The 56440-nt window shown below is 59.5% G+C and carries 54 protein-coding genes (1 of these 54 running past the window's edge); 32 read left to right on the forward strand and 22 right to left on the reverse strand.

The window, feature by feature from the left end:
* Nucleotides 1-838: 838 nt before the first annotated feature.
* The 5 genes from QZ383_RS03605 to QZ383_RS03625 form a co-directional block, all read right to left on the reverse strand.
* Entirely contained in the window at nucleotides 839-1609 is a 771-nt protein-coding gene (locus QZ383_RS03605) for a 4Fe-4S binding protein (RefSeq protein WP_291443114.1), read from the reverse strand.
* Nucleotides 1599-2453: a substrate-binding domain-containing protein gene (locus tag QZ383_RS03610; RefSeq protein WP_291443116.1), complete on the reverse strand. Its 855-nt coding sequence runs from the start codon at nucleotides 2451-2453 to the stop codon at nucleotides 1599-1601. The genes QZ383_RS03605 and QZ383_RS03610 overlap by 11 nt, the downstream gene beginning before the upstream one ends.
* Before the next feature lie 206 nt (nucleotides 2454-2659).
* Complete coding sequence (locus tag QZ383_RS03615; RefSeq protein ID WP_291443118.1) at nucleotides 2660-2836, reverse strand: hypothetical protein; 177 nt, start codon at nucleotides 2834-2836, stop codon at nucleotides 2660-2662.
* Between the two features lie 103 nt (nucleotides 2837-2939).
* The gene (locus QZ383_RS03620; protein ID WP_291443120.1) at nucleotides 2940-3839 is read right to left on the reverse strand and encodes a M23 family metallopeptidase; all 900 of its coding nucleotides are present in this window, start codon (nucleotides 3837-3839) and stop codon (nucleotides 2940-2942) included.
* A 35-nt stretch (nucleotides 3840-3874) separates the two neighbouring features.
* Nucleotides 3875-4678 carry a tRNA 2-thiocytidine biosynthesis TtcA family protein gene (locus tag QZ383_RS03625; protein ID WP_291443122.1) on the reverse strand — a complete coding sequence of 268 codons (804 nt, stop codon included), beginning with the start codon at nucleotides 4676-4678 and terminating at the stop codon, nucleotides 3875-3877.
* A gap of 259 nt (nucleotides 4679-4937) precedes the next feature.
* On the opposite strand from QZ383_RS03625, the gene rpoZ reads away from it, so the two are divergent.
* The gene (gene rpoZ, locus QZ383_RS03630; RefSeq protein ID WP_022657721.1) at nucleotides 4938-5174 is read left to right on the forward strand and encodes a DNA-directed RNA polymerase subunit omega; all 237 of its coding nucleotides are present in this window, start codon (nucleotides 4938-4940) and stop codon (nucleotides 5172-5174) included.
* Between the two features lie 106 nt (nucleotides 5175-5280).
* Nucleotides 5281-6387 carry a molecular chaperone DnaJ gene (dnaJ, locus tag QZ383_RS03635; RefSeq protein ID WP_291443125.1) on the forward strand — a complete coding sequence of 369 codons (1107 nt, stop codon included), beginning with the start codon at nucleotides 5281-5283 and terminating at the stop codon, nucleotides 6385-6387.
* 80 nt (nucleotides 6388-6467) lie between these two features.
* Here the strand turns inward: dnaJ and QZ383_RS03640 are convergent, their stop codons facing one another.
* The 12 genes from QZ383_RS03640 to QZ383_RS03695 form a co-directional block, all read right to left on the reverse strand.
* Nucleotides 6468-6797, reverse strand: coding sequence for a YnfA family protein (locus QZ383_RS03640; RefSeq protein WP_291443127.1), 330 nt, complete (start codon nucleotides 6795-6797; stop codon nucleotides 6468-6470).
* Nucleotides 6798-7527: 730 nt separating this feature from the next.
* The gene (gene fliW / locus QZ383_RS03645) at nucleotides 7528-8064 is read right to left on the reverse strand and encodes a flagellar assembly protein FliW (RefSeq protein ID WP_291443129.1); all 537 of its coding nucleotides are present in this window, start codon (nucleotides 8062-8064) and stop codon (nucleotides 7528-7530) included.
* A complete protein-coding gene (gene csrA, locus QZ383_RS03650; RefSeq protein ID WP_022657715.1) occupies nucleotides 8043-8279 on the reverse strand; it encodes a carbon storage regulator CsrA in 237 nt (78 codons plus the stop codon). The genes fliW and csrA overlap by 22 nt, the downstream gene beginning before the upstream one ends.
* Before the next feature lie 95 nt (nucleotides 8280-8374).
* Nucleotides 8375-9904, reverse strand: coding sequence for a flagellar hook-associated protein FlgL (gene flgL / locus QZ383_RS03655; protein ID WP_291443131.1), 1530 nt, complete (start codon nucleotides 9902-9904; stop codon nucleotides 8375-8377).
* Between the two features lie 9 nt (nucleotides 9905-9913).
* Nucleotides 9914-12028 (reverse strand): flagellar hook-associated protein FlgK, encoded by a 2115-nt coding sequence (gene flgK, locus QZ383_RS03660; RefSeq protein WP_291443134.1) that lies wholly within the window; start codon nucleotides 12026-12028, stop codon nucleotides 9914-9916.
* Nucleotides 12029-12030: 2 nt separating this feature from the next.
* On the reverse strand, nucleotides 12031-12498 hold the full coding sequence (locus tag QZ383_RS03665; RefSeq protein WP_291443136.1) for a flagellar protein FlgN: 468 nt from the start codon (nucleotides 12496-12498) through the stop codon (nucleotides 12031-12033).
* A gap of 238 nt (nucleotides 12499-12736) precedes the next feature.
* Nucleotides 12737-14266, reverse strand: a complete 1530-nt coding sequence (locus tag QZ383_RS03670) for a rod-binding protein (protein ID WP_291443138.1) — start codon at nucleotides 14264-14266, stop codon at nucleotides 12737-12739.
* Nucleotides 14267-15379 (reverse strand): flagellar basal body P-ring protein FlgI, encoded by a 1113-nt coding sequence (locus QZ383_RS03675; protein WP_291443140.1) that lies wholly within the window; start codon nucleotides 15377-15379, stop codon nucleotides 14267-14269.
* 318 nt (nucleotides 15380-15697) lie between these two features.
* The gene (gene flgM / locus QZ383_RS03680) at nucleotides 15698-16012 is read right to left on the reverse strand and encodes a flagellar biosynthesis anti-sigma factor FlgM (protein ID WP_291443142.1); all 315 of its coding nucleotides are present in this window, start codon (nucleotides 16010-16012) and stop codon (nucleotides 15698-15700) included.
* A 32-nt stretch (nucleotides 16013-16044) separates the two neighbouring features.
* Nucleotides 16045-16479, reverse strand: a complete 435-nt coding sequence (locus QZ383_RS03685; RefSeq protein ID WP_291443145.1) for a DVU0524 family FlgM-associated protein — start codon at nucleotides 16477-16479, stop codon at nucleotides 16045-16047.
* A gap of 167 nt (nucleotides 16480-16646) precedes the next feature.
* A complete protein-coding gene (locus QZ383_RS03690; protein ID WP_291443146.1) occupies nucleotides 16647-18026 on the reverse strand; it encodes an MFS transporter in 1380 nt (459 codons plus the stop codon).
* 127 nt (nucleotides 18027-18153) lie between these two features.
* Nucleotides 18154-19026, reverse strand: a complete 873-nt coding sequence (locus QZ383_RS03695; RefSeq protein WP_291443147.1) for a methylenetetrahydrofolate reductase — start codon at nucleotides 19024-19026, stop codon at nucleotides 18154-18156.
* Nucleotides 19027-19198: 172 nt separating this feature from the next.
* Here QZ383_RS03695 and QZ383_RS03700 point away from each other — a divergent pair, with 172 nt between their 5' ends.
* From QZ383_RS03700 to QZ383_RS03715, 4 genes are all read left to right on the forward strand, one after another.
* Nucleotides 19199-20659: a phosphodiester glycosidase family protein gene (locus QZ383_RS03700; RefSeq protein WP_291443148.1), complete on the forward strand. Its 1461-nt coding sequence runs from the start codon at nucleotides 19199-19201 to the stop codon at nucleotides 20657-20659.
* A gap of 223 nt (nucleotides 20660-20882) precedes the next feature.
* Entirely contained in the window at nucleotides 20883-21263 is a 381-nt protein-coding gene (locus tag QZ383_RS03705; protein ID WP_022657704.1) for a desulfoferrodoxin, read from the forward strand.
* A gap of 80 nt (nucleotides 21264-21343) precedes the next feature.
* Nucleotides 21344-21481: a rubredoxin gene (locus QZ383_RS03710; RefSeq protein WP_022657703.1), complete on the forward strand. Its 138-nt coding sequence runs from the start codon at nucleotides 21344-21346 to the stop codon at nucleotides 21479-21481.
* Nucleotides 21482-21579: 98 nt separating this feature from the next.
* Nucleotides 21580-22785 carry an FprA family A-type flavoprotein gene (locus tag QZ383_RS03715; RefSeq protein WP_291443151.1) on the forward strand — a complete coding sequence of 402 codons (1206 nt, stop codon included), beginning with the start codon at nucleotides 21580-21582 and terminating at the stop codon, nucleotides 22783-22785.
* 204 nt (nucleotides 22786-22989) lie between these two features.
* Here the strand turns inward: QZ383_RS03715 and QZ383_RS03720 are convergent, their stop codons facing one another.
* From QZ383_RS03720 to QZ383_RS03730, 3 genes are all read right to left on the reverse strand, one after another.
* Nucleotides 22990-23799 carry a DJ-1/PfpI family protein gene (locus QZ383_RS03720; RefSeq protein ID WP_291443153.1) on the reverse strand — a complete coding sequence of 270 codons (810 nt, stop codon included), beginning with the start codon at nucleotides 23797-23799 and terminating at the stop codon, nucleotides 22990-22992.
* A gap of 273 nt (nucleotides 23800-24072) precedes the next feature.
* The gene (locus tag QZ383_RS03725) at nucleotides 24073-24528 is read right to left on the reverse strand and encodes a hypothetical protein (RefSeq protein ID WP_291443155.1); all 456 of its coding nucleotides are present in this window, start codon (nucleotides 24526-24528) and stop codon (nucleotides 24073-24075) included.
* A 157-nt stretch (nucleotides 24529-24685) separates the two neighbouring features.
* On the reverse strand, nucleotides 24686-25846 hold the full coding sequence (locus tag QZ383_RS03730) for a LarC family nickel insertion protein (RefSeq protein ID WP_291443157.1): 1161 nt from the start codon (nucleotides 25844-25846) through the stop codon (nucleotides 24686-24688).
* Nucleotides 25847-25988: 142 nt separating this feature from the next.
* On the opposite strand from QZ383_RS03730, the gene QZ383_RS03735 reads away from it, so the two are divergent.
* From QZ383_RS03735 to QZ383_RS03760, 6 genes are all read left to right on the forward strand, one after another.
* Complete coding sequence (locus tag QZ383_RS03735) at nucleotides 25989-26639, forward strand: CBS and ACT domain-containing protein (RefSeq protein ID WP_291443159.1); 651 nt, start codon at nucleotides 25989-25991, stop codon at nucleotides 26637-26639.
* A gap of 257 nt (nucleotides 26640-26896) precedes the next feature.
* Nucleotides 26897-27214, forward strand: a complete 318-nt coding sequence (locus tag QZ383_RS03740; RefSeq protein WP_022657697.1) for a TusE/DsrC/DsvC family sulfur relay protein — start codon at nucleotides 26897-26899, stop codon at nucleotides 27212-27214.
* 204 nt (nucleotides 27215-27418) lie between these two features.
* Nucleotides 27419-29857 carry a PBP1A family penicillin-binding protein gene (locus QZ383_RS03745; RefSeq protein ID WP_291443160.1) on the forward strand — a complete coding sequence of 813 codons (2439 nt, stop codon included), beginning with the start codon at nucleotides 27419-27421 and terminating at the stop codon, nucleotides 29855-29857.
* A gap of 182 nt (nucleotides 29858-30039) precedes the next feature.
* Nucleotides 30040-31761 carry an adenine deaminase gene (ade, locus tag QZ383_RS03750; RefSeq protein ID WP_291443162.1) on the forward strand — a complete coding sequence of 574 codons (1722 nt, stop codon included), beginning with the start codon at nucleotides 30040-30042 and terminating at the stop codon, nucleotides 31759-31761.
* Nucleotides 31762-31829: 68 nt separating this feature from the next.
* Nucleotides 31830-32714, forward strand: coding sequence for a tRNA (adenine-N1)-methyltransferase (locus QZ383_RS03755; RefSeq protein WP_291443163.1), 885 nt, complete (start codon nucleotides 31830-31832; stop codon nucleotides 32712-32714).
* A complete protein-coding gene (locus QZ383_RS03760; protein ID WP_291443165.1) occupies nucleotides 32711-33037 on the forward strand; it encodes a multidrug efflux SMR transporter in 327 nt (108 codons plus the stop codon). Before QZ383_RS03755 ends, QZ383_RS03760 begins: the two co-directional genes overlap by 4 nt.
* A 51-nt stretch (nucleotides 33038-33088) precedes the next feature.
* On the opposite strand, the gene QZ383_RS03765 is transcribed toward QZ383_RS03760, so the two are convergent.
* Both QZ383_RS03765 and QZ383_RS03770 read right to left on the reverse strand, forming a co-directional pair.
* Nucleotides 33089-34285, reverse strand: a complete 1197-nt coding sequence (locus tag QZ383_RS03765; RefSeq protein ID WP_291443168.1) for an MFS transporter — start codon at nucleotides 34283-34285, stop codon at nucleotides 33089-33091.
* Nucleotides 34286-34450: 165 nt separating this feature from the next.
* Entirely contained in the window at nucleotides 34451-36784 is a 2334-nt protein-coding gene (locus tag QZ383_RS03770; protein WP_291443170.1) for a heavy metal translocating P-type ATPase, read from the reverse strand.
* An 80-nt stretch (nucleotides 36785-36864) separates the two neighbouring features.
* On the opposite strand from QZ383_RS03770, the gene QZ383_RS03775 reads away from it, so the two are divergent.
* From QZ383_RS03775 to pyrH, 20 genes are all read left to right on the forward strand, one after another.
* Nucleotides 36865-37062, forward strand: a complete 198-nt coding sequence (locus QZ383_RS03775; RefSeq protein WP_291443172.1) for a heavy-metal-associated domain-containing protein — start codon at nucleotides 36865-36867, stop codon at nucleotides 37060-37062.
* Nucleotides 37063-37360: 298 nt separating this feature from the next.
* Complete coding sequence (locus QZ383_RS03780; RefSeq protein ID WP_291443174.1) at nucleotides 37361-38926, forward strand: M99 family carboxypeptidase catalytic domain-containing protein; 1566 nt, start codon at nucleotides 37361-37363, stop codon at nucleotides 38924-38926.
* A gap of 7 nt (nucleotides 38927-38933) precedes the next feature.
* Complete coding sequence (locus QZ383_RS03785; protein WP_291443176.1) at nucleotides 38934-39929, forward strand: NAD(P)H-dependent glycerol-3-phosphate dehydrogenase; 996 nt, start codon at nucleotides 38934-38936, stop codon at nucleotides 39927-39929.
* A gap of 767 nt (nucleotides 39930-40696) precedes the next feature.
* Entirely contained in the window at nucleotides 40697-44410 is a 3714-nt protein-coding gene (locus QZ383_RS03790; RefSeq protein WP_291443177.1) for a proton-conducting transporter membrane subunit, read from the forward strand.
* Nucleotides 44410-45381, forward strand: a complete 972-nt coding sequence (locus QZ383_RS03795) for a complex I subunit 1 family protein (protein ID WP_192112241.1) — start codon at nucleotides 44410-44412, stop codon at nucleotides 45379-45381. The genes QZ383_RS03790 and QZ383_RS03795 overlap by 1 nt, the downstream gene beginning before the upstream one ends.
* 25 nt (nucleotides 45382-45406) lie before the next feature.
* Nucleotides 45407-45841 carry an NADH-quinone oxidoreductase subunit NuoB gene (nuoB, locus tag QZ383_RS03800; protein WP_034604940.1) on the forward strand — a complete coding sequence of 145 codons (435 nt, stop codon included), beginning with the start codon at nucleotides 45407-45409 and terminating at the stop codon, nucleotides 45839-45841.
* Nucleotide 45842: 1 nt separating this feature from the next.
* Nucleotides 45843-46421: a 4Fe-4S binding protein gene (locus tag QZ383_RS03805; RefSeq protein ID WP_291443179.1), complete on the forward strand. Its 579-nt coding sequence runs from the start codon at nucleotides 45843-45845 to the stop codon at nucleotides 46419-46421.
* A 23-nt stretch (nucleotides 46422-46444) separates the two neighbouring features.
* Nucleotides 46445-46984 (forward strand): NADH-quinone oxidoreductase subunit C, encoded by a 540-nt coding sequence (locus QZ383_RS03810; RefSeq protein WP_022657683.1) that lies wholly within the window; start codon nucleotides 46445-46447, stop codon nucleotides 46982-46984.
* Nucleotides 46977-48059 (forward strand): nickel-dependent hydrogenase large subunit, encoded by a 1083-nt coding sequence (locus QZ383_RS03815; RefSeq protein WP_192112239.1) that lies wholly within the window; start codon nucleotides 46977-46979, stop codon nucleotides 48057-48059. The genes QZ383_RS03810 and QZ383_RS03815 overlap by 8 nt, the downstream gene beginning before the upstream one ends.
* Nucleotides 48060-48086: 27 nt before the next feature.
* Nucleotides 48087-48470 carry a hydrogenase maturation nickel metallochaperone HypA gene (locus QZ383_RS03820; RefSeq protein WP_291443181.1) on the forward strand — a complete coding sequence of 128 codons (384 nt, stop codon included), beginning with the start codon at nucleotides 48087-48089 and terminating at the stop codon, nucleotides 48468-48470.
* Entirely contained in the window at nucleotides 48463-49437 is a 975-nt protein-coding gene (locus QZ383_RS03825) for a 4Fe-4S dicluster domain-containing protein (RefSeq protein ID WP_291443182.1), read from the forward strand. Before QZ383_RS03820 ends, QZ383_RS03825 begins: the two co-directional genes overlap by 8 nt.
* 471 nt (nucleotides 49438-49908) lie before the next feature.
* Complete coding sequence (locus tag QZ383_RS03830) at nucleotides 49909-50595, forward strand: Crp/Fnr family transcriptional regulator (RefSeq protein ID WP_192112238.1); 687 nt, start codon at nucleotides 49909-49911, stop codon at nucleotides 50593-50595.
* A gap of 168 nt (nucleotides 50596-50763) precedes the next feature.
* Nucleotides 50764-51345 carry a flavodoxin family protein gene (locus tag QZ383_RS03835; RefSeq protein WP_233483666.1) on the forward strand — a complete coding sequence of 194 codons (582 nt, stop codon included), beginning with the start codon at nucleotides 50764-50766 and terminating at the stop codon, nucleotides 51343-51345.
* A gap of 31 nt (nucleotides 51346-51376) precedes the next feature.
* Nucleotides 51377-51829, forward strand: a complete 453-nt coding sequence (locus QZ383_RS03840) for a pyridoxamine 5'-phosphate oxidase family protein (RefSeq protein ID WP_291443184.1) — start codon at nucleotides 51377-51379, stop codon at nucleotides 51827-51829.
* A gap of 67 nt (nucleotides 51830-51896) precedes the next feature.
* Nucleotides 51897-53285, forward strand: a complete 1389-nt coding sequence (locus QZ383_RS03845) for a 4Fe-4S binding protein (protein WP_291443186.1) — start codon at nucleotides 51897-51899, stop codon at nucleotides 53283-53285.
* Nucleotides 53286-53360: 75 nt separating this feature from the next.
* Nucleotides 53361-53900 (forward strand): HPP family protein, encoded by a 540-nt coding sequence (locus QZ383_RS03850; RefSeq protein ID WP_291443188.1) that lies wholly within the window; start codon nucleotides 53361-53363, stop codon nucleotides 53898-53900.
* Between the two features lie 297 nt (nucleotides 53901-54197).
* Entirely contained in the window at nucleotides 54198-54998 is an 801-nt protein-coding gene (locus tag QZ383_RS03855) for an AzlC family ABC transporter permease (protein WP_291443190.1), read from the forward strand.
* On the forward strand, nucleotides 54995-55345 hold the full coding sequence (locus QZ383_RS03860) for an AzlD domain-containing protein (protein ID WP_291443192.1): 351 nt from the start codon (nucleotides 54995-54997) through the stop codon (nucleotides 55343-55345). Before QZ383_RS03855 ends, QZ383_RS03860 begins: the two co-directional genes overlap by 4 nt.
* Complete coding sequence (locus QZ383_RS03865; protein ID WP_291443194.1) at nucleotides 55345-55653, forward strand: DUF4911 domain-containing protein; 309 nt, start codon at nucleotides 55345-55347, stop codon at nucleotides 55651-55653. Before QZ383_RS03860 ends, QZ383_RS03865 begins: the two co-directional genes overlap by 1 nt.
* 196 nt (nucleotides 55654-55849) lie before the next feature.
* Nucleotides 55850-56440 carry the 5' portion of a UMP kinase gene (gene pyrH, locus QZ383_RS03870; RefSeq protein WP_022657672.1) on the forward strand. It continues 123 nt past the right edge of the window, so only the first 591 of its 714 coding nucleotides appear in the window; the start codon lies at nucleotides 55850-55852; its stop codon lies beyond the right edge, outside the window.

Consider the following 56440-nt stretch of genomic DNA (forward strand, 5'->3'; position numbering starts at 1 on the left):
GAGGGGGCCTGTTAGGGGCTGCACCCCCTTCATCCTGATGCCAAATCCCGTTTTACGGGCTTTGGGCCGCCATCGGCGTCTGCGCCGCCGGGCGGTAAGCCACGGAAATCAGTCGCATACGGCGCGGCAAAGCCGCGACCTACTCCTGATTTTCAGTCGTGTTGACGGTGCCAACACTCCATCGGGGCGGTGCCCCTCTTCCCCCCTTGCCCCCCCCCGAAGCCCCCCCTGAGAAGAGTTTTCCCATTTCCTTAGCGTGGCGAGGGCAACGCGACTATAGCTGCGGGAGCTTCCTTCCCTCGCTACGCTCGCTCAGGTGATCTCCCTCCGCGCCGCGTTCATGCCAGAGTTCTCTTTCACTTTGAATGTGAATCCATTTCAGCCAACTACCATTGGTTTAGCTGCTCGTTTCGGGAATAGCTCCGTACTCTTTTCCCGTAGCTTCTGGGCTTTCAGTCACCACAAAACCAGAACTAATCATGATATCAAGCGAAAACATGCTCCATATCAGCAAGTTACTTATAACTGTGCTAACTACAGCTTAGCCATGACCAGACCTTGACATTGCGAGTCAGGGAAGTATGTCCACCATCAAAAGCTGGTCGTGGAGTCGCCTTCCTTAAACTCGCCGGAGCGAATGCAAAGGCGATGGCTGGTGTTGAGTGAATTTGCAAATACGCTTTTTTCTGGCCTGACAAGGAAAAATCCTGTTTTTGAGCGCAGCGTACTCAAGTACGTGAGCATCAAAAACAGGATTTTAACGCCGTCAGGCCAAAAAAGTCGGGTTTGCGTAAATACGCTCGACAGGCTCACCCAAACCCCAATCAAAAATTCTTCTCTACTTTCGGCCCTTCACGCCAAAGCGGATGCAATCCGTGGGGCAACTCCCCGCGCAATCGCCGCAATTGGTGCAATTCTCCTCGTCCGGCCTCGTGCGCATAACGCAAACCCGCCTGCACTTGTCGCAATCATTGCACTGCTCCGTTCTATAAAAACGGAACGGCGCAAACTTGCGCGCAACCTCCAGCGCCGCACCAAAAGGACAGACAAACCGGCACCAGCACATCAGCACCACCAGCCCCAACGCCAGCCCGCCCAAGGTGATAAGCAGACGCAAATCCCACATGGGAAAGGCATGCTTCCATGTAAGCCATGCCGAGGGCCAAAATTCCCCCACACGGATAGGCACGTCCACGCGCGGCTGCCCCAGAACAAACCAGGCTGTCAGCCCCGCCGCCAACACCAGATACCGGGCCCAGCGAAAGTTCGCAACACCCACGGGATTAGGGCCAAAACGGAACGGATTGAGCGCAAGCGCCCGGTTCACAAGCTGGCCAGGGCACAGCCAGCCGCAAAAAGCCTTGCCGAACAGAGCCGCCACAGCCAGCCACACGCCCCAGAATCCCCAAAACATACGCGCAACCTGACCGGGACAGGTAATGACCGGGCAGTTCTGGCAACTCACAAAGGGCACAACAAAGGGGCAACGGAACACGCCAAACAAGGCCCACTCGCCCAAAAACAGCGTGGAGGCAAACAATACCGCGCGGTTACACCACTGGAGCGCCCTCAGCCGCAGGCTGGGACGAGCGACAATTTCATGCAACATCCTTCACCCCCAGCTTTTCCACAAGTTCCATGCCCTTGGGCGAAATGGCAGGGATAAAGCCCGCCGCTTCAAAAAAGGCCTGCCCCTGCTCACTGGTAATCCAGTCCATATAGGCTGCGGCTTTTGCCGGGTCGGAGGCGTTGGCCATCATACCCACGGTAAAGGTCAGCGGCCCGGCGGGGAAAAACCGCTCAGGGATTTCCACCAAATCCAGCCGGTCGGCAAACCGCGTCATGCGGGTGATGCGCCGCTCCACAATCATGGCGTCAGCCTTGCCCTCGGCAACGCTTTCCACAGAACGCTGCACGCAGCTGCCCTGTTCGGGCACGTTGGCAAGCACCTTGGGCGTGATGTCCGCAGCCTTGAGGATGCCCATAACCGCCTGTCCGCCGGGAGCGGAAGCGTCCCGCGCCATGGAAACCCGCACGCCGCCGCGGGTCAGGTCTTCAATATCGCTAATTTTGGCGGGATTCCCCTTGGGAACCGCAATGACGTAACTGGTAAAGCACAAGGGCCTGAAATTGACCATTTTGCCAGCCTTGCGCAGATTCTGGGCCAGAGCCAGCACGCGTCCGGCAAAAACCTCGGTCTGCCCGCCGCCTGTCAGCAGGGACTTGCCCAAGGCCGCTGCAAAGGCTCCAGTGTAGACAACCTTGACGCCCGAGTGCTGCTGATAGGCCTCATGCGCAGGCATCATGGCCTCGGCAAGTCCGCCGCACGACCACACCTGCAAGGTGGCGCCCTCCGCCGCATTGGCGGTTTGCGGCGTCAACATGGCAGCGCCCGCTGCCCCCAACGCCAGCGATTTAAGAAAATCGCGTCGTCCTTTTTCGGTAGTTTCCATATGCCTCTCCACAAAAAATAATGATCCTGCACAAGCGCAGAGCGCGCCATCCAACCCTTAAAAATAAAAAACGGTTCCGCATTCTGGATGCGAAACCTGGATTGTGAGGGGGAGCGCCTGAACTTACTTGATCGGGAGAGCGGGAATCAGCGAAAAGCCCGACCAGCGGCACGTAGCGAGACAACCTGCCCCACAGAGTCCGCACGTCAGGTCATGCCAGCGCCCGTGGCTGCAAGCATGCTGGCCGTCAGCATCGGCAGCAACGGAAATGTCGCACCGATATCAGAGAAATTACGGCAGGAAGCGCCACACAGGCCAGCACGCCGGGGCATGCGGTGCGCGGCGCTGGAAGGCCTGTCAGAAATTTTGTGATGCTTGCGCATGGTGCCGCATTTTCCCCATTGCTTGCGCCCGCCGCCGCAAACCGTTTATGGATGCGCGCGCCGGGTTCATGATGCAAAAACGAACAATCGGAAATGGTCGGGCCTACTCCAGAATATAACGCATGGGGTCAACCGGCACACCGTTAAGGCGCACCTCGTAGTGCAGGTGCGGCCCGGTGGTGCGGCCACTCATGCCCACATAGCCCACAATTTCGCCGCGCTTGACCCACTGGCCTTCCTGCACGGCGCAGCGCTGCATGTGCCCGTATTTGGTAACAATGCCGCTGCCGTGGTTGATTTCAACGCTGAAACCATACGCGCCATCACGCCCCGAAAGAGTCACCACGCCCTGGGCTGGAGCCATGATGGGCGTGCCGATGCGGTTGGTGATGTCCAGGCCCTTATGGAACTGCCCCCGCCCGCCAAACGGTGCGGAACGCCAGCCAAAACTGGAAGAAACAAAACCCACCACGGGCCAGATGGTCGGCATGGAAGAAAGGGCGTCGCGGTTTTCACGCAGTGCCAGCAGCAAGTCCTGCTGGCGCACTTCTTCAAGCCGCACGGATTCAGAGAGACGGGTAAGGAATTCAAGCATCTTGCGGGCGGCAAGTTCCTGCCGGTGCAAGGGCAGATAGGTACGCGAAAAATCCCCCGGCCTGTCGCCGATGGAACCGGCCTCCGTGGGATCTTTTTCCATATTCATCATGATGCGCAGCTTGGAGTCGAAGCTTTGCACCCGCTCCAGATCACGCCCCACAACAGAAATACGCTCAACCAGATTCACAAGCTGGCGGCGCTGTTCTTCAATGGTTTTGTCTGCATTGCGCAGGTCGTCGCCCAGATGCCGGGTTTCAAGCCAACTGCGCAGCAGCCAGACATTGCAGGCCACAAGGGCCAGCACCAGCACGCAGGCAATAAAGCCAAACCAGCCGCGCATGCGCAGGTTGCGGCTGCCGCTACGACCTTCAGTGAAGATGACTATGTGATATTTGCCGAACAGCATTGGGCTAACACTCTAGAGCCGGGATACGGCCCGTGTCAATCCGCACCGCCGTCACGCTCTTCTGCGTCCGGCAGGGGCTGCTCATCGCCCAAGGCCGCAGCCGCGCTGTTCTTTTCAAGCTGCCAGCGGGTCAGACCATTAAAAATGCACCGCCGCGAATCCTTGGATACCCCATACAGGTGTTCCAGCGTTTCCCCCATGGAACTGCGGGCGGTATTGCCAGCCGAGGGGCAGGCATTGGCCCAGATGGGCAGTTCCCACTGTTTGGCAGCCTTGAGGATAAACTTTTTTTCCACCAGCAGCAGCGGGCGTATCAGTTGCAGGCCGCCGCCAAAAAACGACTCATTCATGCTCATGCCGTCCACACGCCCATTGCGGCTCAGATTCATGAAGAACGTCTGCACCAGATCGTCCGCATTGTGCCCAAGCGCGAGGTGGGTCACGCCATACTGGGCGCACAGCTCAAACAGGCGCTTGCGCCGCAGCCAGGAACAGCGGAAACAGGCCGACCTGCGCAGATTCTTTTCTGAATGCGCGTCCGGGCCGTAGGTTGTCATTTCAATATGACCGGGTATGCCTCGCTTGGCCAGCCAGGGCAAAAGAGCCGCGTGGCTCCGCTCGTCAAAACCGGGGTTGAGGTGGATCGCCATGATTTCAAAGTGAAAAGGTACGATTCCCTGGCGAATTTTAAGACTTTGCAGCAACACAAAACTGTCCACGCCGCCAGAAACGGCAACAGCAACCCGACATCCAGGCCACAGCATGCCTGTTTTCTGCATGGCCTTGCCCGCGCTTTTAACACAGGTTTCCTGCGCGAATGATCTTTTTTCTCTACTCATAATTTTTCCCGTAACTGTGTTGCCAGCAAACCCGTCAAATTTCGGGATGCCTGTTGTTCCGCGCTGGCAGCCGTTTCAGCAGACCTATTGACAGCACAGCGGACGACATATATCAATTCTTATTTCAGCAGGGGAATCCTGCGCCAAGGCGTATGCACACGCCCGGCCTTTACAAATGGTCGGGCGGTATTATTTATCAACCGGGTTGCCCGTGGCGGCCCGGAATGCGGCGTTTAAGCCGCGTACTTACGGAGGCAGCATGGCCCGTATTACCGTGGAAGATTGTCAGCAGCGCGTGGACAACCGTTTTCTGCTGGTGCAGATGGCTATCAAGCGTGTGCATCAGTACCGCGAAGGCTATGAACCGCTGGTAGAATCCCGCAACAAAGAGGCCGTGACCGCTCTGCGCGAAATTGCCGCCGGAAAGGTTCTGCCTGATGACGACAGTCTTTACAACCCCCTGCCCGGCCATAACGCGGCCGCCGCAGAGGAGTAGCCTTTTGGGGACAAATTGTCCGCGCGGCGGCTTCCCCAGGGGAGCCGCCGCGTTTATGTACAACCTTTAGCACAGGCGCACAAGCCGCACAGTGACCGGAACTACGATGGAGCTCGATTACTACGAAGTGCTGGGCGTAAGCCGCAGCGCCGAAGATGACGAAATTAAACGGGCCTACCGTAAGCTGGCCTTGAAGTATCACCCTGACCACAACCCCGACAATGCCGAGGCCGAACAAAAGTTCAAGGAAGCCGCCGAAGCGTATGATGTGCTGCGTGACCCTGAAAAACGCGCGCGCTATGACCGTTTTGGACGCGCTGGCGTTCAGGGCGGAGCGGGTGGTTTTGGCAGCAACGATGATATTTTTGCGCATTTCAGCGATATCTTCGGCGATCTTTTTGGCTTTTCTACCGCTACGCGCGGCCCCAGGCCCATGGCCGGGGCTGATCTGCGCTACAATCTGACCATCACCTTTGCCCAGGCCGCCAAGGGCGACGAGATCAGCATCTCCCTGCCCAAGCACGTTACCTGCTCCGAATGCAACGGTAGCGGCGCGGCACCCGGCAGCAAGGCCGAGACATGCCGCCAGTGCGGCGGCAGCGGTCAGGTGCGCCGCTCGCAAGGATTTTTCCAGATATCCATGCCCTGCCCCTCCTGTCAGGGTTCGGGCCGGGTCATCACCAAGCCCTGCCCCAAGTGCAAGGGCGAAGGCATCACCACAGACACCCGTGAACTTGTGGTGCGCGTGCCTGCCGGTGTGGACAGCGGCACCCGTCTGCGCGTGCGCGGCGAGGGTGAACCCGGCGTCCACGGCGGCCCGGCTGGCGACCTCTATGTTGTGCTCACCGTTGAGCAGGACAAGCGCTGGCAGCGTCAGGGACAAGACCTCATTTACTCCCTTGAGATCAGCTTTGTGCAGGCGGCTCTGGGCCATCGGGCAGAAGTCCCCGGCATTGACGGCAACCTGCCGCTGGAAATTCCCAAGGGCATTCAGAGCGGCACCCTGCTGCGAATTTCTGGAGAGGGCATGCCCTACCCCGGACGCCGTTCGCGCGGCGATCTGCTGGTAGAGGTGAAAGTGCTTACGCCTACCCGTCTTTCTGCCAAGCAGGAAGAACTGCTGCGCGAGTTTGAGGCAGCGGCGGAAAAGAGCCCGCTGGAAAAGGTCAAAAAGGCCGCAAAAAAAATCAGCAAGGCCATGGGCATCGACTAAACATTCCTCTCAGTATCATGAGCGTAAAAAAGCCGGGTTTGCACCCGGCTTTTTGCGTTTTTGGCGAATAGTTCGAGCCTTCAGGCGGCTGTTCCCCAGCCGGAAACAATAATGCCCATACCCACCAAGGCCACCGCACCGCCCAAGATATCTGTACTGGCCAGCGGCACGCCGTCAACCAAGCGCAACCACAAGAGAGCCGTAACCACATACACGCAACCATAGGCGGCATAGACCCTGCCGCTGGCTGCGGGGTGCAGGGTCAGCAACCATGCAAATACCGCAAGACTCAGGCAGGCGGGCACAAGCAGCCAGGCAGAGCCGCCCTTGCGCAACCACAACCAGGGCAGATAGCACCCTGTTATCTCCGCCAGAGCCGTTGCCACAAAAAGCGCGAACGTCTTGATCATCAATGTATCTTTCCTGTTGTGGTAGCGCAGCGGAATGCACCGCAGTGTGATTTTGAGTACGTTGTTTCATGCCAATATTCCGGCAATCACCATACGTCTGGCAAGTACCGTCTGCGAGGCAAAATAGCAAATGCCTGTGATCGATGTTTGCATAACAGCGCAACGGTCAACACTGCCCTACACGCTCATGCACGGCGGAAGATTTTGGAGAGGAGGGGACAGCTATTGCTTTGACGGGAAAAATATTTTGGCCCGGCGGCATCTGTGGCATGCCGCCGGGCCAACATTGTCCTGTTTACCGCTCCGCCAGGCGAGGAGAGAACGGCAAGGACGCAGAGGCAGGCAAAACTGTTCCGTTAAGGGGTACGGATTCGCAGAAGGGGTCTGCGGATTTTGCCGAGGGTTGCCATCTGTAATTTTTACAGCCAGTTATGAGGCCGATTTAGTAACATGCACAAAGCAAACAGGCCCTTTTCTCGACTGTTTGTGCGCTCAATCTAGCACTAAGCCGATCAGCATGCAAGTTATTTATTTCACCACCGCTGCTTTTTCCACAAACAATTTCATCACAACAGCGCAACATCAAACTCTTTAACTACAAAATGTTACAAATTATTTTCTTTGGCAGCAGGCAAAGCCTGTGAACAAATCCCTCCTGTCGGGGTTGCCACACGAAAAAACCCGGCTGTTTCACAACAGCCGGGTCAACGTGGCATAAAAAAGCGATGTGTTATTCCGTGGGTGCGGCCTTGACGCAGCAAGATTCCTGAGGGGTGGCACCATCTGCAGGGGTAGTTTCTGCATCCTGTGCTTCTTCCACTGGTTTGAGCGAGTGCAGGTTCACCTGCTGCAGTCCTTCGCCGCACTGCGGCACCTGCAACCCCACGCGGGCCTCATAATTGATGACAATGGGGCCTGTGAGATTGAGCGCGGCCTGCTCGGGCGCGCCCGCAGGGATGGAAACCGTCACCAGCACGGCTGCCTGCTCAAGGCTCTCAATATGGAGCAACTGCCTTTCGGCATCTCCTACCTGGGGTGCGTAGGATTTGTCAAAAAAACTGTATGGATCGGCCACCAGCAGGCCAACTACCGGGGTATTCACGCTCTGCAAAATAAGCAAAGGCGCTTCAGGACGGATCTGAAGCAGGATAAAATCCCGCTCGTTTTCAAACCCGGCCAGCCCACGGGGAAAATGCACAACCTTATCCGTATCGATGCAACGGCGTCCAAGACGGGTGTCGATTTCTATTTCTTTGTTTCGTGCCATAGTTCAGCAGCCACCATGAGGTCGTTATTACTGGTTTCAAGGGCGCGCCGGTTTTCTTCAACAACCCGCTTGTACACTTCTTCGCGGTATATCGTGGTGTCATCGGGTACTTCCAGGCCCAGTTTGACCTGTTTACCCTGCATGCCCAGGATAGTTATGCGTATATTCTCGCCCAGATATAGGCTTTCTCCTGGGCGTCTTGTCAATATGAGCATAGGTGCTTCCGTTAATTATATCGTTGCATGAACCGCTCCCTGGCAGCACTTGCGTCTACCCGGCAGCAAGCGGCAAAGTCCGCTGCTACTTGGCATTAGAGATAACTGGCCAGGTTCATCTGCATTATCTTTGAAGAAGACTGAAGCACTGTCTGATACGTTAACTGTTGCCGGGTCAGCTTTGTCAGCAACTCGGTCAGGTCTATATCTTCAGTATAGCTCAATCTGTCCTGCTGGTCTAGCTTCTGAAAACTGAGAACATCGCTGGCAGTCGACACCCGATTTTCAAGACCGCCAATGCGGGCTGTCTGGGTGAGCACATTTTGCTGCACCGTGGCAATTTTTGCGAGTGTCTGCTGGCAACCTTCCTGATTGTTATTCTCGCAATAGCTGATGAAGTCGCCCACCATGTCAAACAGGTTTGTCGAACCCGACAGGGCTGGCTTGCCTTCGTAGTATCCACCAAAGATATCCTTGCCCACGTTGTTTACCGAAATATACGAATCCTTCATTATTTCCAGATTCAGGTCGGCTCGGTCTGGGTGTACAAGAAACTGTGTGCCTGCGTTTACGGTGTAGCCAGTGACGCTTCCTGCGTCCAAATCCATATATCCGCTTGGCATGAGCAGTCGAAGCTTGTTTGAACCATCAGTGGTGGCAGTTGCCGCAATCCAGGTTGATCCGCTGTCGGTGCTGTACGAATAGTTGACCGTATTGCCAGACGTGGAAAGGTCGGCGTTGTTGTCCATGCGCAACAACACGTTGCCACCAAACGCGCCAGCGGCAGAAGTGAGAAGGCCTGACGGCCCGCCCATGGTAGTGATTTTCGGCGGGGGATCATTGTCGTCACCCTGATAGACAGCCGTAGGACGGATGTACACCAGCGTACCGTTTTTTGATCCTGCCCCAGCGCTTGTATCGGCTGCGGTAACAGCCAAATCCTTCTGCATGGTAACGGTTACACCGTTGGCAGTCAGCGTTCTGCCAACCGTAGTGCCCGTGCCCCATGTGGTGCCGCCATCGTTGGACCAGCGAAAAGTCTGCGCCCCGCCATCAAGCGTCCCGGTGCTGGTAAACTGGATCATCATGGATTTACTGGACGCGCCCTGGATCGTATAGTCCCCGGCCTGAATGGCCGTATCCCAGTTGGTGTCGGCACTGGTCAGGGCCAGCCCTTCCTCAAAGGCGTTGTGGTCATAGCGCTGACCGGCAAAAATGCTGTTGCCCTCATACTGCGTGTTGGAAAGATTGAGCATCTCGCCAAAAATCTGCCGGGCCTGATCCGCGATCTGTTTACGGTTCTCCGCCGAATAGGTGCCGGTAGAGGCTTGTTCAGCCAACGCTTTAAGGTTTGTCAGAGAGTTGCTCAACTGCGTGCCAAGCACGTTGTCGGCCAATGACAACCAGCCCTTGGCCGTATCTACATTGCTCTGGTACTGGGTGGTGGCGCTGATGTCATTGCGGGTCACCAGCACGCGGTATGTGCCAGCAGGATCATCCGATGGCCTGTTGATCTTTTTTTGCGAAGAGCCTTGCTCGTTGCTTTCCATGTAGGCGGCCAGACTTTTCTGCATCTGGCTCGTCATTTTGTCGTACATGGTATTTTGCGTAACGCGTATAGCCATGTCGGGCTCCTATTGCTTAAGCCCAAGAAGGGTTTGCAGCATCTGGTCGGCGGTGGTTATCAATTTTGCCGCTGCCGTGTAGGAGTGCTGGTATTTGATCAGGTTGGCCATTTCTTCGTCAAGGTTGACGCCAGAAGCAGAACTGACCTGCTCGGAAAGGTCGCTGGTGAGGGCCGAGTGATATTCCGAATTTGTTTTGGCAAGGCGGGTATCAGCGCCCACGGTCGTAACCAGGCTGGCATAGTACTGGCCGATGGTCTGGTTGGTGGTGGTCTTCCACGCGGTTGAAATGCTCACGTTGGTGCTGGCCAGTTTGCCAATGGCCGTGGCCGTGGCGTTGTCACCCTTATTTATCTGCTGCTGGCCGTTGACCTGCCCGGCGGCAATGTAGTTCTCATTGTCGTGCAGCTGTTTGCTTGTGGCTATGTTGCTGGCAGTGGTGCCGGTAAAAAACGTATTCACGCCAAGGGCGGCCATCATGCCCGTGCTGTCGGTGCCCAGCGCGAATTGCAGGTTGCTGCCCGCTGCAGTGTTGAGTACAAGCTTGCCGTCCTGGATGTTGGCCGTAAGCTCGCCAGGAAACGAAGAATTGATGGCGGAAACGACATCATTCAGCGAGTGCTTGCTGGGATCGAAGTTCGGCGTCCCGGGGGTAATGGCGCTGAAGTCAAGCTGGCCCGACGAAACATAGTCGCCCGTAGTTTTGTCGTAAAAGTAGAAATTGACGTTGCCAGGCTGGAGCCTGCTGGACTCCGGCAACACGGCCTGAGCCGATCCCAGAGGTACAGTTGTGTTGGAAACGCCCTGTTGCCCCTGTATAAAATCAAACTGAGAGGTACCAGCACCCTGGCTGTGAATGCGGTTCACTTCCCAGATAAGCGACTTGGCGGTGGCGTCCAGTTCATCCATATACCGGCCGCAGTTGTCGTCTCGAATATTGAAGTAGGTGGTCAGCTTGCCGCCAGACACACGACCGGCGGTGTCCGTTCCGTCAAAGCCCACCTGGGGCGTCACGTTTTGCGGGCCGCGTGAGGGCTCAATCCAGTAAAGCCCGGTCTTGGGCACGATGTCGAACTTGTCGCCAACGGTAAAATTGCTGGTGGAATCGAAGGATATCTTCAGATTCTTCACCTGAACGGGATCGGTGGATGTGCCCGTGGCGCTTATTTCAAAGTGCTGTTCATTGCCGTCCTCATCACGCAGCCAGGTTTTGCCGCCGTCCAGCGAGACGCGGAACGTGGGATTGCCTGCAGTGCCCGCAGGGCCGGCATTGCCCCCGGAAACAATATCCACCGTATATTCGTGGCTGTCGGAGCCGTCATACTGGATACTGCCAGTATACGTCGAACCGTTGGAAAGTCGGCTTTCCGCGCGCGGTTCAAGAATCGCTAAATCATTGGTGTTGACACCCTGCACCAGGGGTTGCCCGGTAGTGAGCGCCACCGTAAAGTTACCGCCCCCAGAGTCTACGGTCTTCACATCGACATAAGTTGCCATTTCGCGCACCAGCTGGTCGCGCTGGTCAAGCAGATCATTGGGATTGCTTACGCCATCGACGGTCGTGGCATTGATCTGCTTGTTAAGGGAAGCAATGCTCTTGGCAAGCTCATTGACGCGGCTTACCCCCTGATTGATGGAAACATCCATCTGGCTTTGCAGCGCCTTGACCGATGTGGCTGTATTGCCGAGCATGTCGCAAAGGTTGTCGGCATACGAAAGCAGATCTTCGCGCGAGGCGGTATCGCCAGGGCGCTGCGCAAGCTTCTGCCATGCCGTAAAAAACGCGTTCATGGAAGAACTTATGCCAGCCCGGTTGGATTCGTTGAAAAGACTTTCCAACGTCCCCATGATGTTTTCCTGCTCGTCCCAGCGGGCAGAATTGGTGGACTGTCGCACGTAGGAGCTTTCAAGAAATGAGTTGAAATACCGCAATACCTGCTGCGCATTAACCCCCAACCCTTCGCCGCCAGGCTTGGCAACAAGGGTGCCCGCGTCGCGCTGATCCACATAGCGTCGGGTGTAGCCTTCGGTATCGGCATTGGCGATATTGCTGCCAGTGACCGAAATCCAGGCTTGCGCGGCATTGAGGGCAGTCCTGCCCACATTCATAAGACCGCTGAGCATGACTACAGCCTCCCGGAGATCAACGCGGCCTGCGTCTGCCGTTGGGCGCTCATGCCCCCACGGCGGCCATAGGTTTCCGCCTTGGGCGGCATGGCCTGACTTGTGAGCGCCTGAAGCGCGCGGCTGCTCTGATCAAGCAGAGCCAGAGAAAGGTTGGTGTTGCGCGAGGCCTGGCGAGCAACAGACTGCTCGCTCGTATCGATCCGTTGCAGGATTTCCCTCAGGGCGGCGCCCATGTCGTCCGGCAGCGCAGCGGCGTATTCCATGGCCCGCATGCCTCCCAGACCTCTGATGACAGAAGTTTTTTCCACGGCCAGCTGACGGATCAGCTCCTGTATGGAGAACTCAAGAGACACCACGGCATCAGTATCGCGATCGAGAAGGCACGTGTATTCTTCTTCAAGAAGGTCGCGCAGCAGGCAAAGGGCCTTGTCCTGACGCGAAAGCGATTCGTAAATGGCGTTGTGCATGTGAACCTCCCGAGGGCCATTGATTTTAGCCGTAGTCAGGATATTGCCTGACAGAAAAAGGCAAAAACTGCCGCCCCGGCACAATTAAAGCAAAATTCGTGCCTGAAAATCCTTCCGTGGCAGGCTTCCAGAGCGGTTAAAGGGGAGATTGATCAGGGGAAGCTGCCAAGCGCTGCAGAAGCGTGCGGCATCGTCAGTTCTGCCCCCCCCGCCAGAGCAATTTCGCAATAAGTACCAGCTAGGGTTTGCCGTACACGTCCGTGGCTGTCAGCGGCGGAATACCCGAGGCTGCCGCCCCCTTGGCAACTCCGCCCTGGCCGCCCTGACGCACAAATATCTGCCCGCCTGTCAGCGGCACCGGGCTGGTCACGCCTTGAGCAGATGCGGGCGAAGCCACCGGGGCAACGCCGGGGCCCACAGGCTGATTGGGAGCCTGAACGCCGGGGCTTGCGGGCTGGCTTGCTGCCAGAGCTGCGGGCTGACCAGCTGGCCCCATGGGCAGGGTGCTTACCTGCGCTGCCGGCTGCGCACCCTGAGCCGAACCTTGCGGCTGCATGCCTGCGCCCTGAGCCTGCTGGGCATGATAGGCGGCAATACCGGCACCCGCATTACTGTTGGGGCCTGAGCCGTCAACATTGAGCGTACGGATCAATCCCTGCTTGCCCCCGCGCCCTGACGGCGGGATGTTGGTGGTATAGCGAACTTTTTGCGGCTGCGGAGGCTGCATGGGCTGGCCATTTGGCCCCATAGCATTCTGCCCTGGCATCTGCTGCTGACGCATGGACGGTTGCGTTGTCTGCTGCCCGTTGGAAGCCGCATCCATATTCTGAGCGTCAAATACATTTCCCGTAAGCGGAGGAATACCCATGCTGGACATATCCATCTGCATGCCGCCCTGATCCCAGTTCTGCCCGTCCGCCTGCGCGGACCTGCTCTGCGGCTGGGCAAGGCCCAGCATCTGCTGCATGGGCGGGCGCACGGCATTGGGCCCCAGCTTGCTGCCCGCTTCAAACTGCGCCTTGCGGGCCAGATTGAGGCCGGAATTCATATTGCCGACAACGTTGGTGGTGCGCACAACCCTGTGCCGCTCCGGCTGGGCCGAGGCCTGCATTGCCTGCTCGGCAAGACGCGCTGCTTCTTCAGGATCCTGTCCTCCGGCCGCAGCCTGGGCTCCTGTCAGCGTACGTGCCGCGGCGGAACCGTTTTCCGCATGTCCGGCGTCCTGCATGGGGGCAACACCGCCGTACACGGATGCAGCAGTGCCGGATGTTCTGGACTTGTCCTTCGCAGCGTCCCTGCCGCTATCGTTGTGCGGGCTATCCGCATCGAGCGTTGCCGCAAGCATGGGCGCTGCCGTTGGCGTAAAGGGCCGCTGAACGGCGGAGGCATCCGTTGCCGTGGCGCGGCTTGCGGATGTGAGACTGCGCGAAAGCTGGGCGTACATCATGTCGGCCAGACCTATGCCGCCTGCCGATGTCATTTTTTTGGCCAGTTCCTGATCGTACATACCCTGCCAGAACTGCTCTTCCTTGCCGTGCAACAAGGTGGACTTGGGCAGGGTTTTGCGCATTTCTTCCCACATTTTCTGGATAAAGATGGACTCGAAGCCCTCGCAGGATTCGCGCAGCTTCTTTTCCTTTTGCGCAGGGTCAATATTTTTCCCGCCCAGATTGCCAATGCCCGCCAGGCGCGACTGAACTTCCTTGCGGGCGACTTCGCCCGCGCTGGCATCAGGAGGAATGAGAGCGGTTGACATGGGCGTGGTCATTTAAATTACCTCCAGATCCGCGTGCAAGGAACCCGATGCCTGCATTGTCCGTAAAATGGATATGAGGTCGCGGGGGGTTGCGCCAATGGCATTGAGGCCGTCCACCAGTTCCTGAAGAGTCGCGCCTTCCACCATCATAAGATGGCGGTTTTCTTCGCGCACGTTGGTTTCCGTCTGCGGCGTCACCACAGTCTGGCCTTGCGAAAAGGGGCCGGGCTGCGAAACCTGTTCGCTTTCCTGCACAGTGATTTGCAGGTTGCCGTGGGCCACGGCAGCGCGGGAGATACGCACATCACGCCCAAGCACAACCGTGCCGGTCTTTTCGTCCACCACCACCTTGGCGGAGGTGTCGGGGCTGACATCCAGATTTTCCACCGAGGCCATGAGCGGCACGAGGTTGTTGCGATACTGGGGCGGCACATCCATGGTCACGCTGGTGGCGTCCACAGCGCGGGCATAGCGCCCGCCCATGGCCCCATTGAGGCGTTCCGCAATCTGCTGCGCTGTGGAAAAATCTCCCACGCGCAGATTGAGCGTGAGTTTGTCCTGCTGGTTGAACTCAAAGGGAATGCCCCGCTCCACAATACCGCCGCCGGGGATGATGCCCACGGTGGCGATGTTCTTTGTGGTGCTGGCGGCCTTGCCCGAGGCCGAGAAACCGCCCACGGTCAATGCGCCCTGTGCCAGGGTGTATATCTTGCCGTCCACGCCCTTGAGGGCCGTTTGCAGCAGCACGCCCCCCATGAGGGAGGTAGCGTCGCCCACGGAGGACACCGTCACATCCAGCCTGGTGCCGGGTTTGGCCGACACCGGCATGCGCGCCGTTACCATGACCGAGGCCACGTTTTTGATTTTAAGTGCGGATGCGTCCACGCCAACGCCCATTCTGTCCATCATGTTTTTCATGGAACTGAGCGTGAAGACGGAGTCCTTCTTGTCGCCGGTTCCAGCCAGACCAACCACCAGCCCGTAACCGATGAGCTGGTTGTCGCGCACGCCAGAAAACGTGGCTATGTCCTTGATGCGCACGGCTTGCGCAGGCAAGGCCCAGCACACAAGCAGGGCGGCGGTGGTAATCCAGAAGGCCGGATGGCGCAGTATTGTCAATTTCATGGCGCAGACTCCTTGCCGGAATACCGGCACACAGGGAATTGCAGAAACCATGCCGAACATGCTGACGCACTGCTGACCCAAGCGGGCGGCCGGATCCTGCGCCACAGCCAATACCTTCCCACCCCGTACCCTGCCGTGAAGCAGTTTTCCGCCTAGTCCTCCTCCGCCCAACAAAAAAGAGCGGGCAGGGATTTTGCTCCCTACCCGCTCTTTTCGAGTATTTTGATTGAGTATTTTGGGGCTGTTGCCAGAGCCGACCAACATTGTAAATGATTGTCTGCTACGCGCGGATTCAAAAAATCCGCGTCATGGCATGCCCTATTTGAACAGACCCGGCTCCTCACGCACAAGATTGGCGGCAATAAGTTTGCTGTCAGGCTTATACGTGCCGTTGGAGACCTGAATACGCAAGGCTTCCACCTTTTCGGCGCGCACATCGGGCGCATTCTGGGCTGTACGTCGGGCTTCCGTCAGCAGCTGAGCTTCCTGTGATACGCTGACTGTGTCCCCTTGCGAACCTTCAGAAGGCGTGCCGCTGGCTCTGCCTTTCAGTCTGGTCTCGCCGCTCTTTTCAAGGTTGGCCGTGTTGCCGTAGGGATCGAGAAAATTATTGATCTTTCCCTGAATTTCCATAGTTCTCTCCGCTTGCTCAACCAGCTGCCGACCTAAATGGCGGGTGGTTCGTCAAGCATGCTTTCATCAACTTTTTTTCGTGTGACGCGCCACAGGGCGTTACGGGTCGCACGCAGTTTTTCATCCGATAAAGGTTCCAGACCTTCCGGCCCTTGCCCCACTATACGCAGTCTGCCGCCTGGCGGATAGGTAAACTGCACTTCCTGCCCCACTTCACGGCCAATTTCCTGGCGGATTTCTTCCACCACAGGGTTGTCGCTGCCGGTATAGAGCAGGGTTTCGTAGAGTTCGCGGGCGACCTTCTCAACCATCATGTGGCGGCTGGCAGAAGGATCCGGGTCGCCGGGGTCATCGCCTTCGGCAACTCTGCGCCGCATTCTGAGCCTTGCAAGACGCCGGGCTGCCAGCAGCTGCTGTTCATACCCCTGGAGCATCATGCGCAGTTGCGCGGAGGTTGCGTCGGCCATGGCGTTATCCGTCCTTCAACCCTTTACGGCAGAAGCGATAAAAACTTTAGACTTGCCCCAAGACATTTCCTCTACGGGCCTGACGCATTTTTTGCCAAAAGGCGCGGCAGACAACCCGCGAGAGCACAGGCGGTCAGCGGATGACCAACGTGCGATAAAAAAGACGATCAACGGCGGTTGCGGGCCAGTGCGCAGCCCACAGCCAACAGATTGAGCACGCCAAAGATTATCAGGTCAACGCGCATGGCACCCATAAAGGCATCAATATTATGCGTTCCGGCTGGCTCGCTGCCAAGAAAAAGCCCAAGGGTCAGCGTTATGAGCGTCATGTTGAACAATTGGCCGCCTGTGCGCACAGCGCCCGTGAGCCCTGCGGCCTGCCCCACCCGGTCGCGCCCCGCGCTCTCAAGAATAATGGTGGTATTGGGCAGCGCAAACAGGCTGATGCCAACCCCGAGCAGGCATTGGGCCAGAACCAGCACGTACATGGGCGAATCCACCCGCAAAAGCCCGCACACAACAAGGCCCAACCCGCACAGGGCAATGCCTGTCGCGCTGACCTTGCCCGGTTCAAACCTGCCGCACAACCGCGCGGCCACGGGGGTAGTCATGACCTGCATCACAGACTGGAGCGCAAGAAAAAGCCCGGCCTGCTGCACGGTCATACCGCGTCCGAACTGGAGGTACAGACTGAAAAAAAACACGATGCCGAAAAACGAACTATAGTTGATGAAGGCAGCCAATGACGACAGGGCAAAAACCCTGTTGCGGGCAAGCAGCCGCAGATCAAGCAAGGGATAGTCGCTCCGGAGTTCCTTGATGCAGAAAGCAGCCATCAACCCCACAAAGGCCACCAGCAGGCCGCCAGCCAGAGCCGGAGCGTCGGCCAACTCGGACGAGCCAAAAGTCAGGGCCGTCATGGCGCCCGCATAAATGCAGCAGCCCTTCCAGTCAAAGGGCTTGCCCTTGGCCATGCGCCATTCAAGCTTGACGCGGTATTTCATCAGCAGCAGCACACCCACGGACGCCAGGGCGCTGCCCCAGAACAGCCACTGCCAGCCAAGCCACCCGGCCACAAAACCCGCCACAGGCGGCCCGCAGGCAATACCGGCGTATACGGACGATCCGCTGTAGCCAAGATAGGAGGCGCGCCGCCCCTCAGGAGCCGCCGAGGCCAGCAGGGCCAGACCGCAGGCGTTGAACATGGCTCCGCCCACACCCTGCACGAAGCGCAGCAGCAGAAACAGCGGCACAGAATTGACAAAACCCAGCAAGGCCCCGGCAAGGGCAAACAGGGCGATGCCCCACAAAAATATGCGCCGATACCCCCAGATGTCGCCCATGCTGCCGCTGGCCAGCTGAAACACAGCCAGGCCCATGGAGTAAAAGGCCCCCATGAGGCCCAGCTCGCGCGCGCTGGCATGGAGGCTTTGCCCCAGTGGCGGCAGCACGGCGTTCACTCCGGCCATCATGAACGGCATAAAAAACAGGGAGGTACACACGGCCACAAGCAGCCAGCCGTGTCCTTTTTCGATAGATGAACTCATGGCGGCAGAGTAGCCTCGAGCATGCGGGGTGGTCAATACGCCCCGCATGCCTGGTCAATTTGCGCGGTTCAGAATCTGAGCGAACGTCCTGGAGCTTTGAAAACGCATATCCTCAAAGGCAACAGGCCTAAAGCGTGCCTACGGCTTCGGCCAGCCGCAGGCACATATCAGCCTTGTTCAATGTATACAGGTGAATGCCCGGCGCGCCGGCATCAAGCAGACTGCGTATCTGCCGCACCGCGTAGTCAAGACCTACCTGCCGCACGGCTTCCGCCCCGCCATCGTTATTGGCCTTCTCAAGGGCAAGATAGAGCTTGCCAGGAATATTGGCCCCGCACAGAGAGAGCACCCGCCGCAGCGAGTCAAAACTCTGAATGGGCAGAATACCGGGGATGACTGGCGTGGCAATGCCCTGCCCGCGCAAATGGCTCACCAGGTCTTCATACTCGCGGGCGTCAAAAAATAACTGGGTCAGGGCAAAATCCGCCCCGGCGCGCATTTTTTCAGCCGTGCAGCGTCTGTCGTCCGCAAAGGTGGGCGATTCGGGATGCGGAGCGGGATAGGCAGCTACGCCTATGCCCAGGCCGGGCTGCTGCTCGCGGGCAAAGGCTACCAGATCAGAGGCATGGCGAAAGTGGGCGTTGTTCCAGTCCCATGGCTTGTCGGCGGGCGGGTCGCCGCGCAAGGCCAGCACGTTGTTGACGCCAGAAGCCTGCAAATCGTGCAAAAATGCGGCAATGGACTGCGGCTCCGCGCCCACGCATGTGAGATGCGCCATGGCAGTAATGCCCCGCCGCGCCAGCTCTGCCGTGACGGCAAGGGTATTCTGCTGACGCGCGCCTCCCGCACCGTAGGTTACTGACGCAAACAGGGGGTTGAGCGCGCGCAGGCGATCCACCGTGGCATAAAAATCAGGCAACTGGGCCGTGTCAGAAGGAGGAAAAAACTCCAAAGAGTAAAAAGGGGCCGAAAGTTCCCTGATCATTTTGCCGATATGCATGGAAAGACTCCTTGGCGCGATATGCCCGCAGCCTGATAAATTACTGCGGCGTGATTGTTTATGTTTATATCAAGATAAATTGATATGTCAATAAAAATGTGCCATCGCACCTTGCCAAATGGCAAAAGCGGTCGTAATGCAGGTTACGGACAATAAAAATAGACGGCAAGACATGAATACCCGGCAGTTTTTCTTTATAGCAACGGACGCAATCCGGCCCGCGTGGCGGGTAATCCGCAGTCTGCCGACCATTTGGCTGGCTGCCCTGATTGTCTGTTGCACCATAGCCACGCCCCGGCCCGGCCTTGCCGCGCCAGACCAGCAGGGCGATCAGCCCCCCGGTGCGGTATTGCCCGCCGAGGGCCGCGCGCCTGCGCAGCCTGCCGCGGACCCTCACGCCATGCAGCCCGCAGATGCCGCTGCCGCCAAAGGGGGCGTGGACGCCCAGGGCCGGGCCGACTGGCGGGAGCTTGAACCGGGCCTTCTGTTTGGCGAATTTCAGCTCAACGAAGGGGATGCCCGCCTCACCGTCCTGCGTATTGACCCTGCCGCATTTGACTTTACCCTCTGCTCCCGCGCGCAGGATGGAGGCCCATCCCGCCAGCTGAACCAGTGGGGCGAACAGTACAACCTTGTTGCGGCCATCAACGCCAGCATGTACCTGCCCGACGCTTCCACCAGCACTGGCTACATGCGCCAGGGTTCGCATGTGAACAACGGGCGCGTGGTGCAGCGTTTTGGCGCTTTTTTTGTGGCCGGGCCGGATGAACCCACCCTGCCCAAGGCAGCCATCCTTGACCGCGACAGCCCCCTGTGGCGGCAGCAGATGGATCACTATGATCTTGTGATTCAAAACTACCGCATGATCAATGCCGACAGGCGCATCCTCTGGTCGCCCGGCGGCCCGCACTACTCCATTTCCGCAGTGGCGCAGGACGGTGACGGGCAGATTCTCTTCATGCACTGCCGCCAGCCCGTGGAAGCCTATTCCTTTGCGCAGCAGGTCTTGCACCTGCCCCTCAACGTGCGCACCGTCATGTATGTGGAAGGCGGGGGCCAGGCTGGCCTGCTGGTCCGTTCCGCGGCGCTGACCCGCGAGCTTGTGGGCCTGAGCCCCAGCGGCCTGCTGGTGACTGGCGATCTGCGGGCAGTGCTGCCCAATGTGCTTGGCGCGCGCCGCAAAAACGTTGAAGGAAATTCCAGCGGCAACGCTGGCGGCACTCCCGGCAGCGTGGACACAAGGCCCGCAACACCTGTGGAAATGCAAGCGCCCCCCGCTTCTGCGCCAGCACCTGCAGCAAATGCGGATCAAGCTCAGCCCGCAACCGACACTCCTGCGCAACCGGTACTGACCAATCCCTCCGGGCAAGCTCCTTCAGGCACTACACCCAACATGGCTGCCCCCACCAAGACAGAAGCCGCTTCTGACGCCGAGGCTGCTCCGACAAACGCAACTCAGCCTGCGCAAGCCCAGGACGCCGCAGCAAGCGCCGCTGCCCCGTCTGAAACACCCAAGGCTTCCCCGGCAGAATCGGCTCCCCCTACTGCCCCGCTCACAGAACCGGGCACGTCCATTGCCCCTCCGGCATCCAGCCCGGAAGGCGCAAGTTTACCCAAGGGGCAGAACGAGTAGTTTTTCGGCCAGCTTCGACTCCGGGAAATTGGCTTTTCATGGGCTTTTCACGAACTCTTTGCCTCGCCCCATTTGTTGATAATAATTATCAATGTTAAAAAAAAGACTTTACATCGGGGGCCACTTCTTTCACAATATTTCTTGGTAAGGGGCTGAACGCGCTGATTGCGGCATGCTCAGCCGCCTCCCCCCAAGCTAACCTGTCAAAACAAGTGAGGGACTCATGCCCACGCAACTCGAAGTGTATAAGTGTACCCACTGCGGCAATATCGTTGAAGTTCTCCATGGCGGCGGCGCAGACATCGTCTGCTGTGGCGACCCCATGAAGCTGATGGTCGAAGGCGCAACCGACGGCGCGCTTGAAAAGCATGTGCCTGTTATCGAAAAGGTTGATGGCGGCTACATGGTCAAGGTCGGCAGCGTTGCCCACCCCATGGAAGAAAAACACTACATTGAATGGATCGAGTTGCTGGCCGACGGCAGGAGCTACACCAAGTTCCTGAAGCCCGGCGATGCGCCCGAAGCCTTCTTTGCCATTGACGCTGCCAAGGTTACCGCCCGCGAATACTGCAATCTGCACGGTCACTGGAAGGCGGAGAACTAGTTTTTTCTGATGCAGGAACCGCGAGGTTCCCATTTGTTACACCGGCATCAAGCCACAATTATATATTCAGGAGACATGCCATGCAAAAGTATGTTTGCGGCGTTTGCGGCTACGAATACGACCCCGCTGAAAACGACAACGTGCCTTTTGAAGATCTGCCCGATGACTGGACCTGCCCCGTTTGCGGCGTGGGTAAAGACCAGTTCACCCCTGCCTAATTTTTTTCTTTCCCCGTTCTTTCCCCCGCTTTGCCTTGCCCTAAGGCAGGGCGGGGATTTTTATAGAAGGGGCTTCCCCAACACTGCGGAGACACATCATGCAGCCAGTAGAAATAAAAAAAGATATTTTCTGGGTCGGCTTTGTCGACTATGATCACAGGGATTTTCACGGATATTCCCGCTCGCCTGACGGCTCGACCTACAACGCCTATCTGATCAAGGACGAAAAAAACGTCCTGCTTGATACCGTTGCCTCGGGCTGCGAGGGCACCCTGCTGTGCCGCATGGCCCAGGTGCTTGAGCCGGAAAAGATCGACTACATCATCTGCAACCACATGGAACTGGACCACGCTGGCGCGCTGGAAGCCATTATTGAGCGCTGCAAGCCGGAAAAGATTTTTGTGTCGCAGACCGGCCTCAAGTCGATGGCTGGCTATTTTGACTGCAAAGACTGGCCCGTGCAGGCCGTGAAGAGCGGCGACAGCATCAACATCGGCAAACGCACCATCGTGTTTCAGGAAACCCGCATGCTGCACTGGCCCGACAGCATGGTTTCTTACATTCCCGAAGACAAGCTGCTGGTCAGCAACGACATCTTTGGTCAGAACATCGCCAGTTCCGCGCGCTTTGTTGATGAATTCGGCGATGACGGCGAATACACGCGCCGCGTCAAGGAATACTACTTCAACATTGTTTTGCCCTACTCCCCCATGGTTCTCAAGACCTTGCCCGTGGTTGAAAAGCTCGATATTGACATGATCGCCCCTGACCACGGCCTCATTCAGAGGGGTGAAAAGGCCGTGCGCGGCATCATCGACATGTACCGCGCCATGGCCGAGCAGAAGCCCCAGCAGCGCGCGCTCGTTTTTTACGACACCATGTGGCAGTCCACTGAAACCATGGCCTACGCCATATGCAGCGGCCTGGAAGAAAACGGCGTTCCCACGCGCATCATGAGCGTGAAGCAGAACCACCACAGCGCCGTCATGACCGAACTGGCAGACTGCGGCGCGGTCATCGCCGGTTCGCCCACCCACAACAATACCGTGCTGCCCCTCATGGCCGCCCAGCTTACCTATATGAAGGGTCTGCGCCCCCTGAACCGCATCGGCGGCGCGTTTGGCTCCTACGGCTGGTCGGGCGAAGGCCCCAAATTCCTGCACGAGCAGCTTGCCTCCATGAATATGGAAATGCCCGCTGAACCCGTGAAGTGCAACTGGCGGCCCGATCACGAGGCCCTCAAGGCCTGCCACCAGATGGGCGTCACCATTGCGGGCGCTCTCAAAAAGAAATGCCAGGGCTAAGTCCAGACAGCCCCTGACAAAAAACAGCAGCGCCCCCATATGCGGGCGCTGCTGTTTTTTTATGATGCGCACACCAGTAGCGGCGTGTTGTGCAATCAGGCTGCCGCAAGCCTTTGCCTGCGGCGCGCTCCAATCAGGCCATGCCGCGTAATTGCCCCAGCCGCTGCAATCGGCAGCCAAACGTGGCAGGCATGTCAGGCCATGCTACTCCGCCAGTCCAGCCTTTGCGGCAAAAGGATCCCAGGAAGGGTCACGGTGGGGCTCGTATTCCGTCACGAGAGCAAGCCAGTCGCTCATGGTCTGTCCGAACAGGCGGGCTATAACCGCCAGGGTCATGTCCATACCGGCAGAAACTCCCGATGATGTCACAACCGAGCCGTCATCCACCCAGCGGGCCTTGGGCACCCAGTTCACCTTCGGGCCAGGGGCTATGGACGCCTTAAAGGCCATTTTGTTGGTGGTGGCAAGCCTGCCGTCCAACAGCCCTGCGGCGGCAAGCAGTGAAGCCCCGTTACACACAGACATGACGAGTTTGGTATTCTTGGCCTGCGCCCGTACCCAGCTCAGGGTTGCTTTGTCCTGCAGCAAGGGGATAACGCCTATGCCACCTGGAACAAGCAGACAGTCCAGCGCAGGGGCGTCAGCATAGCTGTACTCCGCCAGCGTTTTTGGCCCCTGATTGGAAGCCACCGCCCCCTTCTCCGCCGCTACAGTCACGAGCCTGATGTCCACGCGGTCAGATTCTTCGCCCCAAAAACGGGTGGGCGCATGCTTGAGGCTGCCCCACATTTCCATGGGGCCGTAGGCATCCAGCATTTCAAATCCGGGAAAGAGCAAAACGCCAAGTGTCAGATGCCTTGAGGCAGGCTTGGGAACGGCATCGTACATATTGCCATTTTCCACCTGAGCGGAGGTTTGCCCGGCCTGCGCCTCTGCGCCAATCGTCCAGAACGCCGCAAGCAGTGCCAGCAAGAGGGCCAGTGGTTGCAGACTGCGCTGAATATTCTGGTGCATACACGTCTCCTTGTTTGCCGGGCAATGGAGCACCCCGGCGTTGAAGTTATGCACCCATCCTAGAGCACGGCAACGCCTGGCAACAATGACAATAAATCTGACCTTTCTGCCAATGCTGCAATATGCATGTTCATGCGGAAAAGGAGTATCGGACGCCAGCAAAAAACAGGAGTGCAGACCAAATAAAAAAGCCCTCCGAAACGGAAGGCTTTTATCGTGACTGGCGGCATGCAGAACACACCGCCCGAATTCTAGCTGGGGAACCCCCCGGAACTAATTGCGCACGTCATCGTCATTGTCGGCAGGACGCGCAGCGGGGCGCTGCCCCTTCTGGGAGTCGCGCTGCTGCATGTCGCGCGGGGGACGGCGGTCTTGCCCATTCTGTTGACCATTCATCTGACCGTCACGGGGAGGGCGGCGGTCATCGCGCGGGCGGCCCATCTCATCGCCACGGGGGCTGCGGCGGTCGCCCTTGTCGCTGTCGTAACGGGGTTTGCCCATTTTTTCGCCCTGCTCACTGCGATTGTCGTGGCGCCCGTCCATGCGCCCATTGGGGTGGTTCTTGCTGTCCTTGCGGTCATAATGACGCCCGTCACGGTCGCCCTTCTGTTTGTAACCTTGGGGGGCATCTCCATTCTGGGCCGCCTGCACGGCAGGGGTGCTCACCAAGAGCAGGCCAACGGCAAGGGCGCTCAGCGCCAACGGTTTCAACACATATTTCATACGCATAAAGTTCCTCCTTGGGTGGGCATTTCGCCCATTGCCTCCTTACGCCAGCTTGAGCCTGTACGCAAGATGGCAGCCATGCTATGGAACTTTATGTTAAAAAGCCGTTAGCGCGCCAATCCGCAGCATACAAAGAGCAGACCTTGCGCCCCGAGACCCATCAATTTTTGGCACGCGCGTTGCGCAGGGCCGGGACGCCCACGCCGCTACGCCGGGCTGCGGCCTTGAGCGCGTCTGCCTCGGGACGCACATACGTTTGGCCTTCAATGGAATACTCCTTGGCTGCAAGGCTCTGCCCCGCCATATCCACTGAAACGGCGCGACGCGGTGCAACCACGCGATCAAGTGTCTGCACGCGCAGGCCCAGAGTGTGGGTGTGGCGCAATACGGCATTTTCCACACCATCTTTCTGCACTGGCAGGCACAGCACACGCAGCAATCCGGCAGGGCGGTTCTTCTTGCCCACGCCCGGCAGCCAAAGCACGTCAAGAACCTCCGGCATGGCGGAGAGCGCCTCCAGCGCCATACCCAGGTCTTCGCCGTTGAGGTGATCAATGTGGGTCTCGAACTGCATGACCTTCTCACGCCCGCCAAGCACATGGTCAGCGCCGCCTGCGCCGTCTTCCACAAGCCACGCCCTCAGGCCCGTGGGCGCTGGGCGGGAGCCGTAGCCCGTGCCAAGCGCTACGGCAACGCCCTCCGGGCCGGAAGCAAACTGGTCTACCAGCGCATCCACCAGGGCTGCGCCCGTGGGCGTAACAAGCTCCTCGCGCGCATCTGTGGCAAAAACCGGTTTGCCGCGCATAAGGTACGCCGTTGCGGGCGCTGGCAGCGGGATGCGCCCGTGGGCGCACTCAACGCTTCCGGTAAACCACGGCAGGGGCGAGGCGCATATTCGGCTCACGCCCAGGGCCTCCACGGCATAGGCCGCACCCAGAATATCCACGAGGGTATCGATGGCGCCCACCTCGTGAAAATGCACCTCAGCTGGAGCAATCTGGTGCGCGTGCGCCTCGGCTTCAGTCAGGGCGTTCAGGGCTGCCAGCGCACAGCTGCGCACGCCGGGCGAGACGTCAACCCTTCCAAAGATGGCGGCGATATCCGCCGGATGCCGCAATGGCTGCCCTTCGGCATTCCAGCTTACGGCAACCATCTTCCCCGGCCCGCCGGGCCGTGTTTCGCCCCTGGCGTCAATGCGGCAATCCACGCCAGCGCGGGCCAGAGCAGCAGCCAGCGGGGCATAATCCACCCCAAGGTGCGCAAGGGCCGCAAGGGTCATATCCCCGCTGATGCCGCCAGAGCAATCAAGATATAAAAGCATATCGGCCCCTTCCAAATTTGTCTGCGCACGCAATCTGAGCACGCGCACTTGTGCAGCCTCGGCACATTGGTGTATAAAAGGATCGTGCGGGTCGCTGCGACCACGCCGTTATAACCTGAAACATATCCCCCCGGAGGGAAGCATGCCTGTACAGAATTGGATGACCACCGATGTTGTCAGCGTTGGCCCCGATACATCGCTGCTCAAAGTGGGCAAGCTCATGAAGGATCACCACATCCGCCGCATCCCGGTTGTTGATGAAAACGGTCAGGTCGTTGGCATTATCTCTGACCGCGACGTGCGCGACGCCTCCCCCTCCAAGGCCACCACGCTCGACATGTACGAAATGCACTATCTGCTGGCTGAGCTGAAGGCCAAAAACATTATGACGGCCAAGCCCATCACCGTCAAACCGACCGACACTGTCGAGCAGGCAGCCCTGATCATGCTGGACAACAAGGTTGGCGGCCTGCCGGTGGTGGACGACAGCGGCAAGCTTGTGGGCATCATTTCTGACCACGATGTTTTCAAAGCCCTGGTCGACATCACCGGCGCACGCATGGGCGGCTTGCAGTTTGCCATAGAATTGCCCGACCAGCCCGGCACGGCGCGCCCCCTGTTTGACCTCCTGCGCGCGCACAATGCCCGTTTGCTCTCGGTGCTGACCGTCTCCAACACCGATGGCAATCGCCAACTGTTCATCCGTGTGCGCGACCTTGAAAATTCCAAGGCCGAGCAGGAGCTTATGGACGGTGTCGGCAAGCTCGGCAAAGTGCTCTATTGCCAGCACTAAATCCCTACAATTTAATCATATTTATCCTATCGCATCTGAATTACTCAACAAAAGCCGCAACAAAAAAAGTGGGGCAAGAGCAAAAAAGATGCACAGGACTTGCCATCAAAAATTATTTGTGTCATAAGGACTCTCGTTGTGATTGCGGTATGCTTTCGCGCCCAACGGAGGAATTCGGCCGGAAATATCCGGTTGTGCAACGCCTGGGCGTCCGCCCCGGCGAGGTTGAGCAATAGCTGTCCAAGGAGGACACACGCATGGCTGAGATCACCTATAAAGGTAAAAGCTTTGAAGTTGACGAAGACGGTTTCCTTCTGCGTTTTGACGACTGGTGCCCCGAATGGATGGACTATGTGAAGGAATCCGAAGGCATCTCTGAGATCAACGCTGATCACCAGAAGATCCTTGACTTCCTGCAGGACTACTACAAGAAGAACGGCATCGCCCCCATGGTCCGTATTCTTTCCAAGAACACCGGCTACAAGCTGAAGGAAGTGTACGAACTCTTCCCCTCCGGCCCCGGCAAAGGCGCCTGCAAAATGGCCGGCCTGCCCAAGCCCACTGGCTGCGTGTAGTCCAGCCGCAACATTTTGGAAAAAAGCGGAAGGGAAACCTTCCGCTTTTTTTTGCCCATACCGCCCTGCGCGGGCATGCGCCGCCCATACCGTGCGGGGCACCCGCCGGGGCTTGCCTTTCTGGCAACATTTCATATCTTCTCATCAGCCCGCGCTCCGCTCCCCTCCCTTTACGCCGGGCCAAAAAAACGGTATCGCCCTGCCATGAAAATTCGTCTGTCCCTGAAAAAATGCGCCCTCTGGTTTATGGGCATCGTTATAGTCTGCGGCCTTTTGGGCGGCGGCGCGGTGACCATGCTTTTTTACTGGGCCTCGCGCGACCTGCCCGACCTGAACCGTATCGCCGAATACAAGCAGCCGCAGGCTACTGTCGTTCTGGCGCGTGACGGCTCAACCCTTGGCACCCTCTATCACGAAAAGCGCTTTGTCATTGGCCTCAAGGATATGTCGCGCTATCTGCCCATGTCTTTTCTGGCTGCGGAAGACGACGCCTTTTACAGGCACATGGGCATTGACCCCGTGGCCATCGCGCGCGCCGCCATCAACAACTTCCGCAAAGGACGCCAGGGCGAGGGCGGCAGCACCATAACCCAGCAGCTCATCAAGCAGTTGCTGCTCACATCCGAGCGCAGCTATACCCGCAAGATGAAAGAGGCCATTCTGGCCTATCAGCTTGAAAGAAACTTCACCAAGGATCAGATCCTTACCATATATCTGAACCAGATATATCTGGGTGAACACGCCTTTGGCGTGGAGTCGGCTGCCCGCACCTATTTTGGCAAGCACGCCTCTGACATCACCCTGGCCGAAAGCGCCGTCATCGCGGGCCTGCCCAAGGCCCCCAGTTCCTACAATCCCTTCCGCAGGCCGGAAGAAGCCAAGAACCGGCAGATGTACGTGCTTGGCCGGCTGCGCGACCTCAAATGGATCACCCAGGCCGAATATGATCAGGCCGTGGCCGAGCCGCTGGTCTACTGGAGCATGCCCGAGGGCATGGGTGGTGCGGCCCAGTGGTATCTTGAAGAAGCCCGCCGCCTGCTGGTGGAATTTTTTACGGAATCCAACCTCCGCGCTCTGGGGGTGGAAACCACCAAGTACGGCGCGGATTATGTGTATGAAGCGGGCCTGACCGTACAAACGGCCATGGATCCAGCACATCAGACCGCAGCTGGCGCGGCCCTGCGCCGTGGGCTGGAAGAACTGGACAAGCGCCAGGGCTGGCGCGGTCCAGTGGAGCAGCTTGACCCTGCAAAGCAAAAAGAATTTTTGGCGAAAAACCAGTTTTCTCCCCTTGATCTCGCTGGCGGCGACTGGGTGAAAGCCCTTGTGACCGCCGTGGACACCAAGGAAGTCAAGGTGGCGCTGGGCCAGGGCTATACGGGCATCGTGCCGGTTTCGGCCATGTCCTGGGCGCGCAAGCCCAACCCCAAGGTTGCGGCCGCCAACGCGCCAGCCATCAAAGACCCCCGTCAGGTAGTGGCGGTTGGCGATGTAATCTGGGTTTCCGCAGAAGAAATCACGGTTACGGAAACCAATGCCAAGGGCCGCAAAGAGCAGAAAACCATTCCTTTTGATTCCTCTACGGTCAAAAAGAATATCCCCATCCATCTGCGCTTGCAGCAGGACCCGCTGGTGCAGGGGGCCATTGCCTCCGTGGAACCGCAGAGCGGCGACGTTGTGGCCCTCATTGGCGGCTACCAGTTTGGCGACAGCCACTTTAACCGCGCAACGCAGGCCCGGCGTCAGCCAGGTTCCAGCTTCAAGCCCGTGGTCTATTCCACGGCCATGGACTTTGGCTTTACGCCTGCCTCCACGGTGCTGGACGCGCCCTTTGTGTATGTGAACCCCTACACCAATGAAGTGTGGCGGCCCTCGAACTACGAACACAACTACAAGGGAGAACTGCCCCTGCACACGGCTCTGGCCCTTTCCCGCAATACCTGCACAGTGCGCGTGGCGCAGCAGGTGGGCATAGCCAATGTGGTGCAGCGCGCCAAGGCTCTGGGGCTTGAACCGCATTTTCCGCAGGAGCTGGCCATCAGCCTCGGCGCAGTGGCCGTGTCGCCGCTTAACCTTACGCAGGCCTACGCAGCTTTTGCCAACCAGGGGTTGGGGGTGCGCCCGCGCATCATCACCTCCATCAGCGACCCGCAGGGCCGGGTGCTCTACAGGCAGGAAGTGGAGCACTGGCAGGCTGTCAGCCCCCAGAACGCCTACATTATGGACACTCTGCTCAAGGAAGTTGTCAATTCCGGCACTGGCGGGCGCGCCAAAATCGATGGGCGCATCATAGCGGGTAAAACCGGCACCACCAATGATGAACGCGATGCGTGGTTCATGGGCTTCTCGCCCTACCTCGTGACCGGCGTCTACGTGGGCTACGATCAGGTGCAGAGCCTTGGCCGCCTTGAACAGGGCGGGCGTACTGCCGCCCCCATCTTCCGTTACTACCGCAGTGAAGTGGAAGATCGCTACCCCAAGGACGACTTTGTAATGCCCGAGGGTATTGTGATGGCCGATGGTCTGGCTTTCAAGGCCGACCAGCCCATGCAGGGTGCATCTGCGACCTCCCCCACCACTGCTGATGGAACGGCAGTGGATACCTCGGAAGGCGGCGAAGACCTGATGCGCCAGATGTTCTAGAACGCAGAACTCAGAAGCCAGACGTTTAAAGCCAGCGTCACGCACGGAATTGCACCAGCCGAAAGGCTATGCAGCTTCCGTGCGTGACGCTGGCGCAGACAAGACCACACGGCAAAAGCCGAAATTCCTATCCTGCAAGCGCCCCGGCGTGGTGCAGCCTTCCCTGCGGGGCGGAGACCTCCATGAAACACCGTATCGACATGGCCGCCGGACACGAACCGGCGGATATACTCATCACAAACGCCAGGGTTGTTGATGTTTTTTCCGGTCTGGTGCGGCAGGATTCCGTAGCCATCGGCGATGGGGTCTTTCTAGGTTTCGGCCAGCGCGAAGCCCGCGAGGTGGTGGACGCCCAGGGGGCCTATCTGCTGCCCGGCTTCATTGACGCCCACATCCATCTGGAATCCAGCATGGTCACTCCGGCGCGCTTTGCCGAAATGGCCCTGCCCCACGGCACCACATCCGTGGTGGCCGACCCCCACGAACTGGCGAACGTATGCGGCACCGCGGCCTTGCGCTTCTTACTTGCCAGCGCCCAGACCCTGCCCCTGAGCATCTTTCTGGCCCTGCCCTCGTGCGTCCCGGCCACTCCCTTTGAAGACAGCGGCGCAGTGCTGCAAGCCAAAGACCTGGCTCCCTTCATGGACGACCCGCACGTGGCCTCGCTGGGCGAAATGATGAACTACCCCGGCGTACTCAGCGGCGACCCGGAAGTGCTTGAAAAGATTGCCCTGAGCCATTCGCGGCGCAAGCCCGTTGACGGGCACGCCCCGGCCCTGCTGGGCAGGGAACTTGACGCCTACCTGTGCACGGGCATTGCCAATACGCACGAGTGCACCACCGCTGAAGAATTTCACCAGAACCTCATGCGCGGCTGCCGCATCTTTTTGCGTGACGGCTCCGCAGCGCGCAACCTGCCCGCGCTGGCCCCGCTGGTCACGCCCGGCAACTGCCACCGCTGCGCCTTTTGCTGCGATGACCGCCACGCCTCCGAGCTGCTGACGGCGGGCCATATGGACGAAGTGCTGCGCAAGGCCGTAGCCCTGGGCATGGACCCCGTCACGGCGGTGCGCCTGTGCACCCTCAATGCAGCCGAGGCCGAGGGGCTGCAAGGCAAGGGGGCCATTGCCCCCGGCTATGACGCCGACTGCGTGCTGGTTGACGACCTGGCGTCCTTCAACGTGCGCATGACCTTTGCGGGCGGGCGACAGATTGCTGCGGAGGGCCGCATGCTCGCCCTGCTGGCGGATCCCCCCTTAAAAGACCTGACCAATACGGTGCGGCTTGCGCCCCTGCCGGATGATGTATTTGCGCTGCCCCTGCCATCGGGCCGTGCCCGGGTTATCCGCCTGCACCCCGGTTCTCTGGTGACGGATGCCGAAGAGCACGACGTCACCTGCACCAATGGACTTTTTGACGCCCGCCAGAACGAAGGCCTGTGCAAACTGGCCGTTGTGGAACGCCACAAGGCCACGGGCAAGGTGGGCGTGGGTATTCTGGCCGGATACGGCCTGCGCAACGCGGCTGTGGCAACCTCTGTAAGCCACGACTCGCACAATATTGTGGTCTGCGGCGATAACGATGCAGACATGCTGGCCGCCGTGCGCCGGGTTGCCGCCATGGGCGGCGGCATCGCAGTTGCGAGCGAAGGCCGGATCTTTGAGGAACTGCCCCTGCCCGTGGCCGGGCTGATGACCCACGAAGCCCCGGAAACCGTGGTACGCGCGCTGGATGCCATCCACGGTCTGCTGCACGGGCACGGAATTCCGGCCAATGTGGCTCCGCTCATGGCCCTGAGCTTCATGGCTCTGCCCGTGATTCCCTCGCTCAAGCTGACGGCGCGGGGTCTTTTTTCCGTTGCCGACTGGCGCTTTGTTTCGGTAGACGCGGCAGCGCGGCCCTGAAGCATTTTTTCTGACACCTGAGGGAAGCGCCCCTTGCGCGGCCCTGAAGCAGCTAATAAAGGAACCTCATGATTCCCTTCGGTACGCTTGTCGTCTATGTAACCCCCAAGGGCCGCCGCTATGTCAAACGCCTCGTTGAAGGCCAGGACTGGCATAGCAATGATGGCACCCTTGTTTCCACCGAGGTGGCGCAGGCTGACCTTGGCTCTGTGGTCTACACCAACCAGAATGTGCCCATCCAGGTGATGGAAGCCACCCTGTATGACCGCCTCAAGGGCCTCAAGCGTCAGACGCAGATCATCTACCCCAAGGATATCGCCTATATCTGCCTGCGCCTCGGCGCTGGCCCGGGGCGTACCATCATAGAGGCGGGCTGCGGTTCCGGCGGCCTGACCACGGGCCTTTCGTGGTTCTGCGGCCCCACCGGGCGCGTGGTGAGCCATGAGGCCCGCGAGGAATTCATGAAGCTGGCGCGCCGCAACCTTGAGTGGGCTGGCGTGGGCGAAAATGTGGAACTGCACAACCGCGATGTGGCCGAAGGCTTTGCCGTGACCGGTGCGGACGCGCTCTTCCTTGATGTGCGCACCCCGTGGGAATACCTCGACCATGCCCTGGCCGCAGTGCGCCCTGGTGCGAGCTTCGGCTTTTTGCTGCCCACAGTTGACCAGGTGAGCAAACTGCTGCTGGGCCTTGAGCGTGGCCCCTTTGCCGATGTGGAAGTGTGCGAGATTCTTATCCGCCGCTGGAAGCCCGTGGCTGACCGCCTGCGCCCCGAAGACCGCATGACGGCCCACACGGGTTTTCTGGTCTTTGCCCGCCAGCAGAATCGCAGCGCGGACTTTGATTCGCGCAAGCCCATGGGCACGCGTGAGCGCAAGCAGGAAGCCGCCCGTCAGGCCCGCCTTGGTCTGACTGACGAAGCCCCTGAAGCTCTTGAAGGTGATATGGAATGAATCCCTGGGTAGTGCTCATTGCAGCGGGCTTGTGCGAGATCGGCTGGCCCCTCGGATTCAAGGTGGCGCAAACAGCGCCCGCATGGCGTGTGGCGGCCATTTCCCTTTCCGTTGCCAGCATGGCCCTGAGCGGCTGGCTGCTCTTTCTGGCTCAAAAGCAGATCCCCATGGGCACGGCCTACGCCGTGTGGACGGGGATAGGCGCAGCGGGAACATTCATTCTTGGCGTTCTTGTGTTTGGCGATGCCCTCAACTGGGGCCGAGCGCTGGGCGTTGCCATGATTATTGGCGGCGTGGTTGTGCTGAAAGCAATGACGCCCTGATCCCGCAAGTAGTGCATATACGAAGGCCCGCCAACTGGCGGGCCTTCGCTTTTATTCTTCCCGGCATTGCCACGTGATGGAACGACCCCACAAAAGCAGGAGCAGCACGCACACGCTGCTAAGCGCCAGCGCCGGAGCAAAGCCGCCCAAGTATTCGCGCACCACGCCCAGCAACAGAATCAGCCCCACATTCACGCAGTTGGCAAGCATGGACATGAAGCCGATGCCTGTTGCCGTATGGCTGGCCCCAGCGGCCTCAATGGTCAGGGTAAAAACAGAGGCATAGGTGCCGCCGCAGCACACAGCCAAGGCAAAGGCGCAGGCCAGCAACATCCAGGTGCTGCCCGCCAGAGCCAGAAGCAGATAAAAAAGCCCGATGCCAAGCACAAAGCCCACAAGTAGTTTCTGCTTGGGCACGGCGCGGCCAAGCTCGCCGCCAGCAATCCGCGCCATTGTGCCTGCCAGCAGCACAAGGCTTGTCGGCAATGCCCAGGCTTCTGCGTTGCTGCTGCCTGCAACGGCCCCAGAACTGGCGCTGTCCGCCAGCATCACGGAAAGCCAGTTGCCCAGAGCCGTTATGGTGCCAAAAGAAAATCCGTGACAGCAGCCGATAAACCACAGCCGCCTGTTGCGCGCCACCTGCCCCAGCACGCGCAGCACATTGCCCGCAGAGGTCGGTTCTGTTCTGGTTTCCCGGCGCAGCGGCGCAAGGGGCGGGCACAGGAGCGAAGCCAGCAAGGCCACGGACAAAAGGCCACCCAGACTATAGGCTGCCGCCCAGCCGCTTTCACCAAAATATGGCAGCACGATAAAGGGAACCATTGTTCCCAGGCTGAATGCCGCGCCCTGCAAGCCTTGCGCCCGGCTCATAAAGGCCGGGGGGCACAGGGTTTTGACGGCGGAAACCATTGAAAGGAACAGCAAGCCCGTAGCCAGCCCGATGAGCATGCGCATGCACACGGCCAGAACCATGTTGTGCGGCAGAAGCAAGGGCACAAAGCCGCCAGCGGCGCACAAAAGAGCCGAGAGCGCCAGTGTGCGTAGTGTACCCAGCCTGTCCACCACAAGGCCCGCAGGAACCTGCACCAACGTATGCGCCCAAAAGGGCGCGCTGAGAAAGACACCAAGCCCTGCGTAATTGAGGCTGAAAAGACTCCTGAACTGCTCCGCCACGGCAGATACGTTCAGAAACATAAAGCCCATGCCCAGGCAGCCCAGAGCAGGAAGCCAGTAATAAACAGGAACCATGCAGCGTCCTTGCCGCGAAACAGGCGCAGGCGGGCTTGCCCCCGTCAAACAGCCATTTCAGGCGGTAACAGTTCTAAAACAATAAGGTTGCGCCCCAATGGAGCGCAACCGTGTGGGTGTATACCTCTGAAGGCTGATCCGCAATGCCTGAAACAGGGGCCTTGCCTAGCGTGTGATCTTGAAAAAACGCAGGCGCAAAGCGTTGGTAACGACAGAAACGGAAGAAAGCGCCATGGCAGTGCCCGCCAGCATGGGCGAAAGCATGGGGCCGCCAAAAGCGTGCAGCAGCCCTGCCGCCACAGGCAGACCGAGCACGTTGTAGCCGAATGCCCAAAAGAGGTTCTGGCGGATGTTGCGCATGGTCGCGCGCGAGAGTGCCAGAGCCGTGAGCACGGCTTCCATGCCGTCCCGCATGAGCACAATGTCGCCCGCTTCGGCGCTCACGTCCACACCCGTGCCCACTGCCATGCCCACATTGGCGGCAGCCAGAGCCGGGGCATCATTGATGCCGTCGCCCACCATGCCCACCACATGCCCTTCATCCTGCATCCGGCGCACATAGGCGGCCTTGTCTGCGGGCAGCAGCCCTGCGGCGATCTCTTCCACGCCGGCCAGCGCCGCCACGGCTTTTGCGGTGCGTTCGTTGTCGCCCGTCAGCATGACCACGCGCACGCCCATGCCGCGCAGGGCCGCCACCACTGAAGCGGACTCGGGCCGGAGGGCGTCCGCAAGGGCCAGAATGCCCACGAGGCTGGTTCCGCCATTGTTTTCAAGGGCCAGCAGCAGGGGCGTCTGCCCCGCCTCGGCCAGCAGGGCCAGCTTTTGCTGCGCTTCTTCCGATACGGAAAGCCCGCGCTCAGTCATGAATGTTCTGTTGCCCACGGCAAGTCCGTAATCCACGCCATCAAGCTTCACACGGCCAGAAATACCCATGCCGGGCGCAACCTGCACATCATCCACGGGTAGGGATGCGAGGTTGCGCTCCCTTGCAGCGCCCACAAGGGCCAGGGCCAGCGGATGCTCGGAGCGCGCCTCCAGCGAGGCAGCCATGCCAAGCAGCGCATTTTCGTCCATGCCCGCAGGGGCATCCAGCAGGGTCACGCCTGTCAGCACGGGTTTGCCCGTGGTGAGGGTGCCTGTTTTGTCCACGGCCAGCACACTGATATGCCCGGCCTGTTCCAGTGCAGCGCCGTTCTTGATCAACACGCCAAGCTGCGCGCCCCGCCCCGTGCCCACCATGATGGACATGGGCGTGGCAAGGCCCATGGCGCATGGGCAGGCCATGACCAGCACAGCCACAAAAATCGTCAGCGGCGTTGTGATGGGTTCAGAGCTGAGCACAAGCCATGCAAGGGCCGCCACAAGGGCAATAAACATAACGGCGGGCACAAAATAAAAACTTACCCTGTCGGCCAGACGGGCGATGGGGGCCTTGCTGCCCTGAGCCTCGCGCACCAGCCGTATGATGCGGGCAAGGCGGGTGTTGCCGCCCACGGCGTCGGCCACAAAGGTCAGCGAGCCTTCACCGTTTACGCTGCCCGCAGCCAGTTTGTCCCCCGGCCCGATGGGTACCGGGATGGATTCACCCGTGAGCAGCGACAGATCAACAGCGCTTTTGCCGGTCAGTACGGTGCCGTCAACGGGCACACGCCCGCCAGGACGCAGCAACAAATGATCGCCCACGCGCACCTGAGCCAGAGGTGTTTCTTCCGGCGTGGCGGCGGCATCGTCAGGATTGAGCCGCAGGGCTGTTTCCGGCGTCAGGCTCATGAGCGCGCCCATTGCATCACCCGCGCGACGCTTGGCAACTGCCTCCAGATACTGCCCGAATTCGATCATGGTCAGCAGTACAGCGCAGGATTCATAATACAGGTTCATGGCGCGGGTCATGGGTTCGCTGCCAGCAAGCCCCAGCAGGGTGTTGCCAAGGCTGAACAAAAAGGCAGCGCCCGTGCCTACGGCCACAAGGCTGTCCATGGCGGGAGCCTTGCGCAGGAGGGCCTTGATGCCATCCACATAAAAATGGCGGCCCAGCCACACTACGGGCAAGGTGAGCACAAGCTGCGCCAACATGAAGGCGCGTGGCGAAAGATGAGGATCAAGCGCCTGCGGCAATGGCAGGCCGAGCATGTGCCCCATGGATATAACCAGTAGGGGAACCGCAAATGCGACCATGGGGAGCAGACGGCGCAAACGGGCCTGAATGTCTGCCGCAGCCCTGGCCTTGCCTTCTTCAAACTGACGGGCGGCGTCATCGTCCGCAACGGGAGACGCGCTGAACCCAAGGGCGGCCACACGCTCCATTATCCTTTGCTGCAAATCGATGTCCTGCCCATCGCCAGGCCACACTTCGGCGCTGGCGGCAGCAAGGTTCACGCTGATTTTTTCCACCCCTTCCATGCGCCCCACCACCCGCTCAATGCGCGAGGAGCAGGCGGCGCAGTGCATGCCGCTGATGTCAAAACGCAAAGGGCAGGCTTTATCCGTAGTTGTACTCATGGGTTCTCCACTTGTCATTCCGTATGGCGGCGAGTAAGCTGTAGATGAAAATGAAAACTCATTCCTGTATGGAGGATATGATGAAAACCCTGAAAGTCAATGGCATGCGTTGCGGCCACTGCAAGGCCGCTGTGGAAGAAGCTGCGGCAAAGATATCTGGCGTTGCCAATCCCCAGGTCAGCCTTGAGGATAAAGAGCTGCGCTTTGAAGAAAGCGGGCCCGTAGATATGCAGGCCCTGAAAACTGCCATCATCAACATTGGTTTTGACCCGGAATAAGCTCCCGAATCTGTGACAAGGGTCACAGATCTACACCATTCGCGGCGCGCTGCCAGGTTGCTGGTTTTCAAACCATGCACGGCAGCGCGTCGTTGTTTCACGCTGGCACCTGTGCGTTTTTTGCAGACGCCGCGCAGGCAAGGGCGCGCAAAATTCCTCATGCCTCCGCGCCGCCAGTTGCCTCAGCATTGCGCGTTCAGACCCCGTTCATCTTGCCGTTTTCTGCCGAATAGCGTAGTTCTTGGCAGTCAAATACGGTCACTGATCCACTGCACCTTCAGCGCGAAACACCACAGGCATGCAAACACAAACCACACGCATCATCAGCATATTGTGCGCGGGCAAGGGCATTTTTCAAGCCCTTCTGTTCTTTTTCCTGTGCTGTTTTTTGGTGGCTGCACCCTCTGTGGCTGCACCCGGCAACTTTACGCTGGACTTTACAACTATCCGACTGGGCGACGACGCCCCGGAACTGACGCAGGCCATCCCCGCCGTTGTACGCCCTGACGACAGTGTTGCTGCAAACGCTGATACTGATGCCGCCGTGCAGCAGGCGACTCCTGCTTCGCCGGTGGTGCTGGTGGTTGGCGGCATTCAGGGGGACGAACCGGGTGGATTTTCTGCCGCGACACTGCTGACCACGCACTACACCATTCGCAAGGGCGTGCTGTGGGTTGTGCCGAATCTCAACTTTCCCAGCATTATCAAAAGATCGCGCGGGCTGCACGGCGACATGAACCGCAAATTCGCCAAGCTCGACAACCGCGACCCCGAATTCGGCACCGTGCGCCGTATTCAGGAACTCATAAGCCACCCCCGCGTGGCTCTGGTGCTCAACCTGCACGATGGCAGCGGGTATTACCGCCCCACCTTTGAGGACAAACTGCGCAACCCCAACCGCTGGGGGCAGTCAGTCATCATTGATCAGGAAGCGCTTGACGGCGTGTTCATGGGTTCACTGGGGAATGAAGCCCGGCAGGCCGCAGAATCGGCCAACAGCAAGCTGCTCTCGCCGCAACATGCCCTGCACGTGCATAATACCAGAACTGCCGAGGGCGATCACGAGATGGACAAAAGCCTTTCCTACTACGCCGTACGGCAAGGAAAGGCGGCCTTTGGGCTGGAAGCCAGCAAGGAATTTCCTGTTGAAGTGCGGGCATACTATCATCTGCTGATGGTGGAATCGTTTCTTGCGCAGGCCGGGGTGGAATTTACACGCAGCTTTGCGCTTACCCCCGAGGGAGTGCGCGAAGCCCTGCTGGACAAACTTGACGTCACCTTTGCCGACAACAAGGTTTTTCTGCCGCTGGAAGACGTGCGTCCGGCCATCAATCTGCTGCCGCTCTCCAAGGATGCTCCAGCACAGGCGGTCACATCCAAGCCCATCATGGCAGTGCTGCCCTGCGCCAAGGGCGAGGAAGGCCAGTACTGCGTGCACTATGGAAACCGCATGATCACGCTTATCCGCCCCGACTGGCGCGAAATGGATCATAGCATCACGGGCATGCGGGTATTGGCTGACGGGCACGAAACCGAGGCACCCTTCGGGCAGGTGCTGGAGGTGACTAAAAGCCTGCTCGTGCAGCCCGCGGAAGGCTACCGCGTCAACGCCATCGGTTATGACAGCGGCCGCAAGGACGAAAGCGGAGAGACCATGACCCTCAAGGATTTTCAGTCCCGCTTTTCCGTTGACCGCCAGGGCAGGCTATATCGCGTTGAAGTATACAAAGACCAGCGCTTCAGCGGCATGTTTCTGGTGCGTTTTGGTTCAGGCAGCAACCGCCTGACAAGCAAGGAAACTCCATCCATTCCCACGGACAGACTGCCCGACAAACCGGGGCAGGAATCAAATCTGGGGTTCTGAGCCGACCATGTCCAATCCTGAAATCTGCGTTGCTGGCGGCGGAAGCTGGGGCACGGCCCTGGCCCACCTGCTGGCAACAAACGGCTACAAGACCAGCCTCTGGCTGCGCGATGCCGCAGTGGCCGAGGCTGTGTGCAAACAACACGAAAACCCGCGCTATCTGCCAGGCTTTGCCCTGCATCCCAGCCTTGCAGCAACCACTGACCCTGCCGTCTTGGGCCGGGAGATCGTTGTGCTGGCCGTACCCTGTCAGCAGTTGCGGGGCTGGCTTGCCGCCAACGTCGCCTTCTTCCGCAAAAATGTGGTGTTGGTAAACGCCGCCAAGGGTATTGAAACTGCAAACCTCGCCACGTGCGCTGAGGTGACGGAGCAGAGCCTGGGGCATCTTGCACCACGCTACGCGGCGCTTTCCGGGCCGTCATTTGCGGCGGACGTTCTGCGCGGTCTGCCCACGGCCGTGGTTCTGGCCACGGCGGACGAGGCTCTGGGGCACCTGCTGCGACAGATATTTTCCGGCAGCTCCTTTCGCTGCTACTCCAGCACCGACGTGATGGGCGTTGAAATGGGCGGCGCGGTCAAAAATATCATGGCCATAGCTGCTGGCGTCTGTGACGGCCTCGGCCTAGGGCACAACAGCCGCGCGGCGCTCATTACCCGTGGTCTTGCAGAAATGAGCCGCCTGGGGCTTGCCCGAGGGGCACAGCCGCACACTTTCATGGGGCTTTCGGGCCTTGGCGACCTCACCCTCACATGCACGGGCGACCTTTCGCGTAATCGCCAGGTAGGCCTGCGGCTGGGGCGCGGTGAAAAGCTTGAACATATCACGACCAGCCTTGGCATGGTGGCTGAAGGTGTTAAAACCACCGCCGCCATTCACGAGCTTGCCCGCAGGCTTGAAGTTGACGCACCGCTTACAGACGCCGTGTACAGCATTCTGTATGAAGACAGCGACCCCCAAGAAGTGCTGCACAATCTTATGTCGCGCCGCCTGCGTGACGAATAACGCAGCACACTCCACCCCAACCTTGCACCATTCCTTATAACATGCATTTTGCAGTGCAAAATGCTGTTTTCCGTTTCTCTGATGCAGCAAGTTCTGGAGCTTTTCGGCAGCCGCAAGCCCGGCCAGAAGAGTGCTGCTTTCCCCCGCTCTACCCCCTTTTTTTCCTCTTCAGAAAATTTTTTTCTTTTTTTTCACGGGTTCAAATTTTATTTCACATTTCTTGTGCTGCGCACACACTGGTAAAATAAATCACAAAAAAGGTGACTGCGCGCAATGGAATTGTTATCAATTTCGGCGCAATTTTAACACGATTTTTTAATTTGTATTACTTCATTTTTTGCGCGATCACCACCTTTCAGCGATAGTTCAAAAAATCACATTTTAACGTGGCGTTGTCATTGAATTTCACAACGTTGCACAATGTATTAGCGCTTTTTTGCACAATTTGTTTGTGTAACCAGTTAAATCAAGACTAACATACCGATTTCACAGCCTCTCAAAATCGCGCAAATAGCAAACCGTTTACTGCACCCACCCTCACATTACCCATTTTGATACCATTTTTTGCAATCTACCTGTTCTTCTTGGAAGAGTTGTTGCTTGCAACGGTTTGCAAAGTGGGCTAAGCCAAAAAAACTTTTTAAGATCATTTTTTCACGACATGGTATTGTGGTGATACCACGATGCCATTTAGGAAGTGCGGCCCGGACTTGACCGGGTTGATCCGCCGGGTACATCCGAGAGACCCGCAAACCACGGGGCAAACTATGACGGAATCACTGTTTTCGGCAGGCGGCTTTCTTGTGCCGCTTCTCGTGGGCATGGCCCTTATGCTGTATGGCGCGGCGCAGTCCGTGCGGCAGCGCAACAATCCCCGCAGCCTGATCCTATGGGGCTCGCTGCATGATGCAGGCATTTTCTGCCTGGGTCTTGGAGCAAGCGGCGGCATCAACAGCACAGGCTTGTGGCTTTTTGTGCTGTTCCAGGCAGCCGCGCGGCTGCTGGCCTGGGCCGCCCTTTCACGGCTGACCCCCCCGGCGCTCAGCGCACCGGTGCAGCTGCAGGATTTGCGCGCCGCTGGCAAACGTCAACCCTGGACAGCAGCCTGCTTCGGCCTTGGCATGCTGGCAGCGGTGGGCGGCTCGCCCTTCCTGGTGCCTGAAGCCCGCATGTTCATCAGTTCTGGCATTCTGGGCAGCATGCCCGGCGCCATGGCGGCGCTCTTGTGCATGGCCCTCGCCACCACAGTTCTTATCTGGCTGCATGTGGAAGCGGTACGCATTGCCGTGCTGGACACCACAGGCGAAGAAACCTCGGCTTCATGGGCAGCGCCTTCCGGCAATGTTTTTGTGATGCTGGGCCTCGCGGTAGTTGTGGCGCTGTTGGGCCTGTTCAGAGGCCCCATTACCGAACTGTTCGCTTCTTCCTACAATGTGGCTGTGCCGCATTCGGCAACGCACCCGGCATACTGGTGTTATTACGCCGGTGCGTTCCTGACAGGCATCGCATTCCTGGTAAAGTTCGACCGCGCGCCTCTGGTGGGCGTGGCCTTCTCGGCGCTGGCGCTGGCGACCACCATCGCCACCCCGGCGGGCCCCACGGCCAAACTTTTCCTGGTTATGATCGCCGTTGTGGGTCTGGTCGTCAGTATATACTCGCTGAGCTACATCCACGAACGTCAGGGCCGCTACTGGTTCTTTCTGCTGCTGACATTCGCATCGCTGGCGGGCATCGTCTCCGCTGCCGACTCGGCGACCATGTACGGCTACTGGGAACTCATGACCTTCGCCTCCTACTTTTTGGTGGTGCATGAGAACAACCGCAGCGCCTACGATGCCGGCCTCAAATACTACGTAATGTGCGCGGGCGGCGCGCTGTTCATGCTGCCCGGCCTCCTGCTGCTGGGCGATCCTTCTCTTTCGTTCGGGCTGATGCAGGGCGCGTTTGTGCTCTGTCTGGCAGGCTTTGGCGTGAAGATGGGTCTTGTACCCCTGCATTCCTGGCTGCCTGACGCCCACCCAGCCGCGCCTTCCTCGGTGTCTGGTCCCCTTTCGGGTATCATCACCAAGATGGGCGTGTTCGGCATAGTGGCTGTGCTGCTCATGCGGCCCATGATCATGGGCATGCCCGGCATGTTCGGCCTTTCCTGGTTGGGCACCGGCCTTGTGGCCATGGGCGCGGCAACCCTGATCTTTGGCGAGATCATGGCTCTGCGCCAGGACGACATCAAACGCATGCTGGCCTATTCGACCCTTGGGCAGATTGGTGAAATCGCCCTGGTGCTCGGCGTGGGCACGTGGCTTTCGACCACCGGCGCGTTGTGGCACATGCTCAACCATGCCATCATGAAAGATCTGCTCTTCCTTGGAGCTGGCGCTCTCATCATGCGTGCGGGCAGCCGCAAGCTTGCAGACCTGCGCGGCCTTGGCCGCCAGATGCCCGTGACCGTTGCCTGCATGGGCATCGGCCTTGTGAGCATCATGGGCCTGCCGCCTTTTGGCGCTTTCTACAGCAAGTTTCTGATGATTCAGGCGGCCACCGCCGCCGGGCACATCTGGCTGGCGGCCCTGATTCTGGGCGGCTCGCTGGTGGGCCTGATCTACTACACGCGCATTCTGAAAACCCTTGTGTTCGAAGAACGCCCCGCCGACCTGCCCACCGTGACCGAAGCGCCGCGCAGCATGCAGATCGGCCTGATCATTCTGGCGGGCATTTGCGTTATCATGGGCCTTGCCCCGCAGCTCGCCATGAACCTTGTGGTGCCGGTGGCCTCCATGTGCTTCACGCCCAACCTCAACGACCCCGATGTGCTCCTGGCCATGAATGTGTCCTGGCCCATCTTCGTGGTTGTTCCCGTGTTTGGGGCCGTGCTGCCCGCCCTGTTCTACCGTGACCGCAAAAAGGCCGGATGGGCCAGCGTGGGCGTGATGCTGTTCACCGCGCTGCTGGTCATCCTGTTTGGCCGCGATCTGGATACGCTCTCCTTCTGCTTTGCCCTGCTGGTTCCTGTGCTTGGCGCGGTCAACATGGCCTACGCACTTGGCTACATGGAACACAGCCACCGCCAGTGGCGCTTCTACTGCGCATTTACCGCCATGTGCGGCGGTCTGGTGGGCATGGCAGCCAGCCAGTACATGCTGAGCTTTTTCCTGTTCTGGGAAATAATGAGCTCGTGGACGCTGTATCTGGCCATTGCCCATGAGGGCGACAAGGACTCGCTCCGCGAGGCCTTCAAGTACTTTATCTTCAACGTGTTTGGCGCGGGCTTCATCTTCCTGGGCCTGTGCGTTGTGGGGCCGTTCACGCCTTTCAACGCCACCCTGCTCACGGGTGCCGCACCCTACATTCCCCACGGCGCGGCATGGCTCGGCATGGCCCTGCTGGCCGCCGGCTTCCTGATGAAGGCGGCCCAGCTGCCCTTCCGCATTGACTGGCAGATGCACCCGGCCTTGGCTCCCACGCCTGTTTCCGGCTACATCTCGTCCGTGCTGCTTAAGAGCGCCATTCTTGGCCTCATCAAGCTGTTCATGCTTATGGGCGGCGGCTTTATGCTGGCTGGCGTGCTGGGCGGCATGGAGCAGAGCATCATCAGCACTGTTTCCATGTGGATCGGCGGCATCACCATCATCATGGCTGCCGTGCAGGCCCTGCGCACCAACGTCATCAAGCTTGTGTTCATCTATTCCACTGTGAGCCAGCTTGGCTACATGGTGCTGGCGGTTGCCGCTGGCGGCGCGCTGGGTTACGCGGGCGGCATGCTGCACGTGATCAACCACGTGTTCTTCAAGGATCTGCTGTTCCTTGTGTGCGGCGCAGTCATGTTTGCCACCCACAGGGAAACGCTGGAAGACCTCGGCGGCATTGGCCGCCACATGCCCTTTACCCTTGCCATGTTCGCCATTGCCGGGCTTTCGGTTGTGGGCGTGCCGCCTACCAGCGGGTTCTCGTCCAAATGGCTTATCTACCATGCCCTCATGGAAGCGGGCCAGCCCTTCCTGGCGCTGCTCTCCCTTATCGGCAGCGTGCTGACCATGGCCTACATCGCCAAGTTCCTGCATGCGGCCTTCCTGGGCCAGCCCTCGCCCAACCTGCACGAAGTGCATGAGGCCCCGCTGATCATGCGCGTGCCCATGGGCATTCTGGCTGCCGGTTGCGTGCTCACGGGCGTGTTCCCCGGTCTGGCCCTTGGCCCCATCAACAACGTATTGGCTGAATACGGCTTTATGCCGCTCAATGTGGGCCTGTCCGGCGTGCTTTCCGGCCCCGGCGCATGGAACGCCACAGGCATGTTCGTCATGATGGCCCTTGCATTTGCTGGCGGACGCTGGTTCGTGCTGCGCTTTACCCGCCTGCGCGAAATCGACGTCCACACCTGCGGTCTGCCGGTCGAAACGTCCACCAGCCGCATGAAGCCCTCCAGCATTTTCGGGGAAATCCTCGGCCTTATGGGCGGCAATAAGCCCGCCAAGGAGAACCGCTGATGAGCGACACCCTGCTTGCCATACTGCACATGTGCATCTTCCCCGGCGGGGCCTTTGCCCTGCTGGTGGCGATGTTCTTCAAAGGACTTGACCGCCGGGTCGAGGCGCGGCTGCAGCGCCGCGTCGGCCCCCCGCTGATCCAGCCCTGGCTTGACATTGCCAAGCTGCTGACCAAGGAAACCCTTATCCCCAAAACCGCCTGCCGCTCGGCCTTTTTGATGGCCCCGGTGTTCGGTTTCACGGGTATGGCCGTGTGCGCGGCCTTCATACCGATTCCCGGCGTGTTCAACGGCCTGTTCAACATGGGCGACCTGCTGGTGATCTTCTACCTGCTGCCCATCCCGGCCATGGCCATCATGCTGGGCGGCTCGGCCTCCAGTTCGCCTTACGGCGCTGTGGGCTTCTCGCGCGAAATGATGCTGATGCTGGCCTACGAAACGCCGCTGCTCATGATTCTGCTCTCGGTCGCCATGCTTACGGGCAAGGTGCTGAGCGGCGGAGCCTGGGGCGCGGAATTCTCGCTGCTCAAGATTGTCGCCATGCAACAGCAGGTGGGCTCCTTCGGGTTCAACCCGACCATGATCCCCGCCTTGCTGGCCTATCTGATCTTCCTGCCCGGCACCATGGGCGTTGTGCCCTTTGATATCCCCGAGGCGGAAACTGAACTGATTGAAGGCCCACTGCTGGAATACGGCGGCCCCCTGCTGGCCCTGTTCCAGATCACGTCCGCGCTCAAGACCTTTGTAGTTTTGGGCCTGGGGGTTGCGCTTTTCTTCCCCGGCACCATATCTGACATATGGCTGGTGAATCTGGTCTGGTTCCTGCTCAAGTGCCTTGGCCTCATGCTGGTTTCGCTCACGCTGGTCAAGTCGGCCACAGGGCGCTTCCGCATTGACCAGGCCTTCCGTTTCTACATAACTGTGCCCACGGCGCTTGCGCTGTGCAGCCTTATACTGGTCTGGGTGATGTAAGGAGGCCGACGTGTCGCTGGATAACATGCTTAAAAAACTCTCCGTGCGGTCGCCGTGGCTTTTCCGCATCAACGCAGGCTCGTGCAACGGTTGCGACGTGGAACTGGCTACCACTGCCTGTATTCCGCGCTATGACGTGGAACGCCTGGGTTGCCGCTATTGCGGCAGCCCCCGCCATGCCGACATTGTGCTTGTAACAGGCCCTCTGACCACCAGGGTGCGTGACCGCGTGCTTAAAGTGTGGAACGAAATTCCCGAACCCAAGGTCACTGTGGCGGTGGGCATCTGCCCCATCTCGGGTGGCGTGTTCCGCGAAGGCTATTCCATTGAAGGCCCGCTTGACCGCTACATCCCGGTAGACGTCAACGTGCCCGGTTGCCCGCCTCGCCCGCAGGCCATTCTTGAGGCTGTGGTGCTGGCGCGTTCCATCTGGCTGAAAAAACTGGGCGTGGAGGAGTGATATGGCGGGCTTTCTGAAAGTTCTGTTCCGCAATTTGCTGGAAGGTCCAAGTACCGACCCCTTCCCCTTGGGCGAAACCTTCACCCCCGAAAGGCTGCGCGGCAAGGCTGTTGTGGATCCCGACCTGTGCATGGGCTGCGGCATCTGCCGTCACTCGTGCGCGGCAGGGGCCATCAACATCTCGCCGCTGCCCGACCGCAAGGGTTTTACCATCACCATATGGCAAAACTCCTGCTGCCTGTGCGCCTCGTGCCGCCATTACTGCCCCACCGGGGCCATGAGCATCACGACCGACTGGCACACCGCGCATCCTGAATCGGAAAAATTCAACCGCATCGAACAGCAGACCGTTCGCTACGAGCCCTGCGCCGGTTGCGGCGAGCTTATGCGGCCCCTGCCCAAAAAGCTGGCCGAAAAGCTCTATGCCTATAATGATGAAATCGACAGGGATCTGACGCGCAGGCTCTGCCCCAAATGCCGCCAGCTTGAGGACGCCAAGCGCAATGCATGCGTACTGCCCGCCGCCAGCGGCGAGGCAGCGACGACCAGCGTCACTTCTGCCGCTCCCACCAAGGATTAGCGGTTCATACCCGCGGAGAACATATGCAAGAGACAATTAACGGCAACGCCAAAGTCATCGAGGGGCTTTCAGCCCTGTGTACCGAAGACGACGCCGTACACCACAGCACGGACAGCTTCGGCAACGCTTTTCACTGGTTCAGGCTGGGTACGCCCCGCATGTTGCAGGATGCCGCCGCCATCATGAGCGAAGCCAAGGCGCGCCTGTGCATGACCACCGCTTACAACCGCCGCCAGCTCAGCGAACCCATGCAGGAAGTTTGCTACCACTTTGAGCTGGACGGCGTGGTTTACAACATGACCGTGACCCTTAACGGCGAGTGGCCCACCGTGCCCTCCATCACCCCCCTGTTCGCCAATGCCGACTGGCACGAACGGGAAATGATGGAACTCTACGGCATTCAGGTTACAGGCCACCCCAATCCCACGCGCCTGTTTCTGGATGAAGAGCTTGACGCAGGTATTCTCAACGAGGCCGTGCCCCTGTCCATCATGATGAACGGGGCCTGCACCACCGACCTCTGGGAACGCATTCTCAATGACAAGGAGCGCAACCATGAGTAACACCTTCACCATGCCTCTGGGCCCCGTACACGTGGCCCTTGAGGAACCGGTATATTTCCACCTCACGGTGGAGGGTGAAACGGTTCGCCACGTGGAGCTGACCTCCGGTCACGTGCACCGCGGCATGGAAGCCATGGCTACCCAGCGCAACCTCGTCAAGAACGTCACCCTTACCGAACGCGTGTGCTCGCTCTGTTCCAACAGCCACTCCTTCACTTACAGCATGGTGGTGGAAAACGTGCTCGGCATCACCATTCCCGAGCGCGCCTGCTACCTGCGCGTGGTGGCCGAAGAAATCAAGCGCATTGCCTCGCACCTGTTCAACACGGCCATTCAGGCGCATATCATCGGCTTCAAGTCGCTGTTCATGCACGTGATGGAAGTGCGTGAAATGATGCAGGACCTCAAGGAAACCGTTTACGGCAACCGCATGAACCTGGCGGCCAACTGCATCGGCGGCGTTAAGTACAACGTCACGCCCGAGCTTTTGGACTACATGCTCAAGACCCTTGCCAAGGTTGAACCGCAGGTGGATGAAATCCGCGAGATCTACGCCACCAACGGCATGGTTCTTGGCCGCACCAAGGGCCTTGGCCTGCTGCCCAAGGAAGACGCCGTGCATCTTGGCGTGGTTGGCCCTGTGGCCCGCGGTTCCGGCGTTGCCATCGACGTGCGCAAGGATTCGCCCTACGCCGCCTACGGCAAGCTGAACTTCAACCCGGTTCTTGAGCACGGCTGCTGCGTGAACTCACGCACCATGGTGCGGCTGCACGAGATATTTGAATCGTTCAGCCTCATCCGCCAGTGCATCGAAAGGATGCCCGAAGGCGAGGTCACGGCGCCCATGCGTCAGATCCGCACGGCAGAGGCCTGCGCTCGCACCGAGGCCCCGCGCGGCGAAGTGTTCTACTACATCCGCACCAACGGCACGGATATGCCCTCGCGCCTCAAATGGCGTGTGCCTTCCTACATGAACTGGAAGGCCCTGGGCGTCATGATGCGTGACTGCAAGGTGGCCGATGTGGCGCTGATAACCAACAGCATCGACCCCTGCGTTTCCTGCACCGAACGCTAGGCGTAAAAGGTTTGGAGAGTTTGATCCATGCATGAGGCAACGCTGGTTCAGGGACTGCTGAACATGGCCATCAAGGCCGTGGAAGACCACAATAGGGCGCATCCGGAATCTCCGGTCAGCCGCATTGCGGAATTTCAGTGCGAACTGGGCCTGCTTGCCTGCGTGGAAGCGCAAACGCTCACCGCCTGCTTTGAACTGCTGGCGGAAGGAACCCTTGCAGAGGGCGCAAAGCTTACGCTTGCATGCGCGCCCCTGGCCTGTACCTGCAATCAGTGCGGACATGAATTCAGCCTGACGCAACGGCATTTCGTCTGCCCAAGTTGCGGCGGCGAAAACATCCACTTCAACGGGGGTCATGGGATGACGCTTATGGCCCTGCACGTTGCATCCGAGGAAACGGACCATGACTGAACATATCCAGGTCGTACCCGACAAATGCCGCGCCTGCCGCCGCTGTGAAGTGGCCTGCATTGCCGCCCACCACGGCATGAGCTTTAAAGAGGCCATGAAACACCGCGACGAGCTGGTTTCGCGCGTACAGGTGGTCAAGGCCGAAGGCTTCAAGACCACCGTGCGTTGCCACCAGTGCGACCACGCGCCCTGCGCCAACGTGTGCCCCACCGGCGCATTGCAGCAGGATGCCGACGGCCGCATCATCATGCGCGTACAATACTGTGTTGCCTGTAAGATGTGCATCGCCGCATGCCCTTACGGCACCATCACCCTTGACACCATCGGCATGCCCTCCGTGGATGGCGACGATGGTGAAACCCTGGCCCAGCGCGCCCGCCGCGAAGTGGCCGTGCGCTGCGACATGTGCCGCGCATGGCGCATGGAAAATGGCAAGCGCATCACCGCCTGCATGGAAGCCTGCCCGGCCCACGCCCTTTCGCTGGTGCTGGCCGACGGTTCTGTGGTGGAAGCCCCTGCGCCGGAAAAGAAGCCCACCGTTGAAGGCGCGCCGGAAAAACCTGCCGCTCCCGTGGCAGAGCCCGGCCCCCGCGCATCTGTGACCGCTGCTGGCCGCGCGCCTGAAGAAGCCAAGGCTGAAGCCCCTGCCGCCCCTGTGGCGGAAGCGGCGGCTCCGACCCCAGTTGCGGAGGCTCCCGTAGCGCCCAAAGCCGAGGAACCCAAGGTCGAAGCGCCTGTGGAAACTCCAGTGGAAGCCCCTGCTGAAGCCAAAGCCGCTCCGGTAGTGGAAGAAGCGCCCGCGCCTGAAGTCAAGATGGAGCCTGCGGCGGAAGCCCCGGCAACCGAACCTGCGGCGGCAACACCAGTTGAAACCAAGCCCGAAGCTGCTCCGGCAGCGCTCAAGGCTGCGGCCTCCAAGCCTGCCAAGAGCGGCAAAAAGGCCACCAAGAAGGGCGGCAAGAAGTAAACCTCCTGCCAATCTGCACATTCAGGCCTCGGCGCGGCAGTCGGATTATCCCGGCTTCTGCGCCGAGGCTTTGCGCTTTCTGCAAAGGCCGCACGCTTCCCGCATGCAGCCTCTATAATCATTAGCGCTTGAAATGCTCGCTTACACCAGCCAAAAACCTGCCTGCTCGCATTTCGTGGCAAGGATTTTCGGGAACATCCTTGCAGAACAGTTAATTCATTTCATTTGCACTCTGTTCTAAAATCACCTTAAAATACAGCAGGTTGCTTTGATTTAGCCTGAAATACGGCTTTGAATTGCAAGTTTTTGTGATCCCCATCACAGAACATCCTGGGCATTTCTGGTGTATTGCCAGTGTGGCTGACAGCAGGCCTTGCTGTCAGCCATGGCACTGAGGCGTTCCGTACAGACGTAAGCGAAACTGCAATACCAGACCGCCCGCACGCATGGTGAGGTCTGAGGGGAGACAAGATGGAAAACAGCGACCTGCAAACCATCCATGCTGCCTTGCAAACTGGCCCCTTTGCGGCCATGTCGGATACTGAACGCCAAAAGTTGGCGTTGCACGCCCGTGTGCAGCCATTCAGCCAGGGTGCGACGCTTTTTCGCGAAGGCGAAGCCACTACCGATGCCATGCTGCTGCTCTCGGGCATGGTCAAACTGTGCCGCCACTCGGCTCAGGGCAAGGAATGTGTGCTGCACCTTGTGCGTTGCGGCAGGATGCTGGACGCAGGGGTGCTTTTTTATGAAGAAGGCCTGCCCGCAACGGCTATCGGGGTGCAGAACGGCGTAGTTTTGCGGCTGGAACGCAAGGCCCTGCTTGAAGCCCTGCGCAACGATGCGGCCCTTGGGGTAGCCATGCTGGCGGCCATGAGCCTGCGCCAACGCCTGTTCATCAACAAGATTGCGGGGTCGCAGGGCCGCATTTCCGTTTCGGGCCGGGTAGCGGCGTGGCTGCTGCACCGTGCAAAAATGGAAAAAAGCGCCACCCTGAGCATGGGCGTTACCCAGGAAACCCTGGCCCGACAGATGGGGATAAGCCGGGAGAGTCTGAGCCGGGAGCTTAGCGCCCTGACATCAGCCGGACTCATTGACCGCGACCGACGCCGCATCATTCTGCTTGATGCCAACGCCCTGCGCGAAAGGGCAGAAGCATAGATTCATTTCATATCGATACCACTCTGTCGGCTGCAGACGCAGCTTTGACCGTTATACAGTGAAGATGCCGCTACTCAGGCAGCACCGCCTTTATGAGGGCGCGCTCGCCAAGGAGCGCTCCAAACGCGATGAGAATGCAAATTCTCAAAACAGATTTTCAGGATCAGCATGAACGCTTGCATTGTTTATTCTTCCTGCACGGGCAATACCCGCAAAGTGGCTGAGGCTCTGGCCGACACCTCGGGTCTTCCCTGCTTTCCCGTGCGCATCGCCCCTGAGCCGGATGACTTTGATATACTGGCCCTGGGCTTCTGGGTGCGCAAAGGCCTGCCCGATGCCCGCGCCCTGCGCTACATGGAACGCGTGCGCGGCAAGCACGTATTTTTTTTCGGCACTCTGGGCGCGTGGCCCCATTCAGACCACGCCCGCCGCTGCATGGCCGCAACGCACGAAATTTTACAGGCTGGCGGCAATACGGTAGTTGATGGATTCTTGTGTCAGGGCCGGGTCAATCCACAGGTGGTTGCCGCATCCCAGCGCAAGGGCGGTCATCCCCTGAGTCCAGAGCGTCTGGCCCGCCTGCGCGAGGCTGAGCGCCATCCGGACGCGGCAGATCTTGCTGCGGCGCGCCTGCACTGGCAACGCAGTCTGCAAAAATACACTGCCAATGCCCCAGCCCCGCAACCCCCTTGTCTTACCGCAGGCATCTTATCCACGCCGGAACCCATCGGCAGCAATACCTCGCTGTAACCAGACAGCAGGCCAGTATCAGGAGCCGCAAATGCGCAAACAGAACCGCGAATGCCTTGATCCGGCATTTTTTGACGAAGTTTTTTCCACCGCCGAAGACCTCTGCCTTGCCATGCACGACGGGGAATTTCCCTATGTCATTCCGCTCAACTTTGTGCGCCAGGGCAACTGCATCTACGTCCACTGCGCCCTTGAAGGTCACAAGCTGGACTGTATCCGCCGCAACCCCAATGTGGCCTTTACCTTGTGTGCGGATGTGACCATCCATAGGGAAAAGTCCACGACCTATTACAAATCGCTGTGCGGCACCGGCCGCGCCGGGATTGTGGATGATCCGGCGGAAAAGGGCCTCGCCCTTGATGCCCTGGCAGTGCGCTACGCCGCCCTTTGCCCCACGCCCACGCCGGATGCGGCCCTTGCCCGCACGGGCGTGGTACGCATTGACATTGTGGATCTGGTGGGCAAGCGCAAACTGCCCAAGTAAACGCCTCACCCCATGCACGGCGGCGCGTAATAACGCCATAACATGCCGAATGTAAAGGAAGTCTGACATGCGCGGAGCTTCCCGCCTTATTCCCTTGCCTTCTTTTCTGGCCCTGCTGCCTGCCGGAGCGCACTTCTGGCGCAGCGGTCAGCCCGGCCTCGCCGCCGCCTGCCTTGCTCTGGCCCTACTTGCCTGGGGCCGCGCCGCATGGGTGCGTCTGCTGCTCCTGCTGGTGCTGCCCCTGCTGGCCGCCCGCTGGATATGGGCTGCGGCCCAGTTTGTGCAAATGCGCATGTTCATGGGCGAACCGTGGCACAGACTGGCTGTTATCCTGCTGAGCGTGGCCCTGCTGACGGCGCTTGCCGCCCTGCCCCTGCTGCGCGAATCCGCGCGACAACGCTACCACAAAGGCGACACAAGCGCGCGCACCCAACTGGCCGCCCTGCTGCTTTGCCTTGGTCTGTTGCTGCCGGTCTGGCTTATGAAGCCGCAACTGCTGGTTGTTGAACGGTTCTTCCCTCAATGGGGATCACTGCAACTTGCGCTGGCGAGCATCTGGGCGGCCTGCGCAGCCGGATGGCTGAGCGGCAAAAAGGTTCCGCAGGTCAGAATGCGCTTGTGGCGGCTCTTTTCACTGGTCTTTTTCGCCCAGCTTGTCCTTGGCCTGGCACTGGAAAGCCGTTTTCTGCTCAGCGGGCAACTGCATCTGCCTGTACCGGGGCTGATCGCCGCCGCACCCATATATCGTGGCGGCGGCTGGTTCATGCTGGGGCTGTTCGGCTTTTCCACCCTGATTGCTGGCGCGGCCTGGTGCAGCCATCTTTGCTACTTTGGCGTGTGGGATGCCAGCGCCGCAAAGTCCTGCGCCGGAGGCCCGCACGGATTATCTGCGATAAAAAATTCCGGCTCCGAAAACACCGATTCCGGCAATATTGCTCCGCCCATTCCCAGACGTGCGCCCAGGTGGTTGCCACATCTGCGGCTCGCCATGCTGGGTCTGACTCTTGCCGTTCCCCTGCTCTTGCGCCTTTCGGGCGCGCCGCTGGAGGCGGCACTTGCCAGCGGCCTCTTGCTGGGTCTGCTCGCGGTACCGGCTTCTCTGCTGGTCAGCCGCAAGGCCGGATACGCCGCCTACTGCCGGGGCCTCTGCCCCTTGGGGCTGCTGGCAAAGTGGATTGGGCGCATTGCCCCCTGGCGCGTGCGCCGCACAGGCTCCTGCCGCCGCTGCATGGCCTGCGTGCGTGTATGTCGTCAGGACGCCATGGGTAACCCCATGACGACCTCAGGCCCCAATGCTGACTGCAATCTGTGCCGCGACTGCGTAGCCGTATGCCCGCAAAAGGCGCTCTCCATAACCTGCTACGGCATGCACGGCACGCAAGCCTGGGCAGACCCGACACTCATTGCCCTGCTTGCTGCCCTGCACGCGGCCTTTCTTGCCATGGCCCGTATATAGACAGCCCGTCCATTCAACCAGGGAAGCACGGCTTCACAACCGCGACTCTCGCAACATCTAGTAACGAGGATGCCAATGATGCGTGTTTTGCGCCGCCTGCGGGCAGGCACAATGGCCCCGCCCAGGGCCGACTGGAATGAAATATTCTGGGCGTGGGCAGGCAGTTGTCTGTCCATAATCAGCCTTGCGCTGCTTGAAAAGCTCTGCGCGCAGGAATGGAATCTGCCTCTGCTCATCGGCTCGTTCGGCGCTTCCGCCGTGCTGGCCTTTGGCGCGCCCCACAGCCCGCTGGCCCAGCCCCGCAATCTTGTGGGCGGGCACGTGCTTTCCGCGCTTGTGGGCGTGACCTGCCAGCTACTCTTCAGCGATAATCCGGTGCTGGCCTCTGGCCTTGCTGTTTCCACAGCCATCGCCTTCATGCACGCAACGCAGACCCTGCATCCTCCGGGGGGCGCAACGGCCCTTATCGCGGTCATCGGCGGCCCCGGCATCCACAGTCTCGGATACTGGTACGTACTCCTGCCCTGCGCCGCGGGGGCCATCTGCATGCTGGCCCTGGCCTACGCGGCCAACAACCTCGCCGCCCGCAAGAGGTATCCACTGTTCTGGTGGTAACAACCTTACAAGAAACGTGATGCTGACGATCCATATTTGCAGCACAGAATCATCACAGTTTGCCTGTCTTCGTGGAGCCTGCCCTTGCGGCCCTTCACGAAGGCAGGCAAACTTCGCTGCGAGGATGGTCGCAACCGAAGTGACAGTCCGTCGATCGTCCTTACACGCCTCATGTCAGAGGGACCACCGACCGGGATTTCTCCAGCCGCTGCCGCGTGGAACCAAGACCCGACTCCGGCTTGCCAGCCAGGGGCAAAGGGCGTAGCCTCATTGTCTTACTTTTATCGAGGTTATGACATGTCCGGCATATCTTCCGCTTCCCCCCTGGCGGAGGGCCTGCGACGCGCACTGCCCATTGTGCTGGGCTACCTGCCCGTAGGCTTCGCTTTTGGGGTTCTTGCAGTCAAGAACAACATCCCGCCCTCTTTGGCTGTCGCCATGTCCGTGCTCATGTTTTCCGGCTCCGGCCAGTTCGTGTTCGCGGGCATGTGGGGCGCTGGCGCAAGCGCGCTCTCCATCATGGCAGCGGTCTTTATTGTAAACCTGCGCTACCTGTTGCAATCCGCCGCAGAATCCCCCTGGCTGGCGGGCCTGCCGCGCGGGCAACGCTTTTTGCTGGGCCTCGGCCTCACGGACGAGACCTTTGCCGTCCACGTCACAGCTTTTCAGAACGGCTGGCAGCGAAGCCTCACCACACTCTTTGTCTGCAACCAGACCGCGCAGCTGGGCTGGGTTTCCGGTGCGGCCATCGGTGCGTTCTGCGGCGAGCTTGTGAGCGATGTCAAGCCGCTGGGTCTTGATTATGCGCTCACAGCCATGTTTCTGGCACTGTTGGTGCCGCAGTGCGTCAGCCGCCTGCACGTGCTGGTGGCGCTCTTTACCACCACGCTTTCCATCAGCCTCAAGGCTGCGGGCATGACCCAATGGAACATTGCCGTTGCCACGGTGCTGGGCGCGAGCCTTGGCACATGGCTCTTGGTGCGCAAGGCGCAGCACGAGGGCGCGCCCCTTGACCTTGCCGACCGGCAAAACAAGGATGCAGACGGCCGCAATCTCAGCAACATGGTGGCACAGCGCACAGAGGAGGCCGAATCATGAACGAAAGCGGATGGTTCAGCACCCATGCGGCCCTGATGCTCTGCTTGCTTGGCAGTGTTCTGGTTACCGTTCTGCCAAAGATTCTGCCTGTCACCTTTTTGAAGGGCGACAGCCTGCCCCCGCTGCTGCGGCACTGGCTATCCTTTGTGCCCGTTGCCGTCATGGCCGCCCTGGTGGGGCCGGACGTGTTCTTTTACGAAGGGCATTTCAACGCCGGGCCTTCCAACCTGTTTCTGATGGTGGCCCTGCCCTCCCTGCTGGTCGCGTGGTGGTCAAAGAATTATTTTCTCACCATTGCTTTTGGCATCGGGCTGGTGATTCTGGCACGCTGGACCGGGTTGTACTGATGCCGCGCGCACGAAGTTCCGCTTCCGGACCGCCCTCACTGCGCGAAAGGCGCAAACCGGCTCCCGCACTGCCGCCGCCAACGCGCAGCGCCAGCCTTTTGGTGCGGATTGCGCCGGAGCATACGGGGCTCTTCCGATTTTTGCTTGAGGCCTATGAACACATCGCCTATTTTACCGTGCTTGAAAACAAGACCGCCCTGCTGCGGGTTATTTTTTCACCGCACAGAGAGCGAGATGCACGCGAGGCTCTGGCCCAGATGGCCCAAAGCCTGCCATTTACTGTTGAGGAATGGCCCAGGCGGACGTAACCACCGCTCCCAGACTGCGCCTGTAGTGCCTGTGATGCACGGCCCAGGCCCTGCCGGGGCTGCTGATGCAAAAACACTTTGAGCTGCGCGCAAATTCTGTTACAATTCTTTCGTTTTGGGGCAGGGCCAAAAGCCCAGCCCTTTTCCTGCGTCCGGCGAAAGCCCGCAACACCTCAGCCTTTACCAAGGCGGACTCATGCCCACACTGAAATACAAGCGCGTGCTGCTCAAGCTGAGCGGCGAGGCCCTGGCCGGAGAAAACAAGACCGGCATTGACCCCGAAACCGTAGCCACCATCTGCCGTGAAATCGGCACCGTGCTCGAAATGGGCGTGGAAATGGCCCTTGTGATTGGCGGGGGCAATATTTTTCGCGGGCTTTCCGGCTCGGCCAAGGGCATGGAACGTTCGTCCGCCGACTACATGGGCATGCTGGCCACTGTGCTGAACGCACTGGCCGTTCAGGATATGCTGGAAAAGCTGGGCTACCCCACGCGCGTGCTTTCGGCCATCACCATGCAGGAAGTGTGCGAGCCCTTCATCCGCCGCCGCGCCCTGCGCCATATGGAAAAGGGCCGCGTGGTCATCTGCGCCGCAGGCACCGGCAACCCCTACTTCACGACCGACACCACCGCCGCCCTGCGCGGCATGGAACTGAAGTGCGACGCCATCATCAAGGCCACCAAGGTTGACGGCATCTACGACAAAGACCCCAACAAATATTCCGATGCCGTCAAGTACGACAGCATCACATATGACGAAACACTGGCGCGCCATCTGGGCGTCATG

The sequence above is a fragment of the Desulfovibrio sp. genome, from assembly GCF_019422935.1.
Classification (GTDB): domain Bacteria; phylum Desulfobacterota; class Desulfovibrionia; order Desulfovibrionales; family Desulfovibrionaceae; genus Desulfovibrio.

Excerpts from the sequence above, each read along its gene's own strand:
- rpoZ (WP_022657721.1), top strand. The coding sequence starts at position 4,938 with ATGGCCCGTATTACCGTGGAAGATTGTCAGCAGCGCGTGGACAACCGT.
- QZ383_RS03610 (WP_291443116.1), bottom strand. The coding sequence starts at position 2,453 with ATGGAAACTACCGAAAAAGGACGACGCGATTTTCTTAAATCGCTGGCG.
- QZ383_RS03605 (WP_291443114.1), bottom strand. The coding sequence starts at position 1,609 with ATGTTGCATGAAATTGTCGCTCGTCCCAGCCTGCGGCTGAGGGCGCTC.
- QZ383_RS03625 (WP_291443122.1), bottom strand. The coding sequence starts at position 4,678 with ATGAGTAGAGAAAAAAGATCATTCGCGCAGGAAACCTGTGTTAAAAGC.
- QZ383_RS03850 (WP_291443188.1), top strand. The coding sequence starts at position 53,361 with ATGATGCGTGTTTTGCGCCGCCTGCGGGCAGGCACAATGGCCCCGCCC.
- QZ383_RS03710 (WP_022657703.1), top strand. The coding sequence starts at position 21,344 with ATGCAAAAGTATGTTTGCGGCGTTTGCGGCTACGAATACGACCCCGCT.
- QZ383_RS03805 (WP_291443179.1), top strand. The coding sequence starts at position 45,843 with ATGGCGGGCTTTCTGAAAGTTCTGTTCCGCAATTTGCTGGAAGGTCCA.
- fliW (WP_291443129.1), bottom strand. The coding sequence starts at position 8,064 with ATGGCACGAAACAAAGAAATAGAAATCGACACCCGTCTTGGACGCCGT.
- QZ383_RS03740 (WP_022657697.1), top strand. The coding sequence starts at position 26,897 with ATGGCTGAGATCACCTATAAAGGTAAAAGCTTTGAAGTTGACGAAGAC.
- QZ383_RS03820 (WP_291443181.1), top strand. The coding sequence starts at position 48,087 with ATGCATGAGGCAACGCTGGTTCAGGGACTGCTGAACATGGCCATCAAG.
- dnaJ (WP_291443125.1), top strand. The coding sequence starts at position 5,281 with ATGGAGCTCGATTACTACGAAGTGCTGGGCGTAAGCCGCAGCGCCGAA.
- QZ383_RS03785 (WP_291443176.1), top strand. The coding sequence starts at position 38,934 with ATGTCCAATCCTGAAATCTGCGTTGCTGGCGGCGGAAGCTGGGGCACG.
- QZ383_RS03665 (WP_291443136.1), bottom strand. The coding sequence starts at position 12,498 with ATGCACAACGCCATTTACGAATCGCTTTCGCGTCAGGACAAGGCCCTT.
- QZ383_RS03780 (WP_291443174.1), top strand. The coding sequence starts at position 37,361 with ATGCAAACACAAACCACACGCATCATCAGCATATTGTGCGCGGGCAAG.
- QZ383_RS03735 (WP_291443159.1), top strand. The coding sequence starts at position 25,989 with ATGCCTGTACAGAATTGGATGACCACCGATGTTGTCAGCGTTGGCCCC.
- ade (WP_291443162.1), top strand. The coding sequence starts at position 30,040 with ATGAAACACCGTATCGACATGGCCGCCGGACACGAACCGGCGGATATA.
- QZ383_RS03615 (WP_291443118.1), bottom strand. The coding sequence starts at position 2,836 with ATGCGCAAGCATCACAAAATTTCTGACAGGCCTTCCAGCGCCGCGCAC.
- QZ383_RS03760 (WP_291443165.1), top strand. The coding sequence starts at position 32,711 with ATGAATCCCTGGGTAGTGCTCATTGCAGCGGGCTTGTGCGAGATCGGC.
- csrA (WP_022657715.1), bottom strand. The coding sequence starts at position 8,279 with ATGCTCATATTGACAAGACGCCCAGGAGAAAGCCTATATCTGGGCGAG.
- QZ383_RS03770 (WP_291443170.1), bottom strand. The coding sequence starts at position 36,784 with ATGAGTACAACTACGGATAAAGCCTGCCCTTTGCGTTTTGACATCAGC.
- QZ383_RS03700 (WP_291443148.1), top strand. The coding sequence starts at position 19,199 with ATGAATACCCGGCAGTTTTTCTTTATAGCAACGGACGCAATCCGGCCC.
- QZ383_RS03725 (WP_291443155.1), bottom strand. The coding sequence starts at position 24,528 with ATGCGTATGAAATATGTGTTGAAACCGTTGGCGCTGAGCGCCCTTGCC.
- flgM (WP_291443142.1), bottom strand. The coding sequence starts at position 16,012 with ATGGAAATTCAGGGAAAGATCAATAATTTTCTCGATCCCTACGGCAAC.
- QZ383_RS03620 (WP_291443120.1), bottom strand. The coding sequence starts at position 3,839 with ATGCTGTTCGGCAAATATCACATAGTCATCTTCACTGAAGGTCGTAGC.
- QZ383_RS03775 (WP_291443172.1), top strand. The coding sequence starts at position 36,865 with ATGAAAACCCTGAAAGTCAATGGCATGCGTTGCGGCCACTGCAAGGCC.
- QZ383_RS03855 (WP_291443190.1), top strand. The coding sequence starts at position 54,198 with ATGTCCGGCATATCTTCCGCTTCCCCCCTGGCGGAGGGCCTGCGACGC.
- QZ383_RS03720 (WP_291443153.1), bottom strand. The coding sequence starts at position 23,799 with ATGCACCAGAATATTCAGCGCAGTCTGCAACCACTGGCCCTCTTGCTG.
- QZ383_RS03755 (WP_291443163.1), top strand. The coding sequence starts at position 31,830 with ATGATTCCCTTCGGTACGCTTGTCGTCTATGTAACCCCCAAGGGCCGC.
- QZ383_RS03745 (WP_291443160.1), top strand. The coding sequence starts at position 27,419 with ATGAAAATTCGTCTGTCCCTGAAAAAATGCGCCCTCTGGTTTATGGGC.
- flgL (WP_291443131.1), bottom strand. The coding sequence starts at position 9,904 with ATGGCTATACGCGTTACGCAAAATACCATGTACGACAAAATGACGAGC.
- QZ383_RS03790 (WP_291443177.1), top strand. The coding sequence starts at position 40,697 with ATGACGGAATCACTGTTTTCGGCAGGCGGCTTTCTTGTGCCGCTTCTC.
- QZ383_RS03670 (WP_291443138.1), bottom strand. The coding sequence starts at position 14,266 with ATGACCACGCCCATGTCAACCGCTCTCATTCCTCCTGATGCCAGCGCG.
- QZ383_RS03845 (WP_291443186.1), top strand. The coding sequence starts at position 51,897 with ATGCGCGGAGCTTCCCGCCTTATTCCCTTGCCTTCTTTTCTGGCCCTG.
- QZ383_RS03835 (WP_233483666.1), top strand. The coding sequence starts at position 50,764 with ATGAACGCTTGCATTGTTTATTCTTCCTGCACGGGCAATACCCGCAAA.
- QZ383_RS03685 (WP_291443145.1), bottom strand. The coding sequence starts at position 16,479 with ATGGCCGACGCAACCTCCGCGCAACTGCGCATGATGCTCCAGGGGTAT.
- QZ383_RS03860 (WP_291443192.1), top strand. The coding sequence starts at position 54,995 with ATGAACGAAAGCGGATGGTTCAGCACCCATGCGGCCCTGATGCTCTGC.
- QZ383_RS03795 (WP_192112241.1), top strand. The coding sequence starts at position 44,410 with ATGAGCGACACCCTGCTTGCCATACTGCACATGTGCATCTTCCCCGGC.
- QZ383_RS03840 (WP_291443184.1), top strand. The coding sequence starts at position 51,377 with ATGCGCAAACAGAACCGCGAATGCCTTGATCCGGCATTTTTTGACGAA.
- QZ383_RS03830 (WP_192112238.1), top strand. The coding sequence starts at position 49,909 with ATGGAAAACAGCGACCTGCAAACCATCCATGCTGCCTTGCAAACTGGC.
- flgK (WP_291443134.1), bottom strand. The coding sequence starts at position 12,028 with ATGCTCAGCGGTCTTATGAATGTGGGCAGGACTGCCCTCAATGCCGCG.
- QZ383_RS03640 (WP_291443127.1), bottom strand. The coding sequence starts at position 6,797 with ATGATCAAGACGTTCGCGCTTTTTGTGGCAACGGCTCTGGCGGAGATA.
- QZ383_RS03810 (WP_022657683.1), top strand. The coding sequence starts at position 46,445 with ATGCAAGAGACAATTAACGGCAACGCCAAAGTCATCGAGGGGCTTTCA.
- QZ383_RS03865 (WP_291443194.1), top strand. The coding sequence starts at position 55,345 with ATGCCGCGCGCACGAAGTTCCGCTTCCGGACCGCCCTCACTGCGCGAA.
- QZ383_RS03695 (WP_291443147.1), bottom strand. The coding sequence starts at position 19,026 with ATGCATATCGGCAAAATGATCAGGGAACTTTCGGCCCCTTTTTACTCT.
- QZ383_RS03690 (WP_291443146.1), bottom strand. The coding sequence starts at position 18,026 with ATGAGTTCATCTATCGAAAAAGGACACGGCTGGCTGCTTGTGGCCGTG.
- QZ383_RS03765 (WP_291443168.1), bottom strand. The coding sequence starts at position 34,285 with ATGGTTCCTGTTTATTACTGGCTTCCTGCTCTGGGCTGCCTGGGCATG.
- QZ383_RS03825 (WP_291443182.1), top strand. The coding sequence starts at position 48,463 with ATGACTGAACATATCCAGGTCGTACCCGACAAATGCCGCGCCTGCCGC.
- QZ383_RS03715 (WP_291443151.1), top strand. The coding sequence starts at position 21,580 with ATGCAGCCAGTAGAAATAAAAAAAGATATTTTCTGGGTCGGCTTTGTC.
- QZ383_RS03675 (WP_291443140.1), bottom strand. The coding sequence starts at position 15,379 with ATGAAATTGACAATACTGCGCCATCCGGCCTTCTGGATTACCACCGCC.
- nuoB (WP_034604940.1), top strand. The coding sequence starts at position 45,407 with ATGCTTAAAAAACTCTCCGTGCGGTCGCCGTGGCTTTTCCGCATCAAC.
- QZ383_RS03730 (WP_291443157.1), bottom strand. The coding sequence starts at position 25,846 with ATGCTTTTATATCTTGATTGCTCTGGCGGCATCAGCGGGGATATGACC.
- QZ383_RS03705 (WP_022657704.1), top strand. The coding sequence starts at position 20,883 with ATGCCCACGCAACTCGAAGTGTATAAGTGTACCCACTGCGGCAATATC.
- QZ383_RS03815 (WP_192112239.1), top strand. The coding sequence starts at position 46,977 with ATGAGTAACACCTTCACCATGCCTCTGGGCCCCGTACACGTGGCCCTT.